This is a genomic window from Enterovibrio norvegicus FF-33 (genome assembly GCF_000286835.2).
Classification (GTDB): Bacteria; Pseudomonadota; Gammaproteobacteria; order Enterobacterales; family Vibrionaceae; genus Enterovibrio; species Enterovibrio norvegicus_A.
Genome location: NZ_AJYD02000038.1, coordinates 1,348,184 through 1,405,709 on the forward strand (window position 1 = coordinate 1,348,184; position 57,526 = coordinate 1,405,709).

Annotated in this window: 58 protein-coding genes and 1 pseudogene (2 of these 59 cut by a window edge); 36 read left to right on the forward strand and 23 right to left on the reverse strand. The window is 46.3% G+C overall.

The features are described 5' to 3' along the window. On the forward strand, positions 1-245 hold the 3' portion of the coding sequence (locus tag A1OO_RS14200) for a TetR/AcrR family transcriptional regulator (RefSeq protein WP_016958549.1). It extends 382 nt beyond the left edge of the window; only the last 245 of its 627 coding nucleotides appear in the window; its start codon lies off the left edge, out of view; the stop codon is at positions 243-245. Between the two features lie 60 nt (positions 246-305). Here A1OO_RS14200 and dgt read toward each other — a convergent pair whose 3' ends face one another. Further along, positions 306-1,766, reverse strand: coding sequence for a dGTPase (gene dgt / locus A1OO_RS14205; protein WP_017003409.1), 1,461 nt, complete (start codon positions 1,764-1,766; stop codon positions 306-308). A gap of 474 nt (positions 1,767-2,240) precedes the next feature. Between dgt and gloA2 the strand changes: the two genes are divergently transcribed. Beyond that, on the forward strand, positions 2,241-2,633 hold the full coding sequence (gene gloA2 / locus A1OO_RS14210) for an SMU1112c/YaeR family gloxylase I-like metalloprotein (RefSeq protein ID WP_198928796.1): 393 nt from the start codon (positions 2,241-2,243) through the stop codon (positions 2,631-2,633). Between the two features lie 90 nt (positions 2,634-2,723). Beyond that, positions 2,724-3,050 carry a hypothetical protein gene (locus tag A1OO_RS14215; RefSeq protein WP_016958552.1) on the forward strand — a complete coding sequence of 109 codons (327 nt, stop codon included), beginning with the start codon at positions 2,724-2,726 and terminating at the stop codon, positions 3,048-3,050. Positions 3,051-3,106: 56 nt separating this feature from the next. On the opposite strand, the gene A1OO_RS14220 is transcribed toward A1OO_RS14215, so the two are convergent. Continuing rightward, positions 3,107-3,670 (reverse strand): hypothetical protein, encoded by a 564-nt coding sequence (locus A1OO_RS14220; protein WP_017003411.1) that lies wholly within the window; start codon positions 3,668-3,670, stop codon positions 3,107-3,109. 114 nt (positions 3,671-3,784) lie between these two features. Further along, positions 3,785-4,819 (reverse strand): TRAP transporter substrate-binding protein DctP, encoded by a 1,035-nt coding sequence (gene dctP, locus A1OO_RS14225; RefSeq protein ID WP_016958554.1) that lies wholly within the window; start codon positions 4,817-4,819, stop codon positions 3,785-3,787. 477 nt (positions 4,820-5,296) lie between these two features. Between dctP and A1OO_RS14230 the strand changes: the two genes are divergently transcribed. From A1OO_RS14230 to phnP, 4 genes are all read left to right on the forward strand, one after another. Continuing rightward, on the forward strand, positions 5,297-7,840 hold the full coding sequence (locus A1OO_RS14230; protein WP_016958555.1) for an Ig-like domain-containing protein: 2,544 nt from the start codon (positions 5,297-5,299) through the stop codon (positions 7,838-7,840). Positions 7,841-8,047: 207 nt separating this feature from the next. Continuing rightward, positions 8,048-8,620 (forward strand): cytochrome b/b6 domain-containing protein, encoded by a 573-nt coding sequence (locus A1OO_RS14235; protein ID WP_016958556.1) that lies wholly within the window; start codon positions 8,048-8,050, stop codon positions 8,618-8,620. 102 nt (positions 8,621-8,722) lie between these two features. Continuing rightward, the gene (locus A1OO_RS14240; protein WP_016958557.1) at positions 8,723-9,034 is read left to right on the forward strand and encodes a hypothetical protein; all 312 of its coding nucleotides are present in this window, start codon (positions 8,723-8,725) and stop codon (positions 9,032-9,034) included. Between the two features lie 487 nt (positions 9,035-9,521). Next, positions 9,522-10,280, forward strand: a complete 759-nt coding sequence (gene phnP, locus A1OO_RS14245) for a phosphonate metabolism protein PhnP (RefSeq protein ID WP_017003413.1) — start codon at positions 9,522-9,524, stop codon at positions 10,278-10,280. An 81-nt stretch (positions 10,281-10,361) separates the two neighbouring features. On the opposite strand, the gene A1OO_RS14250 is transcribed toward phnP, so the two are convergent. Then, positions 10,362-11,324: a hypothetical protein gene (locus A1OO_RS14250; RefSeq protein ID WP_016958559.1), complete on the reverse strand. Its 963-nt coding sequence runs from the start codon at positions 11,322-11,324 to the stop codon at positions 10,362-10,364. A 156-nt stretch (positions 11,325-11,480) separates the two neighbouring features. Here A1OO_RS14250 and A1OO_RS14255 point away from each other — a divergent pair, with 156 nt between their 5' ends. Continuing rightward, positions 11,481-12,110 (forward strand): flavin reductase family protein, encoded by a 630-nt coding sequence (locus tag A1OO_RS14255; protein WP_017003414.1) that lies wholly within the window; start codon positions 11,481-11,483, stop codon positions 12,108-12,110. 43 nt (positions 12,111-12,153) lie between these two features. Here A1OO_RS14255 and A1OO_RS14260 read toward each other — a convergent pair whose 3' ends face one another. Together A1OO_RS14260 and A1OO_RS14265 are read right to left on the reverse strand one after the other, a co-directional pair. Further along, complete coding sequence (locus A1OO_RS14260; protein ID WP_017003415.1) at positions 12,154-12,696, reverse strand: DinB family protein; 543 nt, start codon at positions 12,694-12,696, stop codon at positions 12,154-12,156. Between the two features lie 59 nt (positions 12,697-12,755). Beyond that, positions 12,756-14,198, reverse strand: coding sequence for a cytochrome-c peroxidase (locus tag A1OO_RS14265; RefSeq protein ID WP_241819124.1), 1,443 nt, complete (start codon positions 14,196-14,198; stop codon positions 12,756-12,758). Between the two features lie 362 nt (positions 14,199-14,560). Here A1OO_RS14265 and A1OO_RS14270 point away from each other — a divergent pair, with 362 nt between their 5' ends. The 3 genes from A1OO_RS14270 to A1OO_RS14280 all read left to right on the forward strand — a co-directional run bounded on the left by A1OO_RS14270 (position 14,561) and on the right by A1OO_RS14280 (position 16,651). Next, positions 14,561-15,160: a TetR/AcrR family transcriptional regulator gene (locus A1OO_RS14270; protein WP_016958563.1), complete on the forward strand. Its 600-nt coding sequence runs from the start codon at positions 14,561-14,563 to the stop codon at positions 15,158-15,160. A 96-nt stretch (positions 15,161-15,256) separates the two neighbouring features. After that, on the forward strand, positions 15,257-16,108 hold the full coding sequence (locus A1OO_RS14275; protein WP_017003417.1) for an alpha/beta hydrolase: 852 nt from the start codon (positions 15,257-15,259) through the stop codon (positions 16,106-16,108). A 69-nt stretch (positions 16,109-16,177) separates the two neighbouring features. Beyond that, positions 16,178-16,651, forward strand: a complete 474-nt coding sequence (locus A1OO_RS14280) for an NYN domain-containing protein (protein WP_016958565.1) — start codon at positions 16,178-16,180, stop codon at positions 16,649-16,651. A 6-nt stretch (positions 16,652-16,657) separates the two neighbouring features. Here the strand turns inward: A1OO_RS14280 and A1OO_RS14285 are convergent, their stop codons facing one another. From A1OO_RS14285 to A1OO_RS14295, 3 genes are all read right to left on the reverse strand, one after another. After that, entirely contained in the window at positions 16,658-17,170 is a 513-nt protein-coding gene (locus tag A1OO_RS14285) for a GNAT family N-acetyltransferase (protein WP_016958566.1), read from the reverse strand. 119 nt (positions 17,171-17,289) lie between these two features. Continuing rightward, positions 17,290-18,633, reverse strand: a complete 1,344-nt coding sequence (locus tag A1OO_RS14290) for a TldD/PmbA family protein (protein WP_016958567.1) — start codon at positions 18,631-18,633, stop codon at positions 17,290-17,292. Next, positions 18,633-20,018: a TldD/PmbA family protein gene (locus tag A1OO_RS14295; protein WP_016958568.1), complete on the reverse strand. Its 1,386-nt coding sequence runs from the start codon at positions 20,016-20,018 to the stop codon at positions 18,633-18,635. The genes A1OO_RS14290 and A1OO_RS14295 overlap by 1 nt, the downstream gene beginning before the upstream one ends. A 261-nt stretch (positions 20,019-20,279) precedes the next feature. Here A1OO_RS14295 and A1OO_RS14300 point away from each other — a divergent pair, with 261 nt between their 5' ends. The 3 genes from A1OO_RS14300 (at position 20,280) to A1OO_RS14310 (ending at position 22,439) form a co-directional block, all read left to right on the forward strand. Then, on the forward strand, positions 20,280-21,266 hold the full coding sequence (locus A1OO_RS14300; RefSeq protein WP_016958569.1) for a CobW family GTP-binding protein: 987 nt from the start codon (positions 20,280-20,282) through the stop codon (positions 21,264-21,266). Between the two features lie 74 nt (positions 21,267-21,340). Further along, complete coding sequence (locus A1OO_RS14305) at positions 21,341-21,742, forward strand: DUF1801 domain-containing protein (RefSeq protein ID WP_017003418.1); 402 nt, start codon at positions 21,341-21,343, stop codon at positions 21,740-21,742. Positions 21,743-21,929: 187 nt separating this feature from the next. Beyond that, positions 21,930-22,439, forward strand: coding sequence for a rod shape-determining protein (locus A1OO_RS14310; protein ID WP_017003419.1), 510 nt, complete (start codon positions 21,930-21,932; stop codon positions 22,437-22,439). A 13-nt stretch (positions 22,440-22,452) separates the two neighbouring features. Here the strand turns inward: A1OO_RS14310 and A1OO_RS14315 are convergent, their stop codons facing one another. Then, positions 22,453-22,734, reverse strand: coding sequence for a hypothetical protein (locus A1OO_RS14315; RefSeq protein WP_026023870.1), 282 nt, complete (start codon positions 22,732-22,734; stop codon positions 22,453-22,455). Positions 22,735-22,877: 143 nt separating this feature from the next. Here A1OO_RS14315 and A1OO_RS14320 point away from each other — a divergent pair, with 143 nt between their 5' ends. Next, the gene (locus tag A1OO_RS14320) at positions 22,878-23,312 is read left to right on the forward strand and encodes a GFA family protein (protein ID WP_016958573.1); all 435 of its coding nucleotides are present in this window, start codon (positions 22,878-22,880) and stop codon (positions 23,310-23,312) included. A 48-nt stretch (positions 23,313-23,360) separates the two neighbouring features. Here A1OO_RS14320 and A1OO_RS14325 read toward each other — a convergent pair whose 3' ends face one another. From A1OO_RS14325 to dgcN, 4 genes are all read right to left on the reverse strand, one after another. Further along, positions 23,361-23,828: a GNAT family N-acetyltransferase gene (locus A1OO_RS14325; RefSeq protein WP_016958574.1), complete on the reverse strand. Its 468-nt coding sequence runs from the start codon at positions 23,826-23,828 to the stop codon at positions 23,361-23,363. Positions 23,829-24,144: 316 nt separating this feature from the next. Continuing rightward, entirely contained in the window at positions 24,145-25,278 is a 1,134-nt protein-coding gene (locus A1OO_RS14335) for an acyl-CoA desaturase (RefSeq protein WP_017003421.1), read from the reverse strand. 190 nt (positions 25,279-25,468) lie between these two features. Continuing rightward, positions 25,469-26,407 (reverse strand): enolase C-terminal domain-like protein, encoded by a 939-nt coding sequence (locus A1OO_RS14340; RefSeq protein WP_017003422.1) that lies wholly within the window; start codon positions 26,405-26,407, stop codon positions 25,469-25,471. Positions 26,408-26,411: 4 nt separating this feature from the next. Next, positions 26,412-27,425, reverse strand: coding sequence for an N-acetyltransferase DgcN (dgcN, locus tag A1OO_RS14345; RefSeq protein ID WP_016958578.1), 1,014 nt, complete (start codon positions 27,423-27,425; stop codon positions 26,412-26,414). 237 nt (positions 27,426-27,662) lie between these two features. On the opposite strand from dgcN, the gene A1OO_RS14350 reads away from it, so the two are divergent. The 6 genes from A1OO_RS14350 (at position 27,663) to A1OO_RS14375 (ending at position 34,776) form a co-directional block, all read left to right on the forward strand. Continuing rightward, positions 27,663-28,553, forward strand: coding sequence for a LysR substrate-binding domain-containing protein (locus A1OO_RS14350; protein WP_017003423.1), 891 nt, complete (start codon positions 27,663-27,665; stop codon positions 28,551-28,553). A gap of 154 nt (positions 28,554-28,707) precedes the next feature. Beyond that, entirely contained in the window at positions 28,708-30,291 is a 1,584-nt protein-coding gene (locus tag A1OO_RS14355) for a hypothetical protein (protein ID WP_241819126.1), read from the forward strand. Positions 30,292-30,413: 122 nt separating this feature from the next. Beyond that, entirely contained in the window at positions 30,414-32,243 is a 1,830-nt protein-coding gene (locus A1OO_RS14360; RefSeq protein ID WP_017003424.1) for a hybrid-cluster NAD(P)-dependent oxidoreductase, read from the forward strand. Between the two features lie 106 nt (positions 32,244-32,349). Then, positions 32,350-33,099 carry a hypothetical protein gene (locus tag A1OO_RS14365; protein WP_017003425.1) on the forward strand — a complete coding sequence of 250 codons (750 nt, stop codon included), beginning with the start codon at positions 32,350-32,352 and terminating at the stop codon, positions 33,097-33,099. Positions 33,100-33,337: 238 nt separating this feature from the next. Continuing rightward, positions 33,338-34,345 (forward strand): response regulator, encoded by a 1,008-nt coding sequence (locus tag A1OO_RS14370; RefSeq protein ID WP_016958583.1) that lies wholly within the window; start codon positions 33,338-33,340, stop codon positions 34,343-34,345. A gap of 2 nt (positions 34,346-34,347) precedes the next feature. Further along, positions 34,348-34,776 carry a PAS domain-containing protein gene (locus tag A1OO_RS14375; protein WP_016958584.1) on the forward strand — a complete coding sequence of 143 codons (429 nt, stop codon included), beginning with the start codon at positions 34,348-34,350 and terminating at the stop codon, positions 34,774-34,776. A 181-nt stretch (positions 34,777-34,957) separates the two neighbouring features. Here A1OO_RS14375 and A1OO_RS14380 read toward each other — a convergent pair whose 3' ends face one another. Further along, positions 34,958-35,758 (reverse strand): M48 family metallopeptidase, encoded by an 801-nt coding sequence (locus tag A1OO_RS14380; protein ID WP_017003427.1) that lies wholly within the window; start codon positions 35,756-35,758, stop codon positions 34,958-34,960. A 230-nt stretch (positions 35,759-35,988) separates the two neighbouring features. On the opposite strand from A1OO_RS14380, the gene A1OO_RS14385 reads away from it, so the two are divergent. From A1OO_RS14385 to A1OO_RS14395, 3 genes are read left to right on the forward strand one after another with little or no spacing between them, the layout of a single operon-like run. Next, a complete protein-coding gene (locus tag A1OO_RS14385) occupies positions 35,989-36,417 on the forward strand; it encodes a hotdog fold thioesterase (protein WP_016958586.1) in 429 nt (142 codons plus the stop codon). Between the two features lie 3 nt (positions 36,418-36,420). Continuing rightward, the gene (locus A1OO_RS14390) at positions 36,421-36,651 is read left to right on the forward strand and encodes a DUF3389 family protein (protein ID WP_016958587.1); all 231 of its coding nucleotides are present in this window, start codon (positions 36,421-36,423) and stop codon (positions 36,649-36,651) included. A 52-nt stretch (positions 36,652-36,703) separates the two neighbouring features. Continuing rightward, entirely contained in the window at positions 36,704-37,102 is a 399-nt protein-coding gene (locus tag A1OO_RS14395; protein ID WP_241819127.1) for a hypothetical protein, read from the forward strand. A 110-nt stretch (positions 37,103-37,212) separates the two neighbouring features. Here A1OO_RS14395 and A1OO_RS14400 read toward each other — a convergent pair whose 3' ends face one another. The 3 genes from A1OO_RS14400 to A1OO_RS14410 all read right to left on the reverse strand — a co-directional run bounded on the left by A1OO_RS14400 (position 37,213) and on the right by A1OO_RS14410 (position 39,538). Then, positions 37,213-38,028 carry a DUF2797 domain-containing protein gene (locus tag A1OO_RS14400; protein WP_016958589.1) on the reverse strand — a complete coding sequence of 272 codons (816 nt, stop codon included), beginning with the start codon at positions 38,026-38,028 and terminating at the stop codon, positions 37,213-37,215. A 150-nt stretch (positions 38,029-38,178) separates the two neighbouring features. Next, complete coding sequence (locus tag A1OO_RS14405) at positions 38,179-38,478, reverse strand: hypothetical protein (protein ID WP_016958590.1); 300 nt, start codon at positions 38,476-38,478, stop codon at positions 38,179-38,181. Between the two features lie 139 nt (positions 38,479-38,617). Further along, positions 38,618-39,538: an endonuclease/exonuclease/phosphatase family protein gene (locus tag A1OO_RS14410; protein ID WP_241819130.1), complete on the reverse strand. Its 921-nt coding sequence runs from the start codon at positions 39,536-39,538 to the stop codon at positions 38,618-38,620. A 591-nt stretch (positions 39,539-40,129) separates the two neighbouring features. On the opposite strand from A1OO_RS14410, the gene nrdD reads away from it, so the two are divergent. From nrdD to A1OO_RS14435, 5 genes are all read left to right on the forward strand, one after another. Continuing rightward, a complete protein-coding gene (gene nrdD / locus A1OO_RS14415) occupies positions 40,130-42,250 on the forward strand; it encodes an anaerobic ribonucleoside-triphosphate reductase (protein WP_017003429.1) in 2,121 nt (706 codons plus the stop codon). A gap of 9 nt (positions 42,251-42,259) precedes the next feature. Next, a complete protein-coding gene (gene nrdG, locus A1OO_RS14420) occupies positions 42,260-42,730 on the forward strand; it encodes an anaerobic ribonucleoside-triphosphate reductase-activating protein (RefSeq protein ID WP_016958593.1) in 471 nt (156 codons plus the stop codon). Between the two features lie 211 nt (positions 42,731-42,941). Then, entirely contained in the window at positions 42,942-43,478 is a 537-nt protein-coding gene (locus A1OO_RS14425) for an ATP-dependent zinc protease family protein (RefSeq protein WP_016958594.1), read from the forward strand. A gap of 103 nt (positions 43,479-43,581) precedes the next feature. After that, positions 43,582-44,766, forward strand: coding sequence for an aromatic amino acid transaminase (locus A1OO_RS14430; protein ID WP_017003430.1), 1,185 nt, complete (start codon positions 43,582-43,584; stop codon positions 44,764-44,766). A gap of 82 nt (positions 44,767-44,848) precedes the next feature. Then, entirely contained in the window at positions 44,849-45,214 is a 366-nt protein-coding gene (locus tag A1OO_RS14435) for a RidA family protein (RefSeq protein WP_017003431.1), read from the forward strand. Positions 45,215-45,331: 117 nt separating this feature from the next. Here the strand turns inward: A1OO_RS14435 and yiaY are convergent, their stop codons facing one another. Then, positions 45,332-46,480 carry an L-threonine dehydrogenase gene (yiaY, locus tag A1OO_RS14440; RefSeq protein WP_017003432.1) on the reverse strand — a complete coding sequence of 383 codons (1,149 nt, stop codon included), beginning with the start codon at positions 46,478-46,480 and terminating at the stop codon, positions 45,332-45,334. 407 nt (positions 46,481-46,887) lie between these two features. Here yiaY and A1OO_RS14445 point away from each other — a divergent pair, with 407 nt between their 5' ends. Further along, positions 46,888-47,325, forward strand: coding sequence for a hypothetical protein (locus tag A1OO_RS14445; protein WP_016958599.1), 438 nt, complete (start codon positions 46,888-46,890; stop codon positions 47,323-47,325). A 104-nt stretch (positions 47,326-47,429) separates the two neighbouring features. Continuing rightward, on the forward strand, positions 47,430-47,855 hold the full coding sequence (locus A1OO_RS14450; protein ID WP_017003433.1) for a hypothetical protein: 426 nt from the start codon (positions 47,430-47,432) through the stop codon (positions 47,853-47,855). Positions 47,856-47,976: 121 nt separating this feature from the next. Here the strand turns inward: A1OO_RS14450 and A1OO_RS14455 are convergent, their stop codons facing one another. From A1OO_RS14455 to A1OO_RS14465, 3 genes are all read right to left on the reverse strand, one after another. Next, positions 47,977-48,918: a Dyp-type peroxidase gene (locus tag A1OO_RS14455; protein WP_017003434.1), complete on the reverse strand. Its 942-nt coding sequence runs from the start codon at positions 48,916-48,918 to the stop codon at positions 47,977-47,979. A 264-nt stretch (positions 48,919-49,182) separates the two neighbouring features. Continuing rightward, the gene (ylqF, locus tag A1OO_RS14460) at positions 49,183-50,127 is read right to left on the reverse strand and encodes a ribosome biogenesis GTPase YlqF (protein WP_016958602.1); all 945 of its coding nucleotides are present in this window, start codon (positions 50,125-50,127) and stop codon (positions 49,183-49,185) included. 175 nt (positions 50,128-50,302) lie between these two features. Beyond that, on the reverse strand, positions 50,303-51,160 hold the full coding sequence (locus A1OO_RS14465) for an EAL domain-containing protein (protein WP_017003435.1): 858 nt from the start codon (positions 51,158-51,160) through the stop codon (positions 50,303-50,305). 327 nt (positions 51,161-51,487) lie between these two features. Between A1OO_RS14465 and phhA the strand changes: the two genes are divergently transcribed. Together phhA and A1OO_RS14475 are read left to right on the forward strand one after the other, a co-directional pair. Beyond that, complete coding sequence (gene phhA / locus A1OO_RS14470) at positions 51,488-52,276, forward strand: phenylalanine 4-monooxygenase (RefSeq protein WP_016958604.1); 789 nt, start codon at positions 51,488-51,490, stop codon at positions 52,274-52,276. A 30-nt stretch (positions 52,277-52,306) separates the two neighbouring features. Beyond that, complete coding sequence (locus tag A1OO_RS14475) at positions 52,307-52,645, forward strand: 4a-hydroxytetrahydrobiopterin dehydratase (protein WP_017003436.1); 339 nt, start codon at positions 52,307-52,309, stop codon at positions 52,643-52,645. 128 nt (positions 52,646-52,773) lie between these two features. Here the strand turns inward: A1OO_RS14475 and A1OO_RS14480 are convergent, their stop codons facing one another. After that, positions 52,774-53,220: a DUF4174 domain-containing protein gene (locus tag A1OO_RS14480; RefSeq protein ID WP_241819132.1), complete on the reverse strand. Its 447-nt coding sequence runs from the start codon at positions 53,218-53,220 to the stop codon at positions 52,774-52,776. Positions 53,221-53,522: 302 nt separating this feature from the next. Here A1OO_RS14480 and urtA point away from each other — a divergent pair, with 302 nt between their 5' ends. From urtA to urtC, 3 genes and pseudogenes are all read left to right on the forward strand, one after another. Next, positions 53,523-54,812, forward strand: coding sequence for an urea ABC transporter substrate-binding protein (gene urtA / locus A1OO_RS14485; protein ID WP_016958608.1), 1,290 nt, complete (start codon positions 53,523-53,525; stop codon positions 54,810-54,812). A gap of 970 nt (positions 54,813-55,782) precedes the next feature. Further along, a pseudogene (urtB, locus tag A1OO_RS23955) lies at positions 55,783-56,658 on the forward strand (urea ABC transporter permease subunit UrtB); the annotation flags it as partial. Between the two features lie 6 nt (positions 56,659-56,664). After that, on the forward strand, positions 56,665-57,526 hold the 5' portion of the coding sequence (gene urtC / locus A1OO_RS14495) for an urea ABC transporter permease subunit UrtC (RefSeq protein WP_026023871.1). It continues 218 nt past the right edge of the window; 862 of the gene's 1,080 nt are visible here — the first part of the coding sequence; the start codon lies at positions 56,665-56,667; the stop codon falls past the right edge of the window.

Here is a 57,526-nt window from a genome sequence, read left to right on the forward strand (position 1 = left end):
CGAAACGTAATATCGCGTTGCTCAGTGATTATTTAGCCACGTTGGTGAAAAACGGTGACTTGCCTTGTTGCGAAGACACAGAAGCCGCGTCGATGCAGCTTTTGCTGATGCTGCATGGCCGTCCCGTTTACTGGGGCTTTTTTGGTTTTGACGCAGGTGAAGATGAAACAACGCGTCGCAGTTACATCAATAAGTGTGTGGAGGTGTTCCTCCGTGGATATGGGTATCCCTCCCATCTGCTTTGAGGATCAAACCACCAAATCGTAATGGTGATTTGAACAGGAGCAGCTAATTATCAATCGCTTTTATCCGCTTACCATCAAAGACTTGTATTCGTCGAACGCAAACTGATCGGTCATTCCACTGATGTAATCTTGCAGTAGTCGACAGCGTAGATAGAATTCCCACAGCGCTGTGCTCTCAGCCGTCATCTCTTCTTTCAATGCCAAACTGTATGCTGCAACATGTTTACCAGAAAGCTTATTAAACAATCTGCGTTCTACCGGAAAATAGCGTCCATCACCGTCGACAATTTTCTTAAAATCGTCTAATGGCAAGTCTAGCAACGGACGATATTGATCGAGCAAGCCGCCAATAATTTTATAACCCTGTAGCTCTAGTGTTTCCACTTCAGGGGCATTAAATACGTGATTGATCGCGACCTGCTTGAAGGTTTGCGTGATGGCATGAAATTGGCTGTTGTCTTCAATCAAAGCACGGTTAAATTCTCCTGTGAAAACAGTGCCAATGTGGTCGGTAAATTGCTTTGCGGCATGATTCACTAAAGGGTGAACCATCACAACGCGCAGTTTGATGAAGAACTTATGAGTTTTGCTGATTTCGTCCACTTGAGCGTCGTTGTATACCCAATCTAAAAGCTCGTCGAAGGTTTGGTTTTTTTTGATCGGGCGATTCTGTGGTTCGAGCGTTTGATAGGTGCTTTTAAGGTGTCCGGTTAACGCTTCGAGCGACAGAATGCGTTTTTCTACCGCATCTTCTAAGTCAGCCATGCAGTAAGAAATGTCATCGGCGGCTTCCATGATGTAGCTAAGCGGATGACGACAGTATTTTTCCATCTCGAGTTCGCGCATCATGTCTTCTACGTAGCGCGATTCCGTCGCGTAGTAACCGACCTTCTTGGTGAGATAGCTTTTGCACGCTGGCACGTCTTGTTTTGTTTCCGTCGCTGGGCGCGTGTATTTCAACACGGCGGCGGCTTGGCTGTAAGTTAGGTTAAAACGGTGAAGGGAGTGAACCAACCTAATCGCTTGCGCATTGCCGTCGAAATGGCAAAGCTCATGGATAATGGGTTCAATCAATGCGATGGGCAGCTTCGTCATTAAGCCCGACATGGGTTTAAGCTCGGTCAAGTTTTGAGTAAACCAGCGGTTAATGGCATCTTCGCCGCAGTGCCCAAACGGTGGGTTTCCCATGTCATGCATCAAGCAGGCAATTTCCACCAAGGATTCAATTGCTCGTTCAAGGTCTGATAAACCATATTGCTGTTTTTGGCTTTCATCCAGTTGGTCGTAGATGGTATGCACGATAAAGCGGCCAACCTGCTGGACTTCCATGGAATGCGTCAGACGGCTTCGTACCGCGGAATTACGCTCGAGTGGGAATACTTGTGTTTTTTGCTGTAATCGTCGAATGGGTGCAGAGTTAATGATGCGTCCACGATCGCTTTCAAACGCCCTTTGTAGGTTACTCCCATAGGGCTGGGGGCGAGCGAAGCTGATTTTCTTGCTGAAATCAATCGTAGACATTTAGGCTTCCTTGGCACTAAGCAACGTTATTTCATCACCTTAGCGCTGGAAGATAATAATGTACATAGTGACGGTAACAGAGTGGAGGTTCGAGACTCTGTTGGCGACCACAATGGTTTCGTGTAGACAGACTGTTGATGACTTATGGCTAGAAAATTCGTGAAATAACCGCGATACCGGCAACAAGTCCAAAGGTAAAAATGGTTAGGCCTAACACATACTGGTGCTTTCGATTTGGTACTGACATGCTGAAATTCCCTGTGATTCAAGTCGAGCATTGTGTCACTTGAAATATGATATACGGAATAGCACAGCAATTTGGATGCCAGATTTATAGCATCAATAAATCAATGAGTTATGCCCGCGAGGATTGGAGGCTGATTTTTGCGTGGTAAATTCCACCACAAATTGGCAAGTTCTGTAAATTGTCTATAAAAGCAAAGCAAAACCCAAAAAGAGAGAAGAGTGATGAGTATGATTTCTGGGGTGCACCATGTGGCGCTGATTGTTAGTGACATTATGCGTTCAAAGTATTTCTACGTTGATGTGCTCGGTTTTAGGTTGGAAGCAGAAAACTATCGCGCCGAAAGAGATTCTTGGAAGGTGGATGTCGCATTGCCCGATGGTCGGCAGTTAGAACTGTTTTCGTTTCCACAAAGCCCAGAGAGACCGTCATACCCAGAAGCGCAAGGTCTTCGCCATTTGGCGTTTCAGTGCGAAGACATTGACCTGGTCATTCAGCACCTCCAGCAAAACAAGATCGAATGCGAGCCGATCCGCATTGACCCATATACGCAAGCGCGTTTCACGTTTTTTAGCGATCCAGATGGCTTGCCATTGGAACTCTATGAGTTATCAATTCGATGAATTCTGGTCTTGTCTCGAATTTGGGGCGGAAATGTAAAACCTCGCACTGATAATATGCCATTGGTTAATATGCAACTGATGGATTTACGGATGAAGGAAGTACGCCGCTGGCGACGATTTAGGTGTAACCCACGTGTGAAAGGGCAGCTGCTATGGGCGCATAAGTTCTTGCCGCGCGTGAGTATAGTGATAACCGATATTTCTGAAAAGGGCATCGGGTTTGTATCTGAATGGAAACTCGAAGAAGGCCCCTGTGAGTTACGGGTAAATTCTATGCCGACCTTTTTCGTTGTCATCAAACACAAAGGGGCGATCACTCGTCAAGGGCGTAAAGTGTATCGCTATGGTATCTCGTTGCGCCGAAAGCTTCATTCTGTTCAGCTGGCACAATTTCGTGAATCGCGGAAAGCGGCGTGATGTTAGCCTTGGGTTATCTGCTTTGCTCTCACCTGACGATCTATCCATTTACTCACTTAGCGATAGACTTTTCCGCCGACTCGCACGGTTTCGGGGACGGTTTTAATTTTTGTTCCTCTCAAATACAGATTTCCACCCACGCGTAAATCGGGCGGCAGTGCGGTGATGCCCGTATTGGCGAGATAAAGATTCCCCTCAACATTGAGCTTTCGTGGTAACGCTTTAATAGGCGTATCAACCAAGCTCAAATCGCCTTTGACGTTCAAACCTCTGGGCAGCGACGTGACCTTTGTGCCAGTCAAATTCATGTATCCACCCACATCGACTTTTGGCACGCGTGTGAGTTTGGAATGTGATGCGTTCAAGTAACCCGCAACCTTCAGTTCCTTGGGCAAACGGGTAATATCGCTACCTTGGATATCGAGAAAACCTTTAACATCCAAAGGATCGGGCAGTTCTGTGATTTTGGCGTTCTTCACTCTTACATTGCCATATCCATCAATATAGCCATGAAGTTTAATGGTATCGACGAACTGTGTGCCTTTCTTGTTAAATGCCAAAGCAGTGCTTGGGCTAAGCATGATCAGAATGGTGAGAAAGACGTTTATCGCGAGTTTCAACGGCACGTATCCTAAAATGTTCTAGCGATTATTGATGGTATTCTATTCCTATAGTGCTGAACATATATAAAAAACGCTAATTGTCCCAAGAGTTGCTAAATAAAAAAGTTGGATTTACTTAACGTTGTTGAAATCTGCTTCTAATGCTTCCAATAAACGTTTTCCCGCTTCGCCTGCGTTCTCAATATACTGTTTCCTAATGGGATCAGAGGCTTTCTTGAATGCGGCTTTTTCGCGTTTAGTGAGCGTGACCATGGTCATGCTGGGCTTGGATTTTTTGATGGTCTTCAGCTGTGCTTTGTTCAGCTTGGTTTGTTGCTCGAATATATAGGGCGAGAGCTCTTCTATTGTTTCGCTGAGAATGCGTTTATGCGCGGAGGACAGGGTTAAGTACCACGCTTGATTGGCGAGTACGGAGGTGGTGAATTTTTGTTGTCCGGACCAAATAAGGTATTCGGTGACTTCGTAGAACTTCATTTCTTCAATTGAAAATATTGGATTGCTTTGTCCTTCGATAATGCGGGCTTGTAGTGAGCCGTACACTTGCGAATAAGGAAGAGGTAACGCTTGTGCGCCAAAAAGTTTGAAGGTTTCTATCACCAATGACGAGTTCATCACTCGCATTTTAAATTGGTTAAAATCCCGTGGCTTTCGAATGAGTTTATTGGTGGACCACACCATGTCACCTTCGAGATAGATCGTCATTAATCGCAGGTCTTGGTCAATCAATGCATTGCCCAAAATCTCATAAAGCGTGGGGTTAGAGGAAAGCACTCGTTGATTGAGTTCGTCGTCGGCAGAGAAAAGGTAAGGAATCGTGAACACTTGCATTTCTGGCACTTGGGCTCCGATGATACCCATCGAAGCATGGGTCAGTTGCAAGGTACCAATGGCAGTGAGTGCAGTAAGGTCTTCTGATTCGCCGAGCATACCGTAGGAATATATATCAACAGCAACCTCGCCTTGAGATTTGTCTTCGACTTTTTTCTTGAACGCCTGCGCATAGATATCCTGCACCGAGCCTTCAATTTCTTCGAGACCAAAGCGCCACACTGCTGGTGGTTCAGTCGCCGCTAATGAATGGGTGAGCATCGTCATCCAAACTAAACAAATCGCAATGCCCTGCAAAAATACCTTTCTTATCTTCATTATTCTGCGTCCTTTTGCAGTCGTCTCAAGGTGATGAAATCTTTCCCTATTAAGTTGATAACGCAAAAAACGCATTGCCATCAGTGTATTCAATGAGACTTTGCGGCAATAAAACAGTGATGATGTCTGATTTTTGCTTGAGGGAAACCGAAACGTTGCTTGCTGGCTTTGATGCAGTGTAGCAATTGTGAACAAAAAATACGCATAGCGCTTGGAGTGTAGTGGGCTAATTAACCATGATGGTTATGGGATATTTCATGACAAGAATAAAGTGAGAGTCCTCTGTATTTTATACCCATCTTATTCAGTAAGCGGTCATAAACTTGCGCGGGGAAAATCGTCAACATCAAGGGAGAGATTGCAGTAAGTAGTTATTCTATTAGTAAAATCTCTGACTCAGCGATTGACGATTTTAACCAGCAAGAATGACTGAATACGTATTTTGATTGGGATTGTTATCGGATAAGGAAATTCATCATGCACAAACCAATAATGTACTCTGCAATTGCCTTGAGTATTGCTACCGCGCTTCCTGCATGGGCGGTAGATTGTACTGCTTTGCCTACGTGGGAAACCTCCGCGGTTTATAACGGCGGTAACCAAGTTGCTTTTCAAGGTGAAGCGTTTAAAGCCAAATGGTGGACATCTGGGAAGAACCCTGCGGAGAATTCCGGTCCATGGCAAGAATGGGAATCCCTCGGGCAATGCGTATCAGGCGGAAATGTGCCCCCTGTTGTCTCCGTTACGTCACCTCTTAACAATACCCAGTTTACTGACGGCGATACGCTTTCTCTTTCTGCCTCCGCATCGGACAGTGATGGCTCGGTTAGCGATGTCGAATTTTTCGCCAATGGCTTAAGCCTTGGTGTCGTTAATGCTACGCCGTATACCTTGAGCTGGACGGCGACAGAGGGACAATACACCATCAGCGCAGTGGTGACGGATAACGAAGGTGCGTCCAGTGAGCAGAGCGTTTCAGTCACGGTTGTTCCGCCAGATTTCGGATTCCCGCCAAGTGCACAGTTAACGAATCCAACCAGCACATCACAAATCAAAGTGGGTGATAATGTGCCGCTGCAAGTGCTTGCCTCTGATGCTGACGGTCCAATTGCGCGTGTTGATTTCTATGTCGATAACCAGTTGGTCGGTACTGATAACACGGAACCATTTGAAGTTAGCTGGCCTGCAACAGAAGGCAGCCATACCTTTAATGCTAAAGCGACGGATCAAGATGATCTTTCTGCTTGGACGGGTGAAGTTTCCGTCAGTGTGGCGGGTGAAAGTGTTGGTGGTGGTTGTGCTGGCGTGCCGACTTATAAAGCCGGTACACCTTACGGGGCTGGTGACATCGTACAAAACGGTAACTACAAATATCAATGTGATGTGGGCGGTTGGTGCTCATCGAGTTCGGCCTGGGCATACGAACCGAAAAACGGTGAGTATTGGACCGATGCTTGGACAGAGCTGGGTATCTGTGCCATTGGGCCCACTGTCACATTTACCACGCCTTCGGACAACGCTACGTTGCTAGCTGGGGAGCCGATAGTCATTGCTGTTGATGCAACGGATGCAGATGGCAGCGTAGATGGCGTAGAGTTTTTTGCGGCGGGACAAAGTCTTGGTGTCGATGCCACTGCGCCTTACCGTGTTAATTGGTTGGCGCAAGGCATGGGTGAAATCAGCCTAAGTGCGGTTGCGACCGACAACGAAGGCAACACGGGAAATGCAGGTGTGCTGGTTAATGTGAGTGACCAACCGCTGGTGGCGAGTCTCACGTCACCGTCTGCTGGCACGACAGTCGGCCTGGGCAAAACCGTCGCACTGACGGCAGAAGCCAGTGCATTGAACGGCAGCGTATCAAAGGTTGATTTCATCGTTGATGGTTTGATTGTTGCTTCTGATTCGAATGCGCCATACAGCGCTAATTGGACTCCGGGCGCAGCTGGAAGCTTTACGGTCTCTGCACTAGCAACTGACAGTAACGGTTTAACGGCGGCAACTTCGGGTGTTACTGTGAAAGTGTTCGAACAGTCAGCGGTCAAACACAAATTGATTGGTTACTGGCACAACTTTGTGAACGGCGCAGGTTGCCCGTTGAAGCTTAGTGAAATGTCTGAAGCGTGGGATATCATTGATATTGCCTTTGCAGAAAACGATCGCAACAGTGATGGTACGGTTCACTTCAACCTTTATAACGGTGATATTCGCAGCAGTTGTGCGCCGCTTGACCCACAGGTGTTCAAGCAAGAAATGGCCGCATTGCAAGCTAAGGGCAAAGTGTTTGTTCTGTCTTTGGGTGGTGCTGAAGGCACAATCACACTGAACAATGATACTGATGAAGCTGCGTTTGTTTCTAGCCTGACAGAAATCATTAAAGAATGGGGCTTCGACGGCTTAGATATCGACCTTGAAAGCGGGTCTAATTTGCTTCACGGTTCGCAAATTCAGGCGCGCTTACCTCGTGCCTTGAAGCAGATTGAAGTGAACATGGGCGGTGATATGTATCTTACCATGGCACCAGAACATCCTTATGTTCAAGGTGGTATGGTTGCATACACAGGGATCTGGGGCGCGTATATTCCACTAATTGATGAGTTGCGTGATACGCTCGATTTACTGCATGTCCAGCTTTATAACAATGGTGGCATGCCAAACCCTTACCTTGCGGGTGCAGCGCCAGAAGGTTCGGTAGACATGATGGTTGCCCAATCAAAAATGCTGATCGAAGGGTTTGAGCTCGCAAATGGCACTATGTTTGCACCGCTTAGAGACGATCAAGTTGCGATTGGTTTGCCGTCTGGGCCAAGCTCTGCCAACTCAGGTCAAGCACCGACACGTAACATTCTTGATGCGCTCGATTGTGTCACCAAGGGCACAAGTTGTGGCACTGTGGTTCCAGCATTTAACTACCCGAATTTTGGTGGTGTGATGACATGGTCAATCAACTGGGACCAGCACGATGGTTACAATTTTTCAGGCCCAGTGGGTGATAAATTGAAAGCCATGAATGCAGGGCAGTGATAATTAGCTTATCGCTTGGCTTCATTACAACGTTTGATAATCTAAGCGGTATGTAATCAAGCAAGTATGTAGTAAATACAAAATCGGCAGCCAGTCTGCCGATTTTTAATTCCTGTCTTAACTGTCGGCCTGTCTCGTAAGCATGACTTCATCGATTAGTCTTCGTTCATATACTTCGTTCAGGCTTTTTATGGCGTAGATAAATTGATGACTCATCATGTTGGCGGCAAAACCCTAAAAGGACTCTCCTTTTTGTTTTCTCAGTTACCCAAATCAGAGAAATGGCTGCATATGCTAACCATGACCTGGGTATTGTTTCAGTTAGGTACGTCCTTTGGCATGCACGTTCATGCGGATACCACAGAAGTGCAGCTCACTTGGATAGACAAATCGCATATGTATGGCGGGTTAGGGTTGCTGGTGGTGGCGACGTTATTTTTCATTATTGTTCTGAATCGCCGTTCGATGGCTGATTTATATCCTTGGGTGAGCGGGGATTTCAAGTCCATCAAGGAAGATATTGGCTCGTTGTTTAAATGGCACTTGCCTGAGCCTCGGGCTGGCGGATTAGCCGCAACAGTAGAAGGGCTAGGGTTGCTAGCCTTGCTGTTGGCTGTATTTACCGGAACGCTGTGGTTTGGGTTCTTCACTTTTGGCAGTGCTATCGCTCCCGATTTTCTCTCTATTCATAAAACCGCTGTTGGGGCTATTGAAGCTTATATATACGGTCATGGCCTCTTTGCTCTGTTGCATTTACTGACATGGTGGCAAAGCAAATGATGTATTCCTTTTTTACCTGTAGCCAATAAGCGATATGCAAATTAGTGTCTATAATTTTGTCATATATCAAATTGTGTCAGGTAAATATGAGAGGCATCCAAGATGGAAACATGGAAAGAAAAAGAAGTTGCCGAATTTGCTGTTGCTGTGATGTCTAAACGGTCGGTGACGGGTGTAGGCGCTGAGTACGAAAAATCAGGTAGCGGTAACGACTGGCAAGGTTGTATTCGACTTGAGTTTGATGGATTTAGTGATGCTCGCATCCTGAATCTGGATCATATTTGGAAAGACATGATTGAAAATGAAAAAACGATGTTTTCTGGTGAGGTATTGGCGTGTGAAACCGTTTCGAGCAGTGGCGAATCTGTTTTGCTCAATACGCCTTATGAAGTTGAAATTAGAGTGAGCTATTAACGCTGTTTTCTTGCCTGTTTAGCAGCATGCTCAACGTTTTCTTTCTTGGGTATGCTGCAATTAACCGTCTCTTCACTGACTAACCTGCCTTATATCGCTCCTCTATCCCCACGTGATTTGACTACTTTTTCCCCGAAATATTCAATGGTAATTGTTAAAAAATTTGACGAATAGCCACTACAGTTATGAATAGGAATCAGTACACTGACCTAACTCTCACTTTGCATGTACGGGTGATATATTGTCGCGATGCTGCGGTAAATGACTCGCCATTAGAGCGTTGGGCTGAACTCGGCGAACTATATCCATTGTGTGCATTCTCTATTCAAATCACAGCTATATTGTCCAAGCACTGGCGGTATATCCAAGCAACCAACAAACTCGCCTTTCGGGAGTCACGATGAATCCTGCATGTTGAGGTTGTTGAGGTAGAGATCATTGTTTGAACTGGGCTAGCCCCGCTATTTTGTCTGCTAGGGAATGAAAGATGCTCAGATTGACGTTATTGGGAACGGGTGCTGCGGGTGGCGTACCGTTGTATGGTTGTGAATGTATTGCTTGCGAAAGGGCGAGATCTCAAGCTGCGTTTGAAAGAAAACCTTGCTCAGCGATGCTTGAATGGGGAAGGGGCGGTGCACAAGAGAGACTGCTGATTGATGCAGGCTTGATGGACCTGCATTCACGTTTTGCGGCTGGCACGTATTATGGATTTCTGTTGACGCATTTTCATGTCGATCATGTTCAGGGTTTGTTTCATCTTCGTTGGGGCAATACGTCACCTATTCCGGTTTGGTGTCCTGATGACCCGCAAGGCTGCGCAGATCTGCTCAAGCATCCAGGTTGCTTGAGTTTTAAACCCACGTTGGATCATGGGGAATCTTTTAATATAAACAGGCTCAAGATCACCCCGCTCGCGATGAAGCACTCGCGTCCCACAATGGGCTTTCTGTTTGAGTATGGGATCATGAGTGTTGCCTACCTGACTGATACAGATGGTCTTTCTGCACAAACCTTAGATTTCCTTCTAGAGCGGCAGCCAATAGACGCTATCGTGCTTGATTGCAGTTTCCCGCCTAACAGTGAAGCTGGGAATCATGGAAATTTAGATATTGCTCGCCTGATCCAAGAAAAGCTTAAGCCCAAGGAATTGATCATCACACATATTGGTCACGATCTCGATCGGTGGTTGATGGAGAATGGCGTACCGAATTGGGTGGAGATTGGACGTGATGGGATGGAGATTTGAAGGTAGAGAAAAGAGCCTGAAGGAAAATATACGCGCTTGGTATCTAGGCTAAACGCGTATATCCGAACTTACTGCTGTAATCTAAATAGCAACAGAGCGGTAGAACAACCGTTCGTAGCGTTTGCCATCAACCAGTCTAATCAGGCGTGAAATTGTTCCAACGATCACCAAGACAAAAATGAGCCTTCCCCAGAAAATGGTGTTGAAATCCGCGCCGATCACCAGCATGAGAATGGTATCTTCTATCAAGCTATGAAGCAGTCCCAACAGGGTAATGGCAGTGAAAACATCACGAGGCGGAATATGGCCTTTTCTTGCTTCATTGACTAATAAACCACCACCATAAGACAGACCCAACGTAATGCCAATTAACGTCAGGTTAGTGGCTTCTTGGCTAATACCAAGTAATCGTAAAAACGGGCTAAGTGCTTTGGCAATTAAGCGTTCGATACCGAGCACTTTCAACAGGTTTAACATCAGAATAAGGGCAAGAATAATAACGAATACAATGCCAAGATTTTGCACTTGATTAAGCGCCCAGTCGGTGAGAGGGATGTCGCCAGAGACTGAAGTTTGCCAGATGATTTGTGCGGGATCTTGCAATGAACCTGTTGTGCTGTAAATCAGTTGTAATATCCATGCAAAGAGCAAAGCACCGCCGACGCGGCTGACAATGGCCCACCACACTGAGACGCCTGACTTTTTCGCTAAGCTCACTTCAATCGGCATGGAGTGTGCTAGCAAAATCATACAGCTTAGAATTGACGCTTGAGCCACTGTCATGGGTACGTCAAGGTTGACCAATATGACCAAAGAAGAATAGATGTTAATGAACATCGCGGTGGCCCAAACCAACCCCATTTCACTGGGAAGACCAACCAACTGCATGAGCGGCGCGATGAAATCTGAAAACCACTCAACGCCGCCCATTTCTTCAAAAATCTTTACAAAAATAATGGTCGGGATCATGACCTTGTACAGAGTGGTCGCCACGTTCACGCTGTCTTTAAATGTACGGCTTAGAAATTCCTTTATTCCGCTCATGTTTTTCCTGGTCTCTACAAATAGCTACAGTGCTTTTTCGGCTATCCTAACTTGTTTTTTTTGTTTGGTAATTCTAAAATTTGCGATTCATCACGATGATCGAAAAAGAACGTTACGCTGTATTGGTCCATACACTGACAATAAAATGAAAAGATCATGAATTTCAACACAACAGAACTCGACGCGATGGATGACCGTTATCGCGCTAAATTTATAAACAGTCTTTCCGGTTTTAAGAGCGCTAATTTGATTGGGACTACAGATGCCAAGGGCAATCACAATCTCTCGATTGTTAGTTCTGTTTTCCACATCGGCGCCAATCCCCCGCTAGTGGGCATGATCTGTCGGCCCCACACAGTCACTCGTGACACGTTGGAAAACATTCAAGCCTCGGGTGTGTATACCATTAACCAAGTATGTGTCGATGTATGGAAGCAGGCGCATCAGACTTCTGCACGTTATCCCGCTGACGTATCTGAATTCGAGGAATCGGGATTAACGCCAGAGTGGGTAGATGGAATTGCTGCGCCTTATGTTGCAGAAAGCCGCGTGAAATTTGCTTTAGAAGCCCGTGAAACCCAAACGCTGGCCATCAATGGAACGGTGTTGATCATTGGTGAAATCGTGCAAGTCATTGTCGATGAAGAAGCGATTTCAGAGGATGGTTATATTGACATTGAAGCGTTGGAAACGGTGGCGATATCAGGGTTAGACAGCTATCACGTCACCAACCGTCTTGCCCGACTTCGCTATGCAAAACCGGGCAAGAATGTGGAGGAGATCTAGGCTTTTAATGCCCTATAGTAGGTCAACTATCGATATCTCTAATTCAAACAGCGCCACCCTCTGGTACAACAATGGGTAAATCCATGCAGCCATAATCCAATCCTAATTGGCTCAATAAACAAGTGAGTTGCCCACGATGGTGAGTTTGGTGGTTGAAGAGGTGTTGGCAGTATTCGCCCACGAACTTAGTGAGGCTCTTTCCTTCAGTGTTTGTGTAAGTAAATGGTTTAGAAGTGACATCTTCAGTCAGGTGTTCAACCATCGACAAAATGATGACGTCCAGTTTTACTCTAAGTGGCATAAATTCATCAAGGCTTGGCGCGAAAGTATCGTTGATGGCACGAGAAATGGGCATGCCATCTAATGATGACTCATCCAAGCCAGCAACGTGATTGGCTGCTAGGCGCTGAAGCATGATGAGGTCGCCAAACATAATGTGATTCCAGTGATCAAGCACACTCGGGAAAAAGGCGTGGGCATCTTGATTCAACTGCTCGTCGCTGAGTTGGCGGCAAACACCTAAAAGGTTCGCATTGATGCGCTGATTGTATCGCGCCATCATTCTAAAATTCGATTGTAAGTCCATATCATGCTCCCTGCAGGCTGTTTTTGAGTCTTGTTGCACTCTTAATCTACGCTGTTTTCTTACAAAGGATCGCCATTTTTATTGATTGCATGAAGTGTTAGACCATCTGGACCGTTACCCGTAGCGATCCATGGTGAGAGGCATTCTCTGTCTTCCACACAAGGGTCGGTGAGCGATTCGACAAACGCTATAAGCGGGAGGACTTCTTTATCGCTTAATGAGATACGCGGCAGTTTGGACTGGCCTTCACTGCGTAACGTTTGCAGTTGCTTCAACGCGGGGCGTGTGTTTGTCAGTAACATTGAGGCCTGAATATCTTGGTCCAGTTCGCTGTAATCGAATTGCGTAATAGCCTGCTGCGGATTGGCGTGATGCAAAATAACCTGTTTAAGTGAAGAATAAGCGCCAGCATGGCCCCAAGGCGAAGTTTTTGTCACGTTGAGGAGTGATGGTGTCCGAAATGCATAGCGATCATTATCTGCGCCAGTGACATACCATCGGCCTTGATCCATTGTGCTGTCTTCTTTACCTCGGCCAATTTGAGGCATTGCGATAACGTGGAAATCCTCATCAGTAAAATTGTCCCCTGAGTGGCAATTCACACATCCAGCACCACCTTGTTGAGGCTCATTAAAAAACAGCAGCGCACCTTTTTTTGCATTTTTTGATAGTGCGGCCATATCGCCCTGCACATATTGCTTCCAAGGAGTGTTGGTAAACACCATTGAGCGCTCATATTCGCCCAGCGCCAGTGCGATATTGCCGTAGGTGATCAAGCTTTCGGCGTCGGTATCTGGTTGGTTGAACACGTCGCGAAATTCGTCTAACCATCGATTCTCGTCTAACTCGTGTTCGAATCCCGATGCGCCCTGTAGGCGGTTGGCGAGATGGTTCCGCACATCAGCATTGGTTCCATCAGATTCAAACTCAAACCCGCGCATCTCTTCTTTTGAGGTGACAGGAAAACGTGTTTGGGCAACGGTCAGGTTGATACCAGCATCTGGGTCGGCCATGCCCAAAGAAACGTCTGGCGTAGCAATCCCTCCTATGGCGCCATTTTGCCCTGGAACAGGAAATAGGCTCTCGATTCGACCGTCGTGAAATATTGAACGATCCCAAAGACCCATATTGAAAACAGTAGGCGAGTTGCGTGGCACTGTTGGACCGCCGTCATAGTGCTCTGAAGAGCTGCTGTGACGTCTACCTGGGCCAAGAACGTCTGGCTCTTCAGCACCTACACCAATGGGAAGTGCGAGCCCATCAGCACCTCCTAATGTGGGATAGTGGCATGACACGCAGGCCGTATCTTTGTCTCCACCAAGCGCTTTGCTAAAAAAGAGCGCTTTTCCGAGTTGTGGTAACGGTTCTGAAATATGCGGAAGCGTTCGTCCCTCCGCGGGGTCACCGGTAAAATTATGCTTGGCAATTTCTTTGCTCAATTGGTAGTTGAGCCAAAAATCTTCGTTACAGCCTGACAGCGAAATCAGGATGAGAAATATCACGGATGTTTTCCAAACAAAATTAACCATTGTGTGTTTTGCCTATGAGTGGTCGCTTTTTAAAGAGATCAACATTGAGAATGCTAGCATCAGAGTAATTTTCAATTTGTCTTGATATTTAGGCAGTCTCACGCATGGGAAACATATCATTTTTGCATCGAGATCTATTTGAGATTCCAGGTATAATTGGATCAGCCGCACAATTATCCAAGTTAACATTGAGTGTATATTTGATGGGCTTAAGGCATTGCATCTTGACCAAAAAATGGCTCCAGGTGAGCTGGCACAACTCTGACCAGAAAAACTAAGATTGATAAATCGAACGTTCGTGCTATTAATGAAATAACGCAGGACAGAAGTTACTCATGAGCAAAAAGAGTCAGACCAGAGAGCAGATATTATCTATTGCATTTGAAATGGCGAGTCAGGAAGGGTTGGAAAGCCTAACCATTGGCGAGCTAGCAAAACGCGTGGGTATGTCGAAAAGTGGATTGTTTGCGCACTTTAATTCACGCAGTAACCTACAAGCAGCCGTTGTGGCTTATGCCGGAGAGCGATTCGCAGAGCGAGTGATCGCACCCTGTAGAGAAGCCTTGCATGTGTCCATAGAAGCAAAAATTCGCCACATGCTGGATAACTGGCTGACATGGAACAGTTCGTTTCAAGGTAGTTGTATGTTTCTTGATGCGTGGCGTGAAAGCCACACGGACGATGATCCTATGCAGAAAGTGCTGGAGGCGACCATCAAGAAATGGCTTCACTACCTTCACATTCAGTTTGAACGAGGCATAGAACTGGGTGAGTTTCATGACGATATGGATTGCTGGCAAACAGTGTATGAGTTGTATGGGCTATACCTGAGTAGCCATTTGTTTAGGACCTTGGGTCTGGAAAGTAACGGGGCACAAAAATTTTGGACGGGCATTGATGAATTGTTCGCTCGCACACGTAAACTCACGAATTAATTTAATTTTCATCAATGAGTAAAGCAGTCTTTAAGTCGGTCTGTTTTTTTATTCCAACATAAAAGCACGACCGTACTAAAAATAAAGGGATGTGAAATGAGCAGCAAAATCTACTTCGGTAAAAATAAGCGATTTAGTTTCCGTCGCAGTGCGTTGAGTATTGCTTCTCGGCTTCATCATCGCATTGCCCCAAAGCATGCGTTGAAAACGGCTCGACGGATTTTCCTGACGCCAGCGAAAGGAAAAGAGAATAACGCGGCACCGACAAGTATGCTGATCAAAGCGGTCGATACGTCGGAAGGGAAAATGATGACTTACCAGTTGGGGAGTGGCCCTGTTTGGCTGTTGACCCATGGTTGGTCAGGGTCAGCAAACCAATTTTTTCCGTTAATGGAACACATTGCTCAGGCGGGTTATACGGCGCTGGCTTACGACCATCCCGGCCACGGTAAAAGTGAAGGAAAAGAGGGTAGTATCCCCGCGTTTCTTAACGCGCTAGACGGCATATTGATACATCAAGATGAGATTGAAGGTGTTATCGCGCACTCTATGGGCGGCGCGACCTTGCTTGAAAGTGACCATGTTTGCCTTCATGGCAAGCCCATCATTCTTGTTGCTCCTGTGCTGAAATATTGGGAAAACTTATTTGGTACCGTTGAAGCCTCGGGTTATTCAATGAAGCTGTTTCACGCAGTCGTGGAAGATGTGGGTAAGCGCTATAACACGACGATTGAGAGTATCGATCCATTTGAAAAACTCGCCCAACGCCAATCTCCAATCACTATCGTTCACGACAGAGGGGACAAGTTCGCTCCGTTTTCGGTGTCAGAATTGGCGACGGAATTTTCGCATGTGTCGCTAGTGGCAACGGAAGGGTTAGGCCATGGGCGTGTGTTGAAAAGTGATCCATTAAAAGAAGCGTTTTTGCGCATCGCTGATAAAGCATAAAGGGCTATTGTGTTATGCTTTGGCTCGCTCTCATCTGTCTTTCTGTTTATTCGTCGATAAGGTAATCCTTTGAAAAAAATTGCTGTTTTTGTTGATGTGCAAAATGTGTATTACACAACCCGACAAGCATATGGTCGCCAGTTTAACTATCGTTTGTTGTGGAAAAACCTCGCTCACATGGGGGAAGTTGTCTCAGCAACGGCGTACGCCATTAACCGTGACGATGACCAGCAAATTAAGTTTCAAGATGCTCTGCGTCACATTGGCTTTGAGGTCAAACTTAAGCCGTTTATTCAGCGTAGTGATGGAAGCAGCAAAGGTGACTGGGATGTTGGGATTGCTATTGATGTGATGGAAGCTGCACCCAAAGTCGACATGGTGGTGTTGTTGTCTGGCGATGGTGACTTTGATGTTTTGATGGACAGAGTACGGGAAGGGTATGGTAAAGAGGCGGTGGTGTTTGGCGTACCGACTCTAACTGCCAATTCACTGGTAAACAGCGTTGACCGTTTTATTCCTATCGAAGACGATATGTTGCTGTAACTATTTCTATAGATCGCGCTTTAGCAAGACGAGCTCTGGCGCGGGTTCTATTCCAGACTCAAGCACAAAGCCTAATCGTCCTAACAGCGCCAAACTGCGAACATTGTGAGGGTGCGTAATGGCGACAATTTTTGAGAGCTTGAGGGTGTTTGTTGCCAATTCAATCATTGCTTGTGCCGCTTCTGCCGCATAGCCTTTCCCTTCGTACTCAGGGAAGAATCCATACCCCAAGTCGATGTCATCTAATGAATCTCTTTTGATCAATCCACAGATACCGATCGGTAGACCGCTTTGTTTTTCCTCGACGGCAAACAACCCCATATGGGCATGCGTATACATAGGCATGAGTGATGCACGAAGATAAACGGCTGCATCTATAACGCTTCCAATGTTCTTATCACCCACAAAACTCAGAAACCCTTCGGTATTGTAAAGGCGATGAATAAACGGTGCGTCTTTATCGTTTAGACGGCGCAGCGTCAAACGTTTGGTTTCGAGTATGAATTTTGATGAAGGCATAACTGATTCTTATTAAAAAAAGCGACTAAGGAATAGCAGTTGAAATAGAACATCCTTGAAAAAACATACAAAGAAACGAGCCCTGCTTAGGGCTCTTGACAAGTTTCAGGCTAAAAAAGTTACTTACCGGCGATGTTCAATCGCGCAAAGCGAATCAGTGGCGCAAAAAAACAACCGTCATAGTTTGGCATCACGGTGCTACCTACGGCTTCGACTTCTTTGATCATGGTGTAGAAGTTACCGGCCACGGTGATGCCACGAACCGGTTTCAGACGCTTACCATCTCGGCAGAGGAAGCCGCTTGCTCCAAAGGAGAACTCACCGCTGATAGAATCTGCACCTGAATGGACACCTTGCAGTTCAACCAATTCGAGATATTCACCCGCGGTGACTTCAGCTTCGCTGCTCGTGCCTGCTGAAATGACATCGTGACGTGATGACACACTCAGGGTACCTTTTGCTGAACGGCCTGCGTTAGCAGTGTGTGCAACGCCGAAATGTGCGGAAGTGGCTGAATTGTGCAATAAGCCAACCAATGTCCCATTTTCAATTAGCGGTGTGTCGGCGGTTGCGAAACCTTCGCCATCAAACGCTTTGATGGAAAAGCCCCCTGGCATGTAAGCGACATCTTTGAATGTCAGCAAAGGACTCATCACTTGCTCGCCAACTTTATCTCGCCATGGGTTAGTGCCTCGTTTGGCGGACTCGCCTGAAAAACAGCTACCAAATGCGCCGAGTACATCGTTCAGGGAGTCTTGCTCGAAAATGACCGAGTATTGACCTGTTGCGATGGGCTCACCTTCCAGCAAGGCGTCTGCCATTTCATAGGCATCGTTGATGATTTTGTCAGGCGATAATCCATCAAAAGTACGCGCGATAGACGCCGCTACATGCATAGCTTGTTTGTCATTGTGATCGATCAAGGCAGCGGTATAGCAACTGAATGTGCGCTCTTGATGCGAGCAGCGTGTACCGAGTGTATTGCCAAGCAATACGGTGGCGCTGTTTTCGCTGTAACCGTTATAAGGGGCAGATTTCGCCAATGGTTTTTCACGAATACGGCTTTCTAACGACAACGCCAGCTCAATTTTTTGCTCGGGTGTTGCACTGTCTTGTTGGAATATTTCCGGGTACTCAGTACGCAAAATTAACCCTTCAGAACGAATTTTCTGGTACGGGTCTTTCTTGGTAAAGCTGGCATTGGTGAGTGCTTGATTCACCATCTGCGACAAATTTTCAGGCTCTAAGGACTCTGAATAACTGATGGCAATGTGTTCGTCTTTGATCACGCGAACACCAATCACCTGACTGGCTGTTACCTTGTACTCAGACAACTCACCCTGGTCGGATTTTAAGCTAAAGCTTTCGCTGCTGGATGCAATAACATCCGCCTGTGCGCCCTGTTTTTTCGCCAGCTCTAAAACGTGCTCGACGGCCTGTTCTAACGTATTAGTCTCACTCATTAGCTACCGCCTCCCACTAAAATATTGTCTACTTTCAATGCAGGTTGACCTACAGTCGTTGGCACTGAACCACTGACTGAACCACACATGCCTGCTGCCAACTCAAAGTCTTTGCCGACCATGCTGATCTCTTTCAGCACTTTTGGTCCGGTGCTGATCAGAGTGGCAGATTTAAGCGGCGTGGTGACTTTGCCGTTTTCAATGAGATAGGCTTCTTGAACGGCGAAGTTGAACTCGCCCGTGCCAGGTTGCACTGAACCACCGCCCATTTTCTTGGCGTAAATACCGCGTTCAATGCCGCCAATCATATCTTCAAGCTCGTCATTACCTGCCTCAATGTAGGTATTACGCATACGTGAAGTTGGCGCGTATTTGTAAGATTCACGACGACCAGAGCCTGTGCGGGCGAAGCCGGTTTTCAGGCTACCCATATGATCGACCATAAAGCTGGTGAGCTTACCGTCTGTGATCAATTGCGTGTGCTGGGTTTCCATGCCTTCATCATCGATGTTGATTGAACCCCATTCGTTTTTCATCAAGCCATCATCAACGGCATTCACGACAGGATTGGCAATCATTTCGCCCATTTTGTCGTGGAAGACGGAGGCTTTTTTCGCCACTGAGGTAGTTTCGAGCAAGTGACCACATGCCTCGTGGAAAATCACACCGCCAAAACCATTACCGATAACAACGGGCATTTCACCGGAAGGACACGCCGCCGCACCGAGTTTAATCAGGGCTTGCTTGGCTGCCATCTCGCCTAATGCTTCAGGATTAACTTGGCCATTGAACTCCCAGCCAGAGAGCATGCCAGGCGCTTCATAACCGGTAGATTGCTCGTTACCGTGTGTTGCGACAACAGAAGACGCAATACGCGTGTAGTGGCGAGTATCTTGAATGTGTAAACCCGTCGAGTTGAAGATTTCGATTTGCTGCTCGCGCTGCATAATACGACTGATTACTTGGGAGATTTTATCGCTTTCTGCACGCGCTTTTGCATCGACACGCTTGAGGAATGCAATTTTCTCTTCAACGTGGTTGTTAGCAGAGAAGGGCATTGTCACGGGGTGACGGTCACTATTGACGGTTAGGTTTAATGCGCCAGCATTCACGATTTGGTCGCGTTTGTCTTTCGCGCATAGTAAAGAGGTAACTTGTTTGAGTTTTTCTTCATCTTGACTGTTGGTGTAGCCGTAAAGAACTTTGTGACCAAAGAACAGTCGAATACCGATCCCGAAATCAATGCCGGAGTTAACTTTATCAACATCACCGGACAGCACTTCAACACTACCCGAATGGTGTCGCTCAATGAACAATTCCGCAAAATCAGCGCCTAGAAATAGGGCATGATCAATCACTGCTTTGGCAGTGTTCGTATTTAGCATTTCTTCCTCCTGAAAAAAGAGTCAGCTTCTTATACCTTCAGAGTATCAGTTAGGTTCAAACGCACCAATCATCTTTCCCTTTTAGTGATATAGGAATAATCAATTAGTTAGCGTTTGTTTAAATATCAACCAGTAATCACAAACGCGAAAGCGAAAACTTGAATTTAATCCTCAATGAGTCAAGAAAAGCGCTTTGCTCTGTTAGCTGTCTTGATACACTTCCTGCTATGAGCGTCACGCTGTGCAAAATTGGATTTAAAAATGGCTGTAAAACTGACGAAAAAAGTTCCGACAAACATCATCACAGGATTTCTTGGCGTGGGTAAAACCACCGCCATACTCTCTTTGCTTAAACAAAAGCCGGAAAATGAAAGCTGGGCCGTGCTAGTGAATGAATTTGGTGAAGTGGGGGTTGATGGTGCGTTTCTCAGCGAACAGGGCGCATTGGTAAAAGAAGTGCCGGGTGGTTGCATGTGCTGTGTGGCAGGGCTTCCGATGGCGATTGGTATCAATGCACTTCTGGCACAGAACCCTGATCGTCTTCTGATTGAGCCGACGGGACTGGGACACCCGAAAGACATTATCGGCAAGCTGTTGTCGGAACACTACGCCAATTATATTGAGCTCAATGCCACCATTACCTTGGTCGATCCCCGCAATTTCGCGGATGCACGTTACACTGAGAATCAGAACTTTCGCGATCAATTGGCCTTGGCTGATGTTGTTGTTGCGAACAAAACCGATTTATCTTCTGTGGATGACATCGCCGCGTTTGATGATTATGTCGCAAGCTCAGAGATCCCTAAGCAGGCATCAGGCTATGTAGAACAAGGGCAATTGAACCCCGATTGGCTTATGTTACCGCGCATTGACCGTGAGGCGCAGTTTGCTCATCATCATTCTCATGACGACGATGAGATGCCTGCATTCGAATTGGCGCCAGGTGAAAAATTTCGTCGCAAAGAGAACAAAGGCCAGGGGTATGTAAGCTGTGGTTGGGTATTCGAACCCAATACATTGTTCCCGTTCGACTCGCTTTATGGTCTCTTTGCCAATCTTAATGCGGAGCGCGTGAAAGCTGTGATGAACACCGACGATGGCATGTTTGCGTTTAACGTCGTTAACCAAATCGTGTCAGTCAGTCCGATCAGTTTAACGGGCGTGGAATCAAGGGCTGAGGTCATTGATAAAAAACCTTTGCCATGGGATGAGCTGGAAGAGATTCTTTTATCATTCGTGATGAAGTGACCTTATGCCCCGAGCAACTAGCCTGAGATGCCCGATGTGTTGTCGGGCTTCTCGATCCTTAAGGAGTGCAGATATTGTCACCAGAAGTATATGCAAAATTTGAACGCTATCCACCACACGTCAAAGATCAATTGATGCGTATTCGTTCACTGATCTTTGCGGTTGCCAAAACGCTTGATAAAGGTGTGGATGAAGGCCTCAAGTGGGGGGAGCCTAGCTATATGGTAAACGGCGGCACAGCGGTTAGGATTGATTGGAAGCCTCAGTCTTCGACGTCTCTGTTTCTCTTTGTGAACTGCAAAACTAAGTTGGTTGATACTTTCCGTGAAGTTCTGCCCGATGCGTTTGAATATCAAGGGAACCGCGCGTTAAAGTTTGATCTTAATGCAGACATACCCGAAGAAGCACTGCGACTTTGTATCAGTGTGGCTTTTACCTACCAGAAGCGAAAAACCCTACCTTTGTTAGATTTGTAATGTCATATTTTGCAACATACTCATTCATGCCTTAATTACTGTGCAATGATGCGTAAAAATCCGTCATAAATTTTGCTGTTCCCCATAAAAAATGAACAATAGCCAAACTAAAAATTATAACTGAGTGCAAATTGGGAGTAGACACATCGTTTCCAGTTGCAGCTCTGGCGGTTGTCTGGGAACACGCATGCTTACACGCTTAATCTATGCCTACGGAAGTACACTTTACATTCAAATATGGGAGGAACGTCTTCGAGTTTTAAACGCAAAGACAGGAAAGGTCTTTGACGAGCAGCCTCTAATTGCTTGGAAACCAACGGGTCCCGTGCAAAAACGTATCGTGGCGATAGGTAACGCCGCGCAAGCGCTAAAATATGATATTGATATAATAGTAAGTAACCCGTTTTCGCATCCGAGAAGCTTGATTGCAGATTACACTGCCGGTGAAACAATCATTCATCATGCAATTTCACAGGTGACTCCTCGTTCTTTTTTTTCTCCTAAAATTCAGGTGATCTTACATCCAATGGAAAAGATAGAAGGAGGCTTGACGGATATTGAGAAGAAAGCCCTACGCGATATGGCCTACGAAGCGGGCGCAAAAAATGCGTATGTGTACTGGGGGGATACTTTGCCTTCTCAGCACCTGCTAAACGCAGGGCTGAAAGAAATCCATATAGCCAATATTGAGCCGTAGCGTTAAACGTGGGTTATGCGGGAAGCATGTTATTTCTGGCTAATCCACGTTTTACATTGGTGCAGAGTTTTCCGAAGCGTCGAATCTCATCAAATTGCGGCGTCACGCCGCGAGACATTTCAGACTCCCAATAAGAAAGTTCGGAATCCACCAACTCCAACAGCTTTTTAGGGCAGCCGATACAGCTGTTATCGGGTCCGCAGACAAAAGTTTCGGGTTCGTAAAGTGGCAGTTCCATCTTCACTTGTTGGATAATGTTTTTCATTGCGTCCATGCGAGTCGGTTTCTTGTTCATCATAGAGACTCGCTCATTGCGGGAGCAGGATTTTATTCCTCTGCAATAAGCTTGTCGAGCTTTAGGTTTGAGACACGTAATTCCCTTGCTGATTAGATATCTTTGGTGCAAGTTAGAAGAAATAACCCGCAAAGGAATGACACATGCCTACAGTCACCTCACCTTATACTGGCCAATGTCTTTGTGGCCAAATCCGCTACGAAGTTGATCATATCGAGCCGAATATGGGTCACTGCCATTGCTCCATGTGCCGTAAATTTCACGGTGCCGCGTTCGCCACTTTTGGCGAGGTAAAAGCGGAAAGTTTCCGTTTCGTTGCGGGTCGCGATCTTTTGAAAGCTTATGTTGCGGATAACGGAACGAAACGCACATTTTGTTCTCATTGCGGTTCAAGCCTGCTATTTGAACCTGCCAACAGTGACGGCAGCTTGGTTGAGTTCACGCTTGGCACGTTAGATAGCGAGATACCCATTAAGCCTGACGCACATATTTTCACTAAATACGGCGCGCAGTGGCATGATATTACTGATGATTTACCGACATTTTCTGAGGGTAGGGAATTGGATAGCTCGCAGTAAGTGTTTTATAACGTACCGTCAGCATTGGCAAAAAGCCGAAGACAGCTGTTAGACGGCTTTTTCCATCACGTAATTGGTGAAGACTTGGCCCTGCTTTTCAATCTGTTGAACTTTAACGACGTGAAAGCCCATACGTTCGTAAAAAGGTTTGGCGGTGATACTGACGTGGGAAAAGTAACGGGAAAGTTCTGAATTTTTCTTGCCCTCCCTGAACAGGGTTTTCATCAACGTTTTTCCCACACTCTTACTTTGGAAGTCTGCATCAACAAAAAAATGGTCAATATAGCCGTCTGACCGCAGGCCAGCATAGCCTGCTATCTTGTCATTGATGATGGCGACAAAAGGTTGTATTCGTTGCATGCGATCACACCAAGCAGCCTCATTGCACTCATCGGGTGCCCAAACTGCGACTTGCTCTGGCGTGTAATCACGGATGTTTATTTGCCTGATGGTCTTGTAAAAAAGCTGCCACAACATCATTTCTTCGCCAGCACGCATCTTACGAACAGTGATCATGGTTTTGTTGATCTTAGTGTTTGGACTTTGAAGTAAGTGAAGCTGAGTACTATGAATATCGCAATAAACACGGCGGAGTCTATAGCGACCTTTGTGATGCTAAATGGTTGAGTGAATACATCGTATGCAAATCCAAACTGCTTCAGCAAAAGATCGGACAAGCTACTCGAGGCAACGGCGAAGATAATAAGCCATACAGTGGGCAATCTCGGGGCGTTCATTGTGGTCTTCTTTGTTGTGTATCTTATCTAAACAATACAATAAGCTGCATAAAAAAGGGCAGCGTAAGCTGCCCTGAGTGATGGTGTTTGTGAGCTTACGCATAACTCGCGGTAAGCATTTGCCAGTTACGTTTCTGCTCAATGAAATCCCCTTTGAGGATTTGCAGCTGCTGAACCAAAATGGCTTTCTCATATTTTTTCAGAAGATTCTGTTTTCTCATGTCAATCAAGCGTTTCTTAGCTTCATAGTATTCGCTCATGCGAACAACCAACGCATCATATTCTTGTTCAATCGCTTGTAAGCGCTGTGAAGCATTCGGCGTCACGCTTAAGCGCGCTTGAATATTCTTAAGCAGCATAGTGGCGCGCGCTTTCTCGATACGATCTTGTGGTGTAATACGAAGTTTCGTGGTTAGGCCTAGCCAGCTACTCGCTTTGATTAACCATTTGGTTGGGTCGAACTGCCACCAATAAATACCGTTGCGATAATCGTTTTCAAAGATATGGTGGAAATTATGATAGCCCTCACCGAAAGTGAAAAATGCCAAAATACCATTGTCACGCGCGGTATTTTTTGCGGTGTAAGGTTGCTTACCCCAGATGTGCGCCAGAGAATTAATAAAGAAGGTGGTGTGGTGACTGGCGACAACGCGCACAAAACCAATCAGGATGATTGCACCCCAAATATCGCCATGAAGTACACCAAAAAGGATTGGGATACCGAAGTTTGTCGCCAGCAGTAAAGGAAGATAATACTTGTGCTGCCACATAACGACCTTGTCTTTTTGTAGGTCACGACAGTTGCTGTAATCCGAATAGCGGTGCTTTTGATATTCACGAAGCATCCAGCCGATGTGTGAATACCAGAATCCACGTTTTGCCGAATAAGGGTCAGTGTCGTTGTCATCCACATGGCGATGGTGAACGCGGTGATCTGATGACCAATGAAGAATGCTATTTTGAAGCGCAAGTGCGCCGCCCAATGCAAAGATGCCCTTAAGGATAGGATGCGCTTGGTAGGTTTTATGTGACCAAAGACGGTGGTAGCCCGCTGTGATAGACATACCCGCGAACGTAAACATGGCAACAAACATAGCGATTTGTGCTAGATCGAAGCCGTAGAAATAAGCCCAGAGTGGCGTGCCAATGACCGCGACGGAAAAAGTGACCGTAAAGACCATAACATTGAGCCATATAACGGGAGGTTTTTGTGCTTGATTCGATTCCATTTTAAATACCGCAAAATTCCAGCGTACACATGTAAGCTAGAATAGGGCGAGCTTGTTAAAGGGTCAAGATGGTCATTAACAGTTTGTCGCAATTTTGTCGATTTAACCGCCTTTATTCTTTTGAAAGTAAAAAAAGAGTGAAACGTATTGAATACATTTCATTCTCCCATTGACGAAGTTGCTGGGCGAACTAACGCAATACGATATTGCCGCGTTGATAATGCAGGCCGTTGTCTATGTCGTCACTGATCAGAAATGCACCGTCCAGATCAACCATTATGGCGGTGGCGGCAACGGGCAATGCCGCTCGCATGGCAATCGAACTTCCTAGCATACAACCGACCATGATTTGCAGCCCCGCTGTGCGTGCTGCTTGTTCCAATTCGAATGCTGCCGTTAACCCGCCGGTTTTATCAAGTTTGATGTTCACCATTTGGTATTTGTCGACCAAAGCGATGACATCGTCGGCGGTGTGACAGCTTTCGTCTGCACAAAGCGGAATTGGGCTCGCAATGTTTCTCAAACCTTCATCGTTGTCAGCGGGGAGAGGCTGCTCCACCATGGCAATGTTGAGCGATGTGATTTGATTGAGAGTGGTGGCAATATCCAGTGATCCCCAAGCCTCGTTTGCATCAACAACCAATGTGGTATCTGGTGCGACGGCGCGAACGGCGGCCAAGCGCTCATACACCAAATCAGCATCCAATTTTACCTTAATCAGTGTTGCGCCTTGTTCGACATAACCTTTGGCTTCGTCAGCCATATCTTGTGGCGAACCAATTGAAACTGTCATGGCGGTTTGGATGGTTTGTGGCAAAGAGAAATTGTCGGGGAAATTGTCTGTTTCTAGGTCCCATAATGCGCAATCCAACCCGTTTCGCGCCGCACCGGGTGGTAAAAACGACTTCAGTGAGGTGCGGTCAAATAGCGTGTTGTTGACCGACTCAATTTCGGCGAGCACGCTGTCAAAACTCTCCCCGTAGCGGCCTGTTGGTGAGCATTCTCCCACCCCCACTTTTCCGTTCTTTTCGATGCTCACTTGTATGACCTCGGCGGTCGTTCGACTGCCTCGAGAAATCGTAAATGGACGCTTCAAGGTGTAAGTGACTATATTGGCTGAAATCTTCATCGCGTTACTCCTCAAATACGTGAATTAGATTATCGACAATATTGTCTACACCAAAACGCACGGGATCGGTGGCGGGTAATCCGTATTGGTTAGAGAGGGAGTCTAAATAACGCTTAGCTTCGTCTTCGCTCAGTGCTGAAGTATTAATCGCCAAACCCACAAAACGAGGATTCGGATTAGTGAGCTTTGCTAATCGAACGGCGAGCTCCATGATGTCGGCAATGTTTGGAATAGGCATGTGTGGCAAATGACGAATAGTGTCGCGATTCGCCTCATGACACAGAACAAGTGCATCAGGTTGTGCGCCATGGAGTAGCCCCATTGTGACACCGGAAAATGCCGGATTAAGCAGTGAACCTTGACCTTCGACTAGCTGCCATTGGTTTGGCTCACAGTCAGGTGATAACGCCTCCGTCGCGCCTGCGATAAAATCTGAAACGACTGCATCAACGGCAATTCCGTTTCCTTCAATCAAAATACCGGTTTGGCCAGTGGCGCAGAAGGTGGCGGATAGTCCGCGTGCTTTCATGGTTTTTTCTAGCGCGAGCGTGGTGAACATTTTGCCGACAGAACAGTCCGTGCCCACCGTCAATAGGCGCTTACCTGAACGCTTGATGCCAGTGCCTACTGGGAGCGTTTCGTTCGAATGGCGAAGGTCAAACAAAGCGGTACCTGATTTTTCTGCCGCTTCGGCAATGGCAGGGGTATCGGCCAACCTCTGGTGTAATCCGGAAGCCACATTCATGCCTGCATTTAGCGCTTCTACAATATACGGAACAAAATGGGGTGCGAGTACGCCACCCGCATTAGCCATACCCAAGACTAAGGTTTTTGCCCCATCCTTCGCCGCAGTTTGAATGTCGATGTCAGGTAAGTTCAGTGACGGAACATCGTCGTTCAAACGCAACTGTCCCATGCATTTTTCGGGACGCCAGTAGTGAATGCCTCGTGCGGTTTTAATGGCGAGTGGGTCTTTGCTTTCGCCCAACATGAGCAGGTAGGGGAATGGAATGTTCATAGATCTCCTTGTCATATTTGACGATTAGAATGTTTCATTTTCGCTTTATCTTCACTATAGAAGCCAACGCGGACGGTGATAAATGCCGTTTATGTTTCGCTGATGCCAAACCGTTATCAAAATGGGATAAAACTGTGATGAGTGTAGGGTTAAGTGCCGGAATTAAGTTTCAGATACCGATATACTCGTGCTTTCTAACTTGCTGAGTATTTCCTCAAATGAGGTTGAAAGTTTCGGATGAACATTGAAAGTAAATGGTTGGAAGACTTTCTCGCCTTGGCGGAAACCCGCAATTTTTCGGGTGCCGCTGGTCTTCGAAATATCACCCAGCCTGCGTTTAGTCGGCGTATCCGAATGTTAGAGCAATCGGTTGGTGCTGAGCTTGTTGATCGAAGCCAAACGCCCGTCGCGCTAACCGCCAGTGGGCGCATATTTCGCGTGACCGCTCGCACATTGGTCAACCAAATGGTTGAAGGGATCAGCCATATCTCTGCCCTGAATTACTCTGATGGCAGCGTCGTTCGTATTGCCTCAGCTCACTCGTTGGCGCTGAATCTTACGCAATCCATTCAAGCGCAATTTTCGGATGAATCTCGTCCCATGCTGAGTGTGGATGCCATGAATGTCGACGAAGCAGTCGATGCATTGCGAGAAGGTGAATGTGATGTGCTGTTAGCCTTCGACAATGAACATCTTAAATTAGCGCCCTATGAGCACATCAAAGTCGGTACAGCGGATTTATTGCCCGTTTGCGCGGCGGATAATAAGGGGCAGCCAATTTATCATTTCGAACACGACAATGTTCCTTGGCTTGCTTTTACACCCACCTCATACATGGGGCGTCAGACAGAAACTGTTCGCCATGAAGTGAGTTTGAAACCTGTCTTTTTGTCGTCCATGGTGGATATGCTCAAGCTTCAAGCCTTGAATGGATTGGGTGTGGCGTGGCTGCCTGATTTTGCGATAAGAACAGAGCTGTCCCAGGGGCGTTTGGTGGTGATGAAAAACAAAGCGTTGAACCGACGGGTTTCTTATTATGCTTATCGCTACCAATCTCGGCTTCATCCTTCAGGTGAAAAAATCTGGGCGGCATTGAAAAAAATAGCAACCGATAACTCGTTCAACTAGATAAGGAAATCGGTTGAAGGGACGAGAATCGCGATTTATGTGATCGCTGACCTGCTATATTTCTTGAACGCGCTGCCGATAAAAGAATAAATGGCTCCCGCCTACTGCGTCGGTGAGGAGTTCAAGGCTATTGTTTGTTGACGCTGGGGGTGTCATGTCGTTTAAAGAACCTATCCCGAATTTCGTCAAAGCCATGGGGCATCGCGTTGTCAGCTACATTCTGAATATTTCAGAAGCGGAAGCTAGGCATGCTCTACAGCATCAAGGGAAACTCTCTGCAAAACAGGAAGACACAGTCACTTCTTATGTGCAGCTTTGTCGTCAAATGCGTGCTGTCGCCGTATCGCAGGGGGACATCGAACAGTCATTTTTCCATCGGCTTCCCCATGTGTTGCAAAATGGGCAGCACATCTTTTCTGTATGGCGTCGGCAAAATGGCGGTGTCACGCCGTCTTTTAACAATAGTGATCCGCTAGCGCGAAGTTTAGCGACTGTCGCCGCGGAGCTTTATCCCTTGTTTCTGGTTAAAGCCGGTGCGCGTCCGCATTTGTTTTATCGTGCTTCTGGCTATTTGAGCGCCGCAATTTCCCATCTGCCAGGCAATAAAACCCTATATCGTCATTTCATTGAAGACCGCTCATTTGAGCGGGTGTTTGAAGTGATCGGCAATGAGCCGAGTGAAACCTTTGGTCACTACGTGGATTCGAAAGGAAAACGAGGGGTGATCACGTTGTCATCGTTGCCTGCCGCGCTTTTGATCAATAGCTACGATCTGATGCGCGTTCGTGGGCCTGTCAGTGCCGAAATGTTCGTCAATACCGTCCTAGAAATGCTAGAAATCGCACGCAGCGTAGCAGATGGTGAAGTCGCGCAGATCCCTCTGTTTGTTGGATTTCGCAATGCGGCATTGGTTGATTTCGATGAACTCGAAACCAAATGGGGCACCTTGCGCCGTTACACTCCGTCCATTGCTGAATATGTCTTGCAACTGCCTAGTCAAATGGCAAAACGCAAAGACAGTGGTTTCATGCTCGAATCGGGCTATGCCTATGCCATCAACAGTGGTGACTTGCTGGATGACGACGATTGGCCGAGCGAGGTGTTGGAAGCAGAAAGCGATAAGGTTTCCACTGAACTCAATATCACGCTTTGCATGGCCATGTGCTTTTTGAGTGATTCACCGCCCTTTGTGGCGCCGGAATGGGCATGGCATATCGATCCATTCTCTCTGGAAGGCGCAAAGGGTGCAGTTGATACCGTCAAAGAGGCGGATGAACCCGTGAGTATTACTAATGGTGTTTTGGACGAGCTAGAGAACTGGAGTTTGCTGCTTGAAGACACCGATTCAACAGGTATTCGCCTTGCGTTTACGCGATTGTTCAGCGCTGCACGTCAACCTGATCGTCTTGATGGGTTATTGGATTCAATATTGGCACTTCGCAACATCTTTGGTGCAGGGAAAGACGCCGATGATGTTCCTCAAGCGGTAGGCGAATTGATCAGCGGCAATGCTAACGAAGCCATGGAGTTGGCAGAAAGCCTGTCTGATGATTGGAACAATATCTTAAGTGGCGAAGCTTGGTGGGATAGCGAAGAAATTCGTGAGAAGACCATGTCGTGTATTTCACTGTGTTTGACCAGCCTGCACCATCTGTATCTTAAATGGCCGACTATGGTTAGCGATCCCGATCGCCTTCAACGCATTATTGCGGCGAACGGCAAACCGATTGCCTGTTAGTTCAGGTTCGTGAAGGTTATACATCACACATTTTGATCACATAACGGGCTGCTTTTTCAAGGGCCTGTGTTCTAATACTCTGCAATGTGTTTTGGGAATCATAAGAAATAGCAGGAGCTAGCGTGGGCGCAAAAATCAATCAAATTAATGTTTACCCAGTTAAATCAGCAGGTGGACTTTCCTTATCGAACGCATGGGTTGAAAGTATCGGTTTGAGCTTCGACCGTCGTTTCATGGTCGCTGACAGTACGGGCAAATTTGTTACTGGGCGGACTGACCCTAAAATGACGGAAGTGTCTGTGTCGCTTCAGGCGAATGGCATTACGTTGAACCACCCTACGCTGTCACCTTTGGTACTTAAATACGCTCAATTCTCGCTTCAAGAAATTCACACCAACGTTTGGAAAGATGAATTCTGCGCCTATTCAACGACGTCGACGGCCAATGCATGGTTTAGTCATTTGTTGGGAGGCCATAAACAACTGTTGTTTACGGGTGAAGAATCTTCACCGCGTTTTGCATCGAAAGCGCAAACTAAGGTTAGCTTTGCCGACGGTTTCCCGTTATTGGTGATTTCACAAGCGTCACTTGATGCCCTTAATGCACGAACACCTGACATGCACACCATGGATCAGTTTCGCACCAATTTGGTCGCAACAGGATGTGACGCTTTTGAAGAAGACACATGGGCCAAGGTACGCATTGGCTCGGTGGTATTCCGGGTTGATTGTCCATGCAGCCGTTGCGTCTTCACTACGTTAGATTTAGATACAGGGCGTTTCCGTGTGAATGGGGAACCTATCAACACCTTAAGCCAATTTCGCACTGATAAAAGCGGCAATGTGAATTTCGGCATGAATCTGATTGCGCTCAATGAAGGTGAAATCAAAGCGGGTGATCAGATAGAAGTGTTGGAGTATCGCGACGCTGAAGTTTACGAAGACAAGACAACGCCGAAACTCACTTTGCAATGTAAAGACATCGAGCATGTTGCGCAGGATTTTAAAACCTTCTGGTTCGACAGTACAGAAGGCCAGTTGCCCGCTTACAAAGCCGGTCAGCATCTTCCTATTGAGTTGGATATTGATGGCAAGCGCGTACAGCGTCGCTACACGTTGTCGTCATCACCGACACGACCAGAGCGCTTGGCGATTTCTGTTAAGCGTGTCGAGGGTGGTGAGGTTTCAAACTGGCTGCACGATAACTTAAAGGCAGGCGCAGTGATCAAGGCGCAAACGCCTGACGGTCAGTTCCATCTTAGCGATGATGCAGCAAAGCGTCGCTCTTTGTTATTGCTATCGGGTGGCAGTGGCGTGACGCCTATGATGTCCATGCTGCGAACGCTGTTCGATCATAACGACATTGATGATGTGATCTTCTTCCACCAGTGTCGCTCCGAAGCCGATATACCATTTTCGGATGAACTTGATGCCATGGCAGCCAAGCACAAAGGCTTGAAAGTCATGACACTGCTTAGTCGCCCTTCTGACAGTTGGAAGGGACTCTCTGGACGATTGAGCCAAGAACATTTAGCACTGATCCCTGCGCTGATAGGACGCGAAGTATTTGTGTGTGGCCCGCAAGGGTTTATGGATTCTGCAATGACATTGCTCAGTTTACTGGGTGTGCCAGAATCACAGCGTTATCAGGAATTCTTCACCCCTCCGACAGTTGGCGATGATTTACCTGCCATGGAAGTCTCAATCACTATCGAAGGCGAATACATTCGTGGCGACAATCAGCGACCTATTCTGGTTCAGGCCGAAGAAGTTGGCGTTCAAGTGGACTATAGTTGTCGCGCAGGTGTGTGTGGCTGTTGCAAGATGCGCTTAGTGGAAGGAGAGGTTTCTCAACCCGATATGCCCGCTCTATTTCCGGGCGAAAAAGAGGATGGCTTGGTCTTAGCGTGTTGCTGTGTACCTAAAGGTGATGTGGTATTGAGTAAACTCTAGCCAACCAGCGGTAAATTAACGCTTTTTTTCTTTCAGCTAACATTAAAAGCTGCCTCATGAGGTATCATGGCGCAGCTTTTTTTGGGGCTTATTTTGGGAATAGATTATGACAAGCGCGAATAAAAAAGGCGCACTACTTTTTGCTGGCGGTTTAGTGTTGGGCGGCCTTGTTGCTGGTAATCACTGGTCTTCAATCAGTAATGTGGCACAAGAACTACTTGAGGGCGTAAACACGCAATTAACGCAATCTCAAAGCGAGTTGATTCAAGCACAACAAACCATTGTTCAGCTAGAAGAAGCGATGGTCGCGCGCACATCAGATGCTGCAACGACCGAGGGTCTGATTGAACAGAAAGATGTGGAAATTGATCAACTAAAAGCGCAGCTTGTGCAATTGACGCACCAGGCAAAACAGATGGACGAAATGAAAGCGACACTTGATATCAAGGTTGCTGATCAAGTTGATTCCATCAGTAAGCTAAGGGCAAGGCTTCAAAACACCGATGTGCTTTACGCGGAGCGCTATAGATTGGCGCAAGCGGTGAGTGATTTAAACGAAAGGATCTTTAAAGCCAGCCACAAAGCGGAATCCAGCCAGCAAGCCTGTGAAGAATTTAAAAAGGGCAACTCTTGGAATTGGGTGTCAGAAAAAGATTGTGACAACTTCAATACCTATAACCAGAAAGCCGAAGAATTAATGGCCGAATTTGAAGACCAAAGCGCAAGCCTTGATAAGGTGAATCGAGAGTTATCTGCGTTCGGAAATCTGCCAGTCCCGCAAGATCAATTAGCGATACCGCAAGAACCAAAAACTACTCCCAAAGAAAACATCACACAAGAACAAAGCCAGCAATAATAGGGTTAGATAAGACTTCACGATATTGCACTGCGATACGTGGAGCTTTTGATTGTTACGGACAGTGTGATTGAGTGATTTTTTGTCTTGAGGCGAAAAAACAACCAAGTGACGCTATGCTTATTGAAGTAATGTCATAAACCTAAGACAAAGCCTTTACAATGGCGTTATGTTTCTCGGCTTTGCCTTCTTCGATGCGCTCAGCATCAACAATAATCGGACGGTAGGGGTAGACACGTTGACAACCCGAGTATTGATCACCGATGACTCAGCATTAGCGCGAAAACAACTCGCTCGCTCGATGCCAGCATTCATCAATGCTGACGTAACGTTTGCTGAAAACGGACAAGTCGCCATTGACCAGCTAACAGCGAATACTTTTGATGTGATGTTTCTTGATCTAACTATGCCTGTTTTGGATGGTTACGAAACATTGGAAGCCATGCGAAACAGCAATATTACCGTGCCCGTTTTTGTGGTGTCTGGTGATATTCAGCCTAAGGCACAGGAGCGTGTGTTATCGCTGGGAGCGCAAGCATTCGTTCAAAAGCCAGTAAGCCCAGCGCAACTAAACGAGCTGCTCGCGCCGTATAAATCAGAAACTGCGCCTGAAGCCGCCGCTGCTGAAAAACCTGTTGAAGACTTGAAAATTGGCCGCCGTGAAATGTATATGGAGGTGGTCAATGTCGCGATGGGGCGCGCAGCAGACTCGCTAGCGCGTTACTTTGATGTGTTCGTTCACATGCCTTTACCTCACGTTAACGTGTTTGAGGTGAGTGAGCTGGTGATGACCATCAGACACCTTGCAGCGAACGATAATATGTCAGGCATTTGCCAAGGGTTTAGTGGTGAGGGTATCGCTGGTGAAGCCTTGATGCTCATTTCCGATTCTTCGATGAAAGATCTGCTCGCCATCCTTGATTATCCTGATGATGGCAGCGTAGATAATGACCTAGAAGTTTTGGTGGATGTCAGTAATGTGCTGATTAGCGCGTTCTTATCCGGCATTGGTGAGCAAGCAGGCCTTGTTTTTGCCCAAAGCTACCCTGCAATTATTGGCCAGCATCTTGCGGTGGACAAGTTGGTCGAAGGGATGCACGGCACATGGAAACGCACGGTAACGATTGAAGTAAGCTATGCCATTGATAATACAAGCATTAAATGCGATTTGCTCTTGTTGCTGGTGGATGAATCGTTGCCATTGCTTGACGCTAAACTCGCCTATCTAATGGATGATGAGGAGTAACCATGATTGACTCACCAGAATTTGAACAATTCAACTGGATGGTCGATATGGTGCAAAATATCGACATGGGGTTGATTGTTGTGGACCGAGACTTCACCATTCATATGTGGAATGGTTTCATGGTCCATCACACAGGAAAGTACCCAAACAAAGTGCAGGGTAAATCGCTGTTTGATGTGTTTCCTGAAATTTCAGAAAGCTGGTTTCGTGCAAAGTGCCGACCCGTTTTTGAATTGAAATGCCGAAGCTTTGTGGTGTGGAAACAGAGACCGTATCTTTTTCACTGTCGTAATGTTCGCCCCCTTACAGGGCAAACTAACTTTATGTTCCAAAATGTGACGCTTAATCCGATTGTGAATTTACGTGGCGAAGCACAACACATGTTTATTTCTGTAGCGGATGTGACGGGCGAAGCATTAACTTACTCGTAGCGGCACAACGTTGAATTTCGAAATAATTCCTGCAAAGACAAAGACAAAGACAAAGACAAAGACAAAGACAAAGACAAAGACATCTTTGACTCAAATCAGATTGAAAGTATAGAAAAAGCCAGCGTTTGTAGACGCTGGCTTTTTGTTATCGAGACTATTGAGTCTATCTGGTCACTCGCGACTAGATGTTGGGCTTGCCACAATTGGGTGCGCGAAGAGACGACGTAGGCAGGCGACTGATTGCTGCATTCAAATCGTCAATGCGTGTATCGTGAGATGGGTGAGTTGACATAATTTCTGGCGGTGCGCCTTCAGAGGCTGCAGCCATGTTTTTCCACAGTTCGACACTTTCTTTTGGGTCAAAGCCTGCGTCATTCATTAGCTGAACACCAATGAGATCAGATTCTGATTCATGAGCGCGGCTAAAGGGCAATAAAACGCCCACATTTACACCAAGCCCGAGACCCGCCATGATCATGTCTGAGTTTGCGGTGCCGGTTGCGCCAAGCGCAATATTGGTAATTTGTAATGCGCCGTTTGCAGCGACAGAGCTTGAGACACGTTCGCTGCCGTGGTTCGCCATGACGTGACCAATCTCGTGGCCGACGACAGAAGCTAGCTGGTCTTGTGTTTTAGCGACTTTCAACAAACCGGTATAAACCCCGATCTTCCCGCCGGGTAAGGCGAATGCATTGATTTGGTCGCTGTCGAATACCACGACTTCCCACTTTTCAAAATCAGGCTGAGGCGGTGTCACTTTGAGCAATGCGTCAGTGACACATTGCACATATTGATTGGTTTTCTTGTCAGTGCTGATCTTTTCTTGTTCTTTAAGCTCAGAAAATGATTGGTTACCCAATGTCGCCATTTCCGAACCAGACACCAAAATGAATTGGCTTCTACCCGTCGGGGAGGTGGTGCAGCCAACCAGCACACTGAGTAGCGCGGCGGTGAGCGTTGTATTTACTGTATTTAACTTCATAACTATATCCTTATCGCGGCGCGAGATCCCTGAATAACTCCGATGCGCGATATTGTAGCTTGACTGGATGATGAGGCAAGAATCTCATTCAATTAACCGTTCGGACTACGGCTTAACGCTGAAAAGTCACGAATACAACACCTTGACCACTGAAATCATGGCTCTCCGTGGAATTCACGAGGATAATAGTCATCAACTCTAATCCATACATCAGACATACAGGAGCGCTTATGTCTATCTGGAAGAAGCCTATTACCATTGACGGACTCAATGCCACCTCGGCGAATACACTCGTTGAGCATCTTGGCATCCAATACACGGCGTTTGATGACAATAGCCTGACAGGTACGATGCCCGTCGATGCGCGCACGCATCAACCTTTGGGCATGCTTCACGGCGGTGCTTCTGTGGTGCTAGCTGAAACTTTGGGTTCGCTGGCAGCAAACATGTGCGTGGAAGAAAATAAGTACTGCGTCGGTCTAGATATTAACGCCAACCATATTCGTGCAATGCGAACAGGTAGCGTGATGGGGAAGGCTTCCCCGATTCATTTGGGAGCAACGACACAAGTGTGGCAAATAGAAATTACAGGTGAGCGTGGGCGATTGGTGTGTACCAGTCGATTGACCATGGCGGTTTTACAGCACAAGGGGAAGTGATCCATGGTTATTACCATTCCGGGTGGTCGTGTTGTGGCGACCATGCACGAAGTCATGGTGAAGTTGGAAGAAAATCGCCTTACACTTCAAACGCAAACAGATGACATTAGTTTACTTGGTGCCCCCTGTATGTTGATCGCCAATGGCGGCACGGTTAACTGGAGCATTTCATTAGGCTCCGAAGAAAACCTTAATGCAGTCAGTGAAGCCACGGGCGTTGCCATCAAGCGTTAGTTATCTGGTTGCTAACGAGAACCAAACATTCAACGACGAATAGGGGAGCGCGGTGAATAGATCAGGGGTGGGTATCAAGGGTTTTTTACTGGCATTGATTTTGGCGTTTACATCGACAACCTCCCTCGCAGGCGAAGCTGATGTGGTAAATGCTACGGTTACCAAAACGGGTGTAAGTCCTTCTGGTATTGGGAATAGTTATCGTATTTCTGCCACGGTACGTCATGCTGATGAAGGCTGGGATCATTATGCGAATGCATGGCGTGTCATGACAACAGACGGCGAGGTCTTGGGTGCCAGAGAGTTACTCCATCCGCATGAAACCGAACAGCCTTTTACTCGAAGCTTATCAGGCATAACCGTGCCTGAAGGTGTCACTGAGGTGATTATTGAAGCCCGCGACAGTGTGCATGGTTGGGGTGGGGAAACCTACGTGCTTCCATTGAAGTGAATGACTGAACAATCGCTACAAAAAAGAGCCGCTACCTAAGTAAGAAGCGGCTCTTTTCAATGTGGTTTCTCCTCAATGCTCAATCTCAATGCACAAAGAAGTTAAATTACTTAGAAATCAGCGGTAATTTCATAACCGGTGAACTTACGAATGTTAATCACGCCCGTATCAAAGAGAAGGTACTGCCCCTTAATGCCTTTCAATACGCCTGACACCACAGGTTCTTTATCAAAATTGAGCGATGTGATCTTAGTGGGGTGTTCCGTTACCGGAAAGCTGATTTCAACAATATCGTGTTGAATTGGCTCAACAGCATCAAATCCATATTGCAGACGTAAGCTGAAAATTTTAGCGTCGATTTTAGGCAGTATACGTCGCGCTTCTTCTTTCAAGTCGATATCAGCATTGTCGCCTTTGAGCATAGTTCGCCAATTGGTTTTATCAGCAAGAAACTCTGCAATGGCGATTTCCACGAGGCCAGAAAGATGACGACTCTTTACTTTTAGGATAGGAAGCGCTTGTGTCGCGCCTTGATCAATCCAGCGAGTTGGAATTTGGCTAGCGCGAGTAATACCGACTTTCAGACCTGATGTATTGGACAAGTAAACCACATGATCGGTCATGCAGAATTTCTCGCCCCACTCAGGTTCGCGACAAGTCCCTTCGGCGAAATGACAAGTTTCGGGTTTTAGAATACACATGTCACAACGGGCCAATTTACGTGTGCACGGGAAACAGTGTCCCTGGCTAAAACTCTTTTTAGTTTTATTACCGCAAGCATCGCAATAGATATTGCCCGTATAAGTGAGCGTCAGCGATTTGCCGATCAAGTCATTTAATGCGATGTCGTTTTCGCCGACAGGCAAGGAATATTGTACGCTGCTATCCAGCGTACTTTTCATTTTGCTTAAAGTACCAGTAGTCATTGTCTATTTTACGTTGTCCATTTCGTGCCTGAAGTGTAACAGAACTTCAACGCGAAACTAGATGCGGCCAAGGTTCTCACCGTTAAATGGTGTGATGCATGAAAAAGCTCAAACTCAAACGTAAAATGGCACTGGTTAAAGATGCCGATGTTATCGCATCACCAATCCATCATTAAGATCGTTATAAAGCGATATGGTGACCATCACCAAATTGAGGTCAATATCTTCATTGATATCATCAATGACAAACAAGTCAGCATCAGATTCTGACGTGTTGTTTTGTGCCAAGGTGAGGATATCTTGTTGGATGTCGCCATAAATGGTCATTTCTTCGACTTTTTCATAGCTGCCAAAATCGAGAAGTGCAGCAGGTGCAAGCTCTGGCTTGGCAGAAGCATGAAAAGAGAACAAGAGTATGGATACAAGAAAAGAGGTCGTTAGGAAGCGCATACGAAAAGTCCGTCTTTATAATATGAGGCGCAGGATGTCACAGTGGTTTCGCCATTTTGTCAGTACAGGGTCAGAGGATGATGATTCTGCAGTAAAAAGCGAGGCTTTTGGGGTTTAGAAGGCAATTTCTTGCAATAAGTCACAATTCTACAATTACAGGGCAATGGTCCGAAAGGCGATATGTCGAAACGGCGTGGTAGGAGTATTGATATTGCTTGGCCTCAACGGGCGAGTTGATGTCAATGGCTCCCGGACTGGCAATAATGTGATCGATGAGTTTATTGTAAACAACGTGCTCCCATCGCTTGGTGCGATAGTTGAACTTTCTTGCTTTGCATTTCGCAGGCGTATTCGCGGTTAACTTGACGAGCGGACTGGTGCTCGTTTCTTCGAGTAAGGTCTGCCAAGCCCATTCATAGGGGTTGTTCATGTAATGATTAAAGTCACCCGCAATGACAAACTCTTGTCCGAGTTTTGTTCGTGTATTAATCCAAACGGCCAGCGCTTCAATTTGGCGTCGTAGTTTTTTACAACTGTTGTTTCGACGTACAGGCGTGTTAAAGCATCCTGATTTTAGGTGTATTGAAAGTAAATGCAGCGAGGGCTGGTTCTCCCTGAGTACTTCAATATATGTACCATAACGAAGATCTCCACCGGAAAGAAAAGTGGGTAAGCCCAAAGGTTGGTAATCTTTGTGATCAATGACGTTGATACCTTTCTTAACGGCCCAGCCGGTAAACTGATGACTACCTCGGCTTTTTTTATAACGTAGGGAACGATCAGAAAAATAAAAATCGTATTGAAGCGGGTCGACAACTTTGGCTAAAGGCTCAGGACCGTCGACTTCTTGAAACGCAATGAGATCGGCATCAATCACGGAAGAAATAGTTTGCATCATTAGGTAATCGTCAGCGTCACGTTTACTTTGAATCATGTCGCCTTTATCTGATAGCCATTCCATATTCCACGTCGCTAATGTGAGGCTCGCGTAGGCAGGAACAGGATTAACGGCCACTATGAAGAGACATAGGAGGCTGAGTTGAGCGCTAATTTTACTCAAGCGGTTTACCCACAATGAAAGGGTGTGACGCGAAGACATATCCAGATGTGAATTCTCTTATTATTTCATTTACCGTGACCGTGAATGCTAGTCACCTTAGCTAAAAATGCCAGTGAAGATTGTGTGATGGGGCTGAGAGCCAGTCCAAAATATTGCTCGTCTGTGGATAGTAGAGCATACAGTATGCAATGTTTTTGGTAGGTGGTATTTTTGCGTTGCCTGTTGCACTTTTTTACAGCCTTTTTTCATTTATTGACGTTTATTCCCATTAATCGAATAGATAAAAATCGCATCCCCTCGTGCCATGATCTAAATCAAGGTATCGATCGTCCCTCAAAGGTCTAATGCACCACATGTTGTAGCCAAAGCTAAATTTCTGCCCATATTTGGTATTTGTTGACGCCGTTCACAATTGTGTGTAAGCCACCTGCTTCCTCAATAGAACGATTCAAGGTTTACGTCAACGTGCTGTCCTAGCGCGAATTTATAGGTGTTGGCTTGCTGCATTTCCATATGAAAAAATCACGCCGTGATGTGTGTGATGCCACTATTTATCCTTGAAATTAAGGGTGATTCCTTGAGGAGCTATTTGTGAAACCTGTTGTCATCAAACGCGATGGATGCCGCGTACCTTTTCAGCGCCAACGTATCGAAGATGCGGTGATTCGCGCGGCGCAAGCAGTAGAAGACATGGATCGAGCCTATGCAGCAGCAGTAGCAGATGGTGTTCTCGCACAAGTCATGCGTCATGACGAGGTGGATATTCACCAAATCCAAGACGCTGTCGAAAATCACCTAATGGCAGGACCTTATAAGGCTGTTGCCCGAGCATATATCGAATACCGTCATGACCGCGACAGTGCACGTGAGAAGAAGAGTCGCCTGAGTCATGAAATCCGTGGTCTGGTTGAACAGACGAACTCAGACATTCTCAACGAAAATGCAAACAAAGACAGCAAGGTCATTCCAACACAGCGCGATTTGCTTGCGGGGATTGTTGCAAAACACTATGCCAAGCAATACATGCTGCCTAAAGAAGTTGTTCGAGCGCATGACCAAGGTGATATCCATTATCACGATTTGGACTATGCTCCGTTCTTCCCGATGTTCAACTGCATGTTGGTTGACCTAGAAAATATGCTTACCCATGGTTTTAAGATGGGTAACGCGGAAATTGACACGCCAAAATCAATTCAAACGGCAACGGCGGTAACTGCCCAAATTATTGCGCAAGTGGCCTCCCATATTTATGGTGGCACCACGATCAACCGCATTGATGAAGTGTTGGCACCTTACGTTGAAATTAGTTACGAAAAGCACCTAATGGTCGCTCGTGAGTGGAACATCTCGGATGCGGAAGGCTATGCCACTGCGCGTACAGAAAAAGAGTGTTATGACGCATTCCAATCGTTGGAATATGAAGTTAATACACTGCATACCGCTAATGGCCAAACTCCGTTCGTGACCTTTGGTTTTGGTTTGGGTGATTCGTGGTCTGCGCGTTTGATCCAGCAATCGATTTTGCGTAATCGCATTGAAGGGTTGGGGAAAAACCGCAAAACCGCAGTATTCCCTAAGCTGGTATTCAGTGTGAAAGCGGGCTTAAACCTGAAAAATGGCGAGCCTAATTACGACATTAAACAACTGGCACTGGAATGCGCATCGAAACGCATGTATCCCGATATTCTTAACTACGACCGTGTAGTGGAAGTCACGGGTTCGTTTAAAACCCCAATGGGTTGTCGTAGCTTCTTATCAGCTTACGAAGAAAATGGTGAGTTGATCCATGAAGGTCGAAACAACATTGGTGTCGTGAGCATTAACTTGCCGCGTATCGCTATTCGCGCGAACGGCAATGAAAAAATATTCTATTCGTTACTTGATGACGTATTACGCGTTGCGCGTGAAGGTCTAGATTCGCGCATTGACCGTCTACGCGGCGTGAAAGCGCGTGTCGCACCTATCCTCTATATGGAAGGCGCATGTGGCGTTCGTTTGAACCCAGATGACGATGTGAGTGAAATCTTTAAGAACGGCCGCGCGTCGATTTCGCTGGGTTACATCGGTATCCATGAGACTATCAATGCGCTGTACGGTACAGAAGAGCATGTTTATGATTCTGAAACCCTGCGTGAAAAAGCACTCGATGTTGTTAAGTATCTGAAAGCGGCTACAGATAGCTGGAAAGAAGAAACGGGTTATGCTTTCAGTTTGTATAGTACGCCAAGCGAAAATTTGTGCAGTCGATTCTGTAAGATTGACGCTAAGGAATTCGGTGTGGTGAAAGGTGTAACTGACAAAGGTTACTACACCAATAGCTTCCATCTTGATGTTGAAAAGAGCGTTAACCCTTACGACAAAATTGATTTCGAAATGCCGTATCCGGAAGTCGCAAATGGTGGTTTCATTTGTTATGGCGAATACCCGAACATTCAGCACAACATCGAAGCACTCGAGAATGTGTGGGATTACAGTTATGAACGCGTGCCATATTACGGCACCAATACGCCAATCGATGAATGTTATGAGTGTGGATTCACGGGCGAATTTGATTGCTCAAGTAAAGGCTTTGTATGTCCTAGCTGTGGCAACCATGATTCAACCAAAGTCTCGGTAACACGTCGTGTCTGCGGTTATCTTGGTAGCCCTGATGCGCGTCCATTCAACGACGGTAAGCAGGAAGAAGTGCAACGTCGTGTCAAACACATGTAAGGTATTGCGATGAATTTCCATCAGTATTATCCGGTTGATGTGGTGAACGGTGAAGGGACGCGCTGCACCTTATTTATTGCAGGATGCGAGCACCAATGTCGCGGCTGTTATAACCAAAGCACATGGTCGCTAGATTCTGGGCAAGTGTTTGATAAGTTGATGGAAGACCGCATTATTGCCGATCTTAATGACACGCGTATCAAACGTCGAGGGCTGTCTTTGAGCGGCGGTGACCCACTTCATCCTGCGAATGTGTCTGCCGTGTTGACGTTGGTTAAACGTGTGCGTAATGAATGTATTGGAAAAGACATTTGGCTTTGGTCAGGCTACCAGTTAACACAATTAACTGAGGCTCAAAAAGCCGTGGTTTCTCTTGTTGATGTGCTAATTGACGGTAAGTTTGAAAAAGATCTTGCCGATCCATCACTGCCTTGGCGTGGAAGCAGTAACCAGGTTATACACCGCTTGAGCTTGTGTTAGTTGTTTGTTTAGCTTTTTTAAGCCTTAGCCCCCGCATTATCTTCTTTGTAACGAACATTGAAAAAAACGCCGCGAAAACGGCGTTTTTTTATTGTTCCGTGGTAGAAAAAATCGCAGACAAAAACAATGGAAACAAAAACTTATTCCTATACCTGTTGTCTATTTTCTGCGTATCATTCAATCCATACCAACGAAACAAAGGGACGTCGCATTGAAATTGAAAATTGCTGCCTTATTGCTATGTACTGCGTTACTTCCTCATAGCCCAGCTTTTGCTGATACAACGCCGGCTGTTTATGAGCATGCCACCGATGGAAAAATGCTCATGGGTGAAAAAGAGTGGGTGAAAGTGGAGGACGTTGATGTTGTCGCGATTGCACGTGTTGATACCGGAGCGACGACTTCCTCTATAAGTGCTGTGGACATTCAATCTTTCGAACGCGACGGCAAGAAGTGGGTGACGTTTCGTCTCGCCCATGATGGAAAGCAAAGTAACGTGATCGAACGACCTGTTGTCCGCACCGTAAAAATCATTCAATCAAGTTCAGACGGTTTTGAACGCCGCTATGTGGTTGAGCTTCTGATTACCATTGGTGACATGACGGAGAATACAGAATTTACACTGCGAGACCGAAAACACCTCAACTTTCCTGTGCTTTTAGGGCGAACCTATCTGAGTGATATCGCGTTGGTGGATGTCAGTCGAAAATACATCCAACCAAAACCGGAAATTGGCGTAAAGCAATAATTCCAATAGCACAATCAAGCATCACGCTTTTTTACTTGCACAGCGCGAGTCTTTGGGTAATGTATTGCTTGTAATTATTGCCGTTAAATAAGGACGTTATTTCATGTTAGATCTGCTTTCTCCGGCGCAACAAGACCCGATTCTGTCGCTTTCCATCGCCTTTCGTGCAGACGCGCGCGCGGACAAAATGGACTTAGGTATTGGTGTTTACAAAGACAGTCAGGGCGATACGCCTATTATGCAGGCCGTGAAAACGGCACAGCAGCAACTGGCAGATTCTCAAACCACAAAAAGCTACGTTGGTTTAGCGGGCAATGAAGCGTTCAATCAAGCGATGACGGATCTCCTTCTTAAGGGAACCGATGGCTACTCCCGTTGCGCGACAGTGCAAACACCGGGCGCGAGCGGTGCACTTCGTATGCTGGGTGATTTGATGTATCTCGCCAAGCCGATTACCACTGTTTGGATCACTGACCCAAGTTATGTGAACCATAAGCCAGTGATGGAAGCTGCGGGCTTGCACGTCAATTTTTATCCTTATTTTGATTCGGTTACCAAACAAGTTAACCCTGAAGCCATGCTTGCTGCATTGAGCAAAGCAGGCCCTGATGATGTCGTGCTTTTGCACGGTTGCTGTCATAACCCGACGGGGGCGGACATCCGCACCGAGCATTGGCAAGCCATTAATGAGTTAGCCCAGAAAAATGGTTTTACGCCGTTTGTTGATATCGCTTACCAAGGCTTTGGTGACGGTTTAGAAGAAGATGCGTATGGCTTGCGACTTCTGGCGGATTCGGTCGAAGAAATGTTGATCGCAACATCGTGCTCGAAAAACTTTGGTTTGTACCGTGAACGCACTGGCGCTGCCATTGTGATTGGTAAGAACAAACAAGAAGCGACCAATGCTAAAGGTCGAATTTTGCAGTTAGCACGTTCAACGTACACCATGCCACCTGATCACGGAGCCGCGATTGTGGAAACCATTCTATCTGATGATGGTTTGACTAAGCAGTGGCGAGCAGAATTGGACGGTATGCGTAACCGTATTATCTCGCTTCGTGAAGGGTTGAGTACCGCGCTTTCTGCACGTACTGGCGATAGCCATTTTGACTTTATCAAAGCGCACAAAGGCATGTTCTCCATGCTGGCGTATTCACCTGAGCAAATGGTGAAGCTGCGTGAAGAGTTTGGTATCTATGCAGTGGGTGACAGCCGTATCAATGTGGCAGGTCTTACTGAGTCACGCATTGATTACTTAGCTGATGCGCTGATCGCTGTATCGAAATAAGCCTATCTTGATACTATTTTCTATAGCGTTAGCTTTGCGCTGGCTCTATTCTCATTTCTACGAACAAATTAGATAAATTATCATGAAAATTCATCGTATTAACCCGACTAACCGTTGGTCTGACGTCACTGTGTTTAATGGCATTGCACACTTTGTAGAAGTGCCTGAAAGTGATTTAAGCGCAGATATTAAAGGCCAGACCGCACAAATCCTGGCGCAAGCTGAAGAGATGCTGGCCACTGTGGGCAGTGACAAAACGCGCATTCTTTCGGTGACAATCTACGTGACTGATTTTGCAAACTTAGCTGCCTTGAATGAAGTTTGGGATGCATGGTTTGATGCTGGGACAGCGCCAAGTCGTGCATGTGTAAAAGCAGAGCTTGCTGACCCAGAGTATTTGGTTGAAATGGCATTTGTTGCTGCAGCGGGTGAAGAATTTCAGTCGTAATTGATAGACGAATAAACCAAGTCTCTAAAGAGGCGCGCTAAAAGATGGACAAGGGCAGCTTCGATGGCTGCCCTTTTTATTATGAATGATCATCAAGGATCACTTTTTCGCCATGTATTACATCGCTTGGCGGAAAATCTCGCAAATCTCTTCGTGCGTTCCTTGTTTCGGGTTGGTAAAGCCACAAGCATCTTTTAAAGCATTCTCTGCCAATACTGGGAAGTCGTCCGCTTTTACCCCAAGCACTTCCAAGCCTTCCGGAATGCCCACATCTTTAGAAAGGACTTGTATCGCTTCAAGAGCAGCTTGTGCTCCTTGTTCCGGTGTCAGCGCTTCAACGTCCACACCCATAGCTTTGGCGACATCACGAAGACGACGCGCAGAAACTTGGGCGTTATAGCGCTGTACGTGTGGCAACAGAATGGCATTACACACGCCGTGGGGTAAGTCGTAAAAACCGCCCAATTGGTGCGCCATGGCATGAACATAGCCAAGAGACGCATTATTAAATGCCATGCCAGCCATAAACTGCGCATACGCCATTTGCTCGCGTGCTTCGATGTTTTTCCCGTCTTTAACTGCCGTACGCAGATTTGCTTGGATAAGCTCAATGGCTTTGATAGCAACCGCGTCAGTGATGGGGGATGCGGCGATAGATACATACGCTTCGATGGCGTGGGTCAGTGCATCCATGCCTGTTGCTGCGGTCAGTGATGCGGGTTTGGCCAGCATTAACTCAGGGTCGTTTACCGAAATTAACGGCGTCGTGTTTTTATCTACAATCGCCATCTTAATATGGCGCTCTTCGTCGGTAATGATACAGAAACGTGTCATTTCTGACGCAGTACCTGCTGTGGTATTAATGGCGATGAGTGGTAGTTGTGCTTTAGCCGATTGGTCAACGCCTTCGTAGTCACCAATTTTACCGCCGTTTGTGGCAACCAATGCGATACCTTTCGCACAATCGTGTGGTGAGCCACCGCCTAGCGAAATAACAAAATCGCAGTTCTTCTCTTCAAGTATCGCTAAACCCGCTTCAACATTACTGGTCGTTGGGTTTGGTTGAGTGCCATCGAAAACTGCCGTTTTCACACCGCGATCAGACAGCAAGTTGACGACGTTTTCTACTACGCCAATTTCATTCAGTACTTTGTCGGTGACAATGAGACCATGTTTGAAACCATGAGATTGAATCGCATCTGCAGCGTCGGTTAGGCAACCTGCGCCCATAAAATTAACAGTAGGGATGTAAAATGCGCTTTTCATTATTATTCTCCGTGGAGATCACGTTATTGGTAGGTTGGTAAGTTAGACGAGTATTTTTCTCATCTTTTTGTGTCTAGTTTTTTTAGCATCCCTTTAGGGGGCGATACTTTGATTTACATCAATTTCAAGCGAAAGCTTTTGAGAGTGATGTCATTAATTTGAGTTGGATCGTTCTTATCGATACATTAAATTTTTGAAATAAAAGAGGTTTTGTAACAATTGGTTTGGCGGGGATATGTCATTCGTTGAAACGCATGTAGCGCTTTCTTGTTCGACGTGTTGCAGGGCGATCATCAAGAAACATGTCTCTTTTCGAGTACAAAAAAGATTCATTTGAATAGACATAAGCATGAAGCATACCTAGGATATCTTTTGTCCAAATTAACTCAGTCGCATATAGGAAAGGCATGCTCTGGCATAAAGTCCAAGATCAACTCGAACTCCATACGATCAGTATCATCGTCGGTCCAAACCGAACCGATAAAACAAAGTTTCTTTGCGAACAATATGAGGGGCTTCCATTTCATATCGATGTATCAAAAGCGATGGTGGCCTATTGCGGAGGTGATACTCGAATTACGGAACAGGAATGGGTGAAAATTATTGAGCGTGATTGCGCATTCATCACGGTTGATGATGCGCATCTTTTACAACCTTTGGATCTTAAAAAGCTAATAGAGATTGCTGTCGAAACCAAAAAGCGACTGTATATGTCTTGTAATGAAACGATAGGACCTTACCTTCCTTCATTTCTCTCTCATGCTCAAAATTATCAGTTGTCCGTCGTCAAGCTGGAGAGACTGACAGACAAAGATGTTTGCGCCTGGTCCTTGGCCGGAATTTAAAGGGAAGTAATCAGCAGATAATACCTGGTTACGCTATTCCAGTTTCCTGCAAAGGCATGTTGAATTACTATCCGGTCACAACAATCGGCGTTTTGAGGTTCAATGTGAAAAAATCTATTACTGCAATCGTGCTTCTTATGGCGTTGTCTGGTTGTGAAGATGCAACAAAGATAATTGATCAGGCACAAGAAGCTGCAAACCAAGCTGTGGATGGCCTTCAAGAAAACGTTGAGTCAGTAGATTTGAGCCAGTTGAGTTTGGATCAATTTGGCGATGCTGCAGGTTCTGCACAAGCCTTAGCTGCCTCGATTCAAGAAGCGGCTGATGCTGACTTTGCTGACCCGACCGCTTTGGTTGAAGTCAGAGAACACATTGCCAACGCCTATAGCTGTTTAGTTGACGCCACATCTGAAAGCACAGCAGAAAAGCTGTTGAATAGCGTATTGTCGTCAATTAGTAGTGAAGATGCCTTGTCAGTGATTGATAACGGCATTGAAAAAGCAAAAGCGGCACAAGAGTGTGTGATGTAAATACCTTATTGTGAAGCAAATATTTTGCGAAAAGAAAAGGCTGACGCAATGTGTCAGCCTTTTTGCTTTCTACGATTTGCCCGCGAAAGTGTGGGCTTATGGAAGACAAGAAAGCATTGAATTAGTCGTCGAATTGTTCGTCAATAAAGGATTGCGACGGGATGAAATAATTCGCGCCTGTTTTTGCCTCTACAAAATCCAGTAAGCGATCATAGTCACCATTGTCATCCGCATAGATCATCTGAGTGAGCGACGTTTCGATAATGGACGGCGTTTTGGCAAATCCAATGAACATAGTGCCATGCTCCATTGCGTTACCATAAGGGCGATTTTGACGGTACATTTTCACTTCTTCGCCATCAATTTCCACTTTGCTTTTCGCATTGTGTGCCCAAGCTGGCTTATCGTCATCGCTGAGTTCAATGTCATCCATCTTGGTACGCCCAATGACGTTTTCTTGATGTTCTGTTGCTTGCTCGTCCCATAATGATTGGCGGTCAATATAGCGTTGAACAACGAGGTAGCTCCCGCCGCGATAGGCATCGGTTTCGTCGCTAATCAGCACAGACTCCACTCTTTCATCTTCAATGGGGTTTTCCGTGCCATCGACAAAATCAATCATGTCGCGATTATCGAGGTATTTGTAGCCTTGAATGTCTTCAATCAAGGTGGCGATATCAGAAAGTGCTTTGGCTGCGTATTTGGCAATTTGAAAATTGAGGTCTTTGCGATCTGACTTAACCATCAGGAAAATATCACCTGCCGTACTGGGAAAATGTCTTGGTCCATTTTTCATTTCGGGGAACACGTGTAATTCTTCTGGCATGGCAAGATCGGGAAATAGAATGGGCCAAGCGTTGGCAGAAAACCCCATCGTCATAGAAACGCCAGCACTGGGATCTTTTTGGCGAATGGATTTCTCGATCCCGGGTAACTGTGCCAATGCGTCACCAATTTCATCGAGATTGAGCCATTGGTCTTTTAGCGAAAAGGTTAAGAATTCTGCATGGGTTGTCGGGTTCGTGAGCACCCCTATTTGCGCCATTGAAGCAAGCTCGTTCATACATCGTCCTTTTGTCTGATATTGGAGCTATACACGAGTAACCTAAAGATGCTTGTTCAGCGAAAGTTTGTTAGTCGCATCGCTGCATCCTGAGAGTACACAGGTAAAAGCATTTAAAATCAGAATAGAACAGCTTGATGTATCAAAGTGGGGTAGGAATGAGACGGGCATGATGAAAATGGGCAGCGAGTGAAAGCAAAACAATTCGCCCCCGAAAGATCGAGGGCGATGATTGGCAGCCTATGTGTTGACGCTTGCGTCGAACTAGCGCTTGTTTTTGAGATAACGCTTACGACGGTCTTCTTTTGTCTTCGCTTTTTGTTCCGCTTTCAACGTTGCAGCTTCTTCAACTTCTATCAATTCTTTGTCGATCATATCTGGGTGTTCAAGGGTAATTAAACCCAAGGTACCGTTGCGAAGATCGTTGATGAGAATTTCAGAGGCTTTGTGAATATCAATGCGACCACCTGCGCGCAAACAACCACGCTTCTCTCCGATGGCTTCCATCAACTCAATCTCAGTCTCAGGCAATTCTTCAATGTTATAGCGCTTCTTCAACAACTCAGGGTATGCCTGCGCAAGGTACTCAACGGTATAGAACGCCACTTCGTCGTATTCCATGGCGGTGTCTTTTACTGCGCCTGTTGCAGCCAAACGGAAACCGCTGTGTGGGTTTTCCACTTTTGGCCACAAAATCCCTGGGGTATCTGAAAGTACAACGCCATTTTGTAGATTAATACGTTGCTGTTGTCGTGTCACTGCTGGTTGGTTGCCCGTCTTCGCGACCACACGACCTGCCAAGGTATTGATGATGGTAGATTTTCCAACATTAGGAATACCCATGATCATGGTGCGAATGTTTTTACCCATGTCTTCACGGTGTGGTGCCAACTTTCGGCACAGTTCCATGATCTTGTTAACTTCGTTAATGCTCTCTGTGGTGATAGCAATGGCTTTGACGCCTTGTTCTTTTTCTAGATGCTCAAGCCATATTGCCGTCATTTCTGGGTCAGCCAGATCGCGCTTGTTCAACACTTTGATCACGGGCTTATCTTTGCGGATACGTCGAATAAGCGGGTTTTCACTGCTGAAAGGAATACGCGCGTCGAGAACTTCGATAATCACGTCGATTTTAGGAACGACTTCTTCAATTTCTTTACGGGCTTTGTGCATGTGGCCAGGAAACCACTGAATAGAGTTGTTAATCATAGGAATGATTGCCTTTATAAATCGTGTATATCGCCCGAAAGATGTCGCAAGTAACCGATAAATGCAGTGAGGGCGCTAATAATGGCGGGATTTTAACACTTTAATGGTAACAACGGAAAAGTAAGTGTGGATCACAAAGGTAATGGATTAGAGATCATTCAAATTGGGCCGCGTTTTAGCGGGTTGGCGAAGCGGCGTGATGATTTACCTGAATGATAGGCGCTAGCTCTAAAGGATTTGCTTCGAAGAATTCGGATAATCTCTGCGGCATTCCGAGATAAAAACCTTGAAAATAGTCGACATCGAGTGCCTGCATGGCGCCGTATTCGCCTTCATTTTCGATCCCTTCCACTAATACTTCGGCATTCACTTCTTTGGCGAGAGCGATGGCGCGAATCATCGGCTCGATATTACCTTGCATGTAATCTTGTAAAAGAGAGCGGTCGATTTTCAATATGTTGGGACAAAGAAGACGAACTCGCTCTTCTTTTGACCCTTTGACTCCGTAATCGTCAATAGCGATACCAAACCCGTTATTAGTTGATTGTGTTGTTGCTGCTGACAAGGCATTCATGTCGTCGTGAAGATGTTCAACCACTTCAAGTACAACATGGTGGCGAGGAATCCCTAACTCTGAAAGACGCTTAACCATGAGGTTTTGGTTAGAAAACTTTGAAATGGCTGAAACCGCAGAAGATGGCAGCATATTGAGGAAAATGGCATGTTGGCCAGCATAGCGGGAGAAGTTTCTAAGATGAATGACTCGTGCCAACCTATCGGTGCTGATTTGATGATAAAACTCAGGATGATCTTGCTCGATGTGTCGGAATAAATGGGCAGGGCAAACAGGCTCATCAGTGAGTGTTTTTGCACGAATAAGCGCTTCAAAACCTAACACTGAAGTATCGGCTCGGAAGATTGGTTGGTAGACGCTTCTTAGCACCAAATCATTGAACAGGCCAATGAGTTCGCCGTTTTCATCGGTTCTCAAGCATTGTTCAAATCCATCTCTGGTACTCAAATTGTTAACCACAATCTACTCTCTCCTCTTACTACTTAGTCGGAGCTCAATATATCCAAGAAAACGCATGTTACGTCAAAGAAAGAGTAGAGAGAATAAATGGTTGCTTAACGCGACAAATTTATGTGATCTCTGCCAATGAAGTGTATCAATAGTGGTACGGAGTGTTCACTTTGACGCCTACGCAAGATGCAAACAAGATTTAGCGAACATCCAACGTAAAAGCGCAGCGTAAATATAATTTTACGTTCTTCCATACTGTAACGGTGTGCGTCAGATGTCAGTTTTATAAGCCAGAGACTATCGTTCTATGATGAGGTAAGTAAAGGAGGTGAGGCGATGAAATCTTGTCACTATGAATCGAAGCCTTTAAATGCGCTTGGAAAAATCACATGGAGCGCAGAAGAAAACGCGCTTTGGCATCAATTGGTAGAGCGTCAGCTGGCATGCATTGAGGGAAAAGCCTGTCAGGAATACTTCGACGGTTTATCAATGTTGAATCTTTCAATTGAACATGTTCCGCAGATCTCTGATATCAATCAAGTGTTAAAAAAGACGACAGAGTGGCAGTTAGAGCCCGTGCCAGCATTGATTGATTTCGACCACTTTTTTACGTTACTGGCATCAAAACGATTTCCAGTGGCGACGTTTTTGCGCTCAGTTGCCGATTTCGATTACCTTCAAGAGCCTGACTATTTCCACGAGGTTTTTGGCCATTGCGCGATGTTAACCAATAAGGCGTTTGCCACTTTTACACATCTATATGGCAAGCTTGGCGTTAACGCATCGAAGGCAGAGCGCATATATTTGGCCAGGTTGTATTGGTTTACCGTAGAATTTGGATTGATAGAGTCTTCCGGTCAGCGTGCTCTTTATGGGGGGGGTATTTTGTCATCTCCTGCTGAAACGGAATATGCCTATGGCAGTGATGTCCCGATACGCAAGAAACTGGATATCATTGACGTGATGCGTACCCCATATCGTATAGACATTCTACAACCCGTCTATTTCCATTTAGAAACGTTAGATGAGCTTTATGAGCTAGAGAATGTAGATTTGATGGCTTGTGTGCGCCGTGCAATGTCATTGGGGCTGCATCCACCGTCTTACCCATCAAAAATCGCTTAAAACATGTGAGAGAAACGGAGAGTAAAAACAATGACGGACTTATCCGAACTGAAATGCGAAGCTTGCCATGCAGACGCATCGAAAGTGACTGAGAGCGAAACGGAAAACTTAATGGTTAATATTCCAGAATGGACGGTGGTAAACGTCGAGGGTATTGATCAGCTACAAAGGTCGTTTGAGTTTCGAACTTTCAAGCAAGCATGGGCTTTTTCGAACAAGGTTGCTGAGCTAGCGGAAGATGAAGGCCACCATCCATCGATTTTACTAGAGTGGGGGCGCTGCACCGTCACGTGGTGGACGCACAAAATTAACGGCCTGCATCAGAATGACTTTATCTGTGCGGTGAAAACCGATCAGCTTTTGGATTAGCACAAACGTGATGCAGTGGTTTGATAGAACCAAAACTTAACAGAAAAAGGAGGGGAAACCTCCTTTTTCTTGCCTGTCTGAGTTCGCTCAGTTGGCGCTTCAAACGCCCATTGTCTGCCAACCTTACACTAAATACTGCACCTATTACCTCGACGCTGCATCTCTGCTTTCCGCATTGGCATTTCATCAATCACATTGACTAATTCATTGATATTCACGCTCTGCTGCCAGCGGAATTTTTCCGAGCCGTCTTTTCCGATCAGCACAGCGACGTGCTGGTCAGTCTCTATCGCATATTTTCGTCGTAACTTGTGTATCTCTTGAGATGAAAAGAGCCCGCGGGAGTCTGACATCTCCTGCATGTTGAAGATTAATGGGTGAAGATCTCTGTCGTCTAATTGGCAGCTGTGTACCAACATCAGGCGTTCAAAAGCGTCTACTTTTTCATCAAAACGGGGTGTGAAGAAAATCAGGGTACGATGAGGCTCAATCAATCCGTAGAAAGGGTAAGAGACGACTTGTGAAGAAAAGACGAGCACAGCGGCTAACCCAAAATGACTCAACGTGCGCATCATGATGCCCTACCAATCATAACTAACCACCTAATCATTACGAAAGTCTAGCCTGAACGGATTCATTTCGCCGTATTAACCCTACGATGCACGGTATAAGTGCATGTCCTAAGTGGTGCAGTGTTTTGATTCATCTGCACCAAAACAAAGCGAGTGCAAATTTTAATCTTAAGTTTAAGGGGGCAATGTTCGGTTAAATATCACGCTGTTTTTCATTGCCTTACAATATTTATGCGAGGTAAATCCTATTGTTGGCAAGCCTTTTGCTCTTGAGTTCCACAGGTACTCATTAAGGAGCTGTTGCAATGAAAGGAAGTAAGGTTGCATTAAATTGGGTAAGTGCGATTGCACTCGGTGGGTTGTCCCTTCAGGCAGTCGCAGCGGAAGACACCATTAAAGTGGGCGTGCTTCACTCGTTGTCAGGGACGATGGCGATCAGTGAGACGACGTTGAAAGACACCGTCCTCATGATGATTGACGAGCAAAACAAGAAAGGCGGTTTATTGGGCAAGAAACTAGAGGCGGTTGTCGTTGACCCTGCATCTAATTGGCCGCTGTTTGCTGAAAAAGCGCGAGAGTTAATTGAAAAAGAAGACGTCGATGTCGTATTTGGGTGCTGGACGTCAGTGTCTCGTAAATCCGTACTGCCTGTGTTTGAAGAGCTAAACAGCCTGCTGTTTTATCCTGTTCAGTATGAGGGTGAAGAGTCTTCAAAAAATGTGTTCTACACTGGTGCTGCACCAAACCAACAAGCAATTCCCGCCGTGGATTATCTTAAAGATGATCTCGGTGTGAAACGCTGGGTTTTAGCGGGCACTGACTACGTTTACCCTCGTACCACCAACAAAATTCTTGAAGCCTATCTTCTCAACAATGGTGTCGCTCAAGAGGACATCTTGATCAACTACACGCCATTCGGCCATTCCGATTGGCAGTCCATCGTTTCTGATATCAAGAAATTCGGTGCTCAAGGCAAGAAAACGGCCGTGGTTTCTACCATTAACGGCGATGCGAACGTGCCTTTCTACAAAGAACTGTCCGCACAGGGTGTGCAAGCAGAAGATATTCCCGTCGTTGCATTCTCTGTTGGTGAAGAAGAACTCTCCGGTATGGATACGTCAGCCTTAGTGGGTCACCTTGCCGCATGGAATTATTTCATGAGTGTCGAAACCGACGCCAATGACGATTTCGTTGAGCAGTGGCATGCCTATATCAAAGACGACAAACGCGTGACCAATGACCCGATGGAAGCGACTTATCTAGGGTTCAACATGTGGGCAAAAGCGGTTGATAAAGCGGGTACGACAGACTCAGATGCGGTGCAAGAAGCCATTATTGGCGTGACGGTACCTAACCTGACGGGCGGCTTTGCCACCATGATGCCTAACCATCACATCACCAAACCAGTACTGATTGGCGAAATTCAAGACGATGGCCAGTTTGTGACGGTATGGGAAACGCCAGATGTTGTCGCAGGCGATGCATGGTCTGATTTCCTGACAGGTTCTAAAGACCTGTTTGCGAGCTGGTTGAAACCGATGTCTTGCGGAAGCTTCAATGTGACAACAGGGCAGTGTTCAGGTGTGACTGAATAACACGGCTCAAAGACCAATAATCGCGGGTGGATACGGACATCGCTCGCTTACTCGTTACTCCTTGTATTTGCCTGCCTTGTGGAGCCGTCTCCAACAAACGTCCGCATTGGCAGGATTTTTTCAAAGGTATGTCTTTATGTTAAAGCAGACAGCACGATGGAATGACGTCTGTAAAATTTTGAGTTGCCTGATACTGGCATTCGCACTTCCGTTTGGCGCTCTCGCACAAACTTCTTCTCTATCAGAACCAGAGCAATTGGCGTCGGAAGAATCTTCAGAAAATGTCTCTGTTAAAACATTATGGCTAACTCAAATCGCCCCATTACTTACCAGCAAGTCCTTTTCTGATAAAGAATTGGCGGTGCAGTTTATTGCTGCATCCGATCATCCAGAGAAAGGGAAAATCTTAACGGGATTACTTGCTAAGCAGGTTATCTACAACAAAGAAGACAAATCCGTTTGGTTTATTGAAAATCTTCCTTTGGGAAAAGGCAGTGAAGTTATCAACCTCAGTTCTGGTGTGTCTACGGTGGTAGAAAAGAAACGCCAATACCGCACCGTGACACTCAATAACAACATGCGTACTCAAATCAAAACATCACTCGCGACGGCGGCACTGACCAGTGACGATCTTGAGGAAAAAAGGGCAGGTGCGAAGCGAATGATGGGGCAAGTGGACAGTGAGCTTGCTTCGGTTATTTCAGATTTGATGAACACTGAAAGTGACGCTGTCACAAAGAAATATTTACACACAGCGCTGTCAATTACTCAGCTAGATGGACAAGCATCGACGGCAGAAGTGCTCATCGCCATAGAGCAGTTGCAAGCCTCTGGGTTGGCGGAAGCCTTTGAAGCGTTGAAATCAACGAATGCACAAACCACTGGGGAAACACCCGATGAGATCCAACAAGCCTTAGATCGCGCCATCTCTAGCTTTGAAGAAACGCAGCGCGTGGTCAATATTGCGCAAACGCTATATTTCGGTTTGAGTCTTGGCTCGGTGTTAGTGCTTGCGGGGATTGGTCTTGCCATCACTTTTGGTGTGATGGGCGTGATCAATATGGCGCATGGCGAGTTAATCATGATAGGTGCCTATACCACCTATGTGATGCAGTTGCTGCTGCCTGATTTCAGTGGTGTCGCATTGATTCTGTCGATTCCCGCTGCGTTTATCGTTTCCGGCCTTGTCGGTGTTGCGATTGAACGTTCGGTTATCCGACATCTTTACGGTCGCCCTCTCGAAACACTTCTGGCAACCTTTGGTATCAGCCTGATCTTGCAACAGGCTGTTCGTTCTATTTTCTCTCCTTTAAACCGTTCAGTCAGCACACCAGAATTTATGAGCGGCATGATTGAAATCACCCCCATGCTGCAACTGACCGCCAGCCGAATGTACATCATCATTTTCTGTTTGATGGTGTTCTTTGCGCTGCTGTTTATTCTCAAGCGTACCTCGCTTGGGCTGCAAGTTCGCGCCGTTTCCCAAAATCGACCGATGGCTCGTGCCATGGGTGTGCGCTCGGAATGGGTCGATATGGCCACATTTGGGCTTGGTTCTGGTGTTGCAGGCGTCGCTGGGGTCGCGTTATCTCAGCTCACCAACGTCGGGCCCAACATGGGGCAAGCCTACATTATTGATTCATTCATGGTGGTGGTTTTCGGTGGCGTTGGAAACCTGTGGGGCACGTTGGCTGCAGGTCTCAGCCTTGGCGTGTTTAACAAAATTCTCGAGCCATGGGCGGGCGCGGTACTCGCCAAGATATTGGTTCTGGTGTTCATCATACTTTTCATTCAAAAGCGCCCGAAAGGATTATTCCCTCAGCGCGGCCGCATGGCGGAGGACTAATCAGTGATGGAAAAGCAATTATTCGATAGATCGACTGTCATCCTCATGGTGCTGCTGACGTTAACCGTCATTCTTGTGCCAGTGATGAACCTTTGGGTGCCTGAAAGCAGCCCGCTTCATTTGGAAACTTACACGGTGTCGTTGCTGGGCAAGTATCTGAGTTTCGCCATTCTCGCTTTGGCTGTGGATCTAGTATGGGGCTATTTGGGTATTCTGAGCTTGGGTCATGCTGCGTTTTTTGCGCTGGGTGGCTATGCCATGGGCATGTACCTGATGCGCCAAATTGGTGATCGCGGTGTCTACGGCAACCCAGAATTACCTGACTTCATGGTGTTTCTTAACTGGCAGGAACTGCCGTGGTTCTGGCAGGGGTTTGACCAATTTTGGTTTGCCTGTTTGATGGCCGTTGTCGTTCCCGGTGTATTGGCCTTTGTGTTTGGTTGGCTGGCGTTTCGTTCCCGCGTTTCTGGGGTTTATCTTTCGATCATGACACAAGCCATGACTTTTGCGCTAATGCTGGCTTTCTTTAGAAATGAAATGGGGTTCGGTGGGAACAATGGCCTGACCGATTTCAAAGATATTCTTGGCTTTAGCCTGCAAAGCGATACCACCCGAATCAGTTTGTTCGTGGTGACGGTCATCGCGCTGATGCTCTGCTTCATGTTGTGTCGCGCTATTGTAGTGAGTCGTTTGGGCGCACTGACTATTGCTATTCGTGACGCAGAATCTCGTACCCGTTTCGTGGGCTATGCGGTAGAGAAAAGCAAACTTTGGTTGTTTGTTTTATCAGCCGCCATCGCGGGTGTGGCTGGCGCGCTTTACGTACCACAAGTCGGCATTATTAACCCCGGTGAATTTGCACCGCTCA

Excerpts from the sequence above, each read along its gene's own strand:
- dgt (WP_017003409.1), bottom strand. The coding sequence starts at position 1,766 with ATGTCTACGATTGATTTCAGCAAGAAAATCAGCTTCGCTCGCCCCCAG.
- gloA2 (WP_198928796.1), top strand. The coding sequence starts at position 2,241 with ATGATTTCTGGGGTGCACCATGTGGCGCTGATTGTTAGTGACATTATG.
- A1OO_RS14215 (WP_016958552.1), top strand. The coding sequence starts at position 2,724 with ATGAAGGAAGTACGCCGCTGGCGACGATTTAGGTGTAACCCACGTGTG.
- dctP (WP_016958554.1), bottom strand. The coding sequence starts at position 4,819 with ATGAAGATAAGAAAGGTATTTTTGCAGGGCATTGCGATTTGTTTAGTT.
- A1OO_RS14230 (WP_016958555.1), top strand. The coding sequence starts at position 5,297 with ATGCACAAACCAATAATGTACTCTGCAATTGCCTTGAGTATTGCTACC.
- A1OO_RS14235 (WP_016958556.1), top strand. The coding sequence starts at position 8,048 with ATGACTCATCATGTTGGCGGCAAAACCCTAAAAGGACTCTCCTTTTTG.
- A1OO_RS14240 (WP_016958557.1), top strand. The coding sequence starts at position 8,723 with ATGGAAACATGGAAAGAAAAAGAAGTTGCCGAATTTGCTGTTGCTGTG.
- phnP (WP_017003413.1), top strand. The coding sequence starts at position 9,522 with ATGCTCAGATTGACGTTATTGGGAACGGGTGCTGCGGGTGGCGTACCG.
- A1OO_RS14250 (WP_016958559.1), bottom strand. The coding sequence starts at position 11,324 with ATGAGCGGAATAAAGGAATTTCTAAGCCGTACATTTAAAGACAGCGTG.
- A1OO_RS14255 (WP_017003414.1), top strand. The coding sequence starts at position 11,481 with ATGAATTTCAACACAACAGAACTCGACGCGATGGATGACCGTTATCGC.
- A1OO_RS14260 (WP_017003415.1), bottom strand. The coding sequence starts at position 12,696 with ATGGACTTACAATCGAATTTTAGAATGATGGCGCGATACAATCAGCGC.
- A1OO_RS14270 (WP_016958563.1), top strand. The coding sequence starts at position 14,561 with ATGAGCAAAAAGAGTCAGACCAGAGAGCAGATATTATCTATTGCATTT.
- A1OO_RS14275 (WP_017003417.1), top strand. The coding sequence starts at position 15,257 with ATGAGCAGCAAAATCTACTTCGGTAAAAATAAGCGATTTAGTTTCCGT.
- A1OO_RS14285 (WP_016958566.1), bottom strand. The coding sequence starts at position 17,170 with ATGCCTTCATCAAAATTCATACTCGAAACCAAACGTTTGACGCTGCGC.
- A1OO_RS14290 (WP_016958567.1), bottom strand. The coding sequence starts at position 18,633 with ATGAGTGAGACTAATACGTTAGAACAGGCCGTCGAGCACGTTTTAGAG.
- A1OO_RS14295 (WP_016958568.1), bottom strand. The coding sequence starts at position 20,018 with ATGCTAAATACGAACACTGCCAAAGCAGTGATTGATCATGCCCTATTT.
- A1OO_RS14300 (WP_016958569.1), top strand. The coding sequence starts at position 20,280 with ATGGCTGTAAAACTGACGAAAAAAGTTCCGACAAACATCATCACAGGA.
- A1OO_RS14310 (WP_017003419.1), top strand. The coding sequence starts at position 21,930 with ATGCTTACACGCTTAATCTATGCCTACGGAAGTACACTTTACATTCAA.
- A1OO_RS14315 (WP_026023870.1), bottom strand. The coding sequence starts at position 22,734 with ATGAACAAGAAACCGACTCGCATGGACGCAATGAAAAACATTATCCAA.
- A1OO_RS14320 (WP_016958573.1), top strand. The coding sequence starts at position 22,878 with ATGCCTACAGTCACCTCACCTTATACTGGCCAATGTCTTTGTGGCCAA.
- A1OO_RS14325 (WP_016958574.1), bottom strand. The coding sequence starts at position 23,828 with ATGATCACTGTTCGTAAGATGCGTGCTGGCGAAGAAATGATGTTGTGG.
- A1OO_RS14335 (WP_017003421.1), bottom strand. The coding sequence starts at position 25,278 with ATGGAATCGAATCAAGCACAAAAACCTCCCGTTATATGGCTCAATGTT.
- A1OO_RS14340 (WP_017003422.1), bottom strand. The coding sequence starts at position 26,407 with ATGAAGATTTCAGCCAATATAGTCACTTACACCTTGAAGCGTCCATTT.
- dgcN (WP_016958578.1), bottom strand. The coding sequence starts at position 27,425 with ATGAACATTCCATTCCCCTACCTGCTCATGTTGGGCGAAAGCAAAGAC.
- A1OO_RS14350 (WP_017003423.1), top strand. The coding sequence starts at position 27,663 with ATGAACATTGAAAGTAAATGGTTGGAAGACTTTCTCGCCTTGGCGGAA.
- A1OO_RS14355 (WP_241819126.1), top strand. The coding sequence starts at position 28,708 with ATGTCGTTTAAAGAACCTATCCCGAATTTCGTCAAAGCCATGGGGCAT.
- A1OO_RS14365 (WP_017003425.1), top strand. The coding sequence starts at position 32,350 with ATGACAAGCGCGAATAAAAAAGGCGCACTACTTTTTGCTGGCGGTTTA.
- A1OO_RS14375 (WP_016958584.1), top strand. The coding sequence starts at position 34,348 with ATGATTGACTCACCAGAATTTGAACAATTCAACTGGATGGTCGATATG.
- A1OO_RS14380 (WP_017003427.1), bottom strand. The coding sequence starts at position 35,758 with ATGAAGTTAAATACAGTAAATACAACGCTCACCGCCGCGCTACTCAGT.
- A1OO_RS14385 (WP_016958586.1), top strand. The coding sequence starts at position 35,989 with ATGTCTATCTGGAAGAAGCCTATTACCATTGACGGACTCAATGCCACC.
- A1OO_RS14390 (WP_016958587.1), top strand. The coding sequence starts at position 36,421 with ATGGTTATTACCATTCCGGGTGGTCGTGTTGTGGCGACCATGCACGAA.
- A1OO_RS14400 (WP_016958589.1), bottom strand. The coding sequence starts at position 38,028 with ATGACTACTGGTACTTTAAGCAAAATGAAAAGTACGCTGGATAGCAGC.
- A1OO_RS14405 (WP_016958590.1), bottom strand. The coding sequence starts at position 38,478 with ATGCGCTTCCTAACGACCTCTTTTCTTGTATCCATACTCTTGTTCTCT.
- nrdG (WP_016958593.1), top strand. The coding sequence starts at position 42,260 with ATGAATTTCCATCAGTATTATCCGGTTGATGTGGTGAACGGTGAAGGG.
- A1OO_RS14430 (WP_017003430.1), top strand. The coding sequence starts at position 43,582 with ATGTTAGATCTGCTTTCTCCGGCGCAACAAGACCCGATTCTGTCGCTT.
- A1OO_RS14435 (WP_017003431.1), top strand. The coding sequence starts at position 44,849 with ATGAAAATTCATCGTATTAACCCGACTAACCGTTGGTCTGACGTCACT.
- yiaY (WP_017003432.1), bottom strand. The coding sequence starts at position 46,480 with ATGAAAAGCGCATTTTACATCCCTACTGTTAATTTTATGGGCGCAGGT.
- A1OO_RS14445 (WP_016958599.1), top strand. The coding sequence starts at position 46,888 with ATGCTCTGGCATAAAGTCCAAGATCAACTCGAACTCCATACGATCAGT.
- A1OO_RS14455 (WP_017003434.1), bottom strand. The coding sequence starts at position 48,918 with ATGAACGAGCTTGCTTCAATGGCGCAAATAGGGGTGCTCACGAACCCG.
- ylqF (WP_016958602.1), bottom strand. The coding sequence starts at position 50,127 with ATGATTAACAACTCTATTCAGTGGTTTCCTGGCCACATGCACAAAGCC.
- phhA (WP_016958604.1), top strand. The coding sequence starts at position 51,488 with ATGAAATCTTGTCACTATGAATCGAAGCCTTTAAATGCGCTTGGAAAA.
- A1OO_RS14475 (WP_017003436.1), top strand. The coding sequence starts at position 52,307 with ATGACGGACTTATCCGAACTGAAATGCGAAGCTTGCCATGCAGACGCA.
- A1OO_RS14480 (WP_241819132.1), bottom strand. The coding sequence starts at position 53,220 with ATGATGCGCACGTTGAGTCATTTTGGGTTAGCCGCTGTGCTCGTCTTT.
- urtA (WP_016958608.1), top strand. The coding sequence starts at position 53,523 with ATGAAAGGAAGTAAGGTTGCATTAAATTGGGTAAGTGCGATTGCACTC.